Annotated in this window: 48 protein-coding genes (1 of these 48 running past the window's edge); 34 read left to right on the top strand and 14 right to left on the bottom strand. The window is 41.9% G+C overall.

Translation table 11 applies throughout. The annotated features are described in order from the left end of the window. Together DXC10_RS15110 and DXC10_RS15115 are read right to left on the bottom strand one after the other, a co-directional pair. On the bottom strand, positions 1-467 hold a 467-nt coding region (locus DXC10_RS15110; RefSeq protein ID WP_117738354.1), incomplete at its 3' end, for a UpxZ family transcription anti-terminator antagonist. A 70-nt stretch (positions 468-537) separates the two neighbouring features. After that, entirely contained in the window at positions 538-1,074 is a 537-nt protein-coding gene (locus DXC10_RS15115; protein ID WP_101545558.1) for a UpxY family transcription antiterminator, read from the bottom strand. Between the two features lie 1,182 nt (positions 1,075-2,256). On the opposite strand from DXC10_RS15115, the gene DXC10_RS15125 reads away from it, so the two are divergent. Both DXC10_RS15125 and DXC10_RS15130 read left to right on the top strand, forming a co-directional pair. Further along, positions 2,257-2,601 carry an SH3 beta-barrel fold-containing protein gene (locus DXC10_RS15125; protein ID WP_101545426.1) on the top strand — a complete coding sequence of 115 codons (345 nt, stop codon included), beginning with the start codon at positions 2,257-2,259 and terminating at the stop codon, positions 2,599-2,601. 29 nt (positions 2,602-2,630) lie between these two features. Beyond that, positions 2,631-3,323 (top strand): DUF4373 domain-containing protein, encoded by a 693-nt coding sequence (locus DXC10_RS15130; RefSeq protein ID WP_117738324.1) that lies wholly within the window; start codon positions 2,631-2,633, stop codon positions 3,321-3,323. Positions 3,324-3,506: 183 nt separating this feature from the next. Here the strand turns inward: DXC10_RS15130 and DXC10_RS15135 are convergent, their stop codons facing one another. Further along, on the bottom strand, positions 3,507-4,481 hold the full coding sequence (locus tag DXC10_RS15135; protein WP_101545421.1) for a type I phosphomannose isomerase catalytic subunit: 975 nt from the start codon (positions 4,479-4,481) through the stop codon (positions 3,507-3,509). A 200-nt stretch (positions 4,482-4,681) separates the two neighbouring features. Between DXC10_RS15135 and DXC10_RS15140 the strand changes: the two genes are divergently transcribed. The 10 genes from DXC10_RS15140 (at position 4,682) to DXC10_RS15190 (ending at position 14,261) form a co-directional block, all read left to right on the top strand. Next, a complete protein-coding gene (locus tag DXC10_RS15140) occupies positions 4,682-5,779 on the top strand; it encodes an aldose epimerase family protein (RefSeq protein WP_117738326.1) in 1,098 nt (365 codons plus the stop codon). 40 nt (positions 5,780-5,819) lie between these two features. After that, the gene (locus tag DXC10_RS15145; protein WP_101545416.1) at positions 5,820-7,100 is read left to right on the top strand and encodes an MFS transporter; all 1,281 of its coding nucleotides are present in this window, start codon (positions 5,820-5,822) and stop codon (positions 7,098-7,100) included. Between the two features lie 37 nt (positions 7,101-7,137). Further along, entirely contained in the window at positions 7,138-8,292 is a 1,155-nt protein-coding gene (gene galK / locus DXC10_RS15150; RefSeq protein WP_117738328.1) for a galactokinase, read from the top strand. A 167-nt stretch (positions 8,293-8,459) separates the two neighbouring features. Next, a complete protein-coding gene (locus DXC10_RS15155) occupies positions 8,460-10,469 on the top strand; it encodes a transketolase (protein ID WP_117738330.1) in 2,010 nt (669 codons plus the stop codon). Continuing rightward, complete coding sequence (gene rpiB / locus DXC10_RS15160) at positions 10,470-10,904, top strand: ribose 5-phosphate isomerase B (RefSeq protein WP_101545408.1); 435 nt, start codon at positions 10,470-10,472, stop codon at positions 10,902-10,904. A 161-nt stretch (positions 10,905-11,065) separates the two neighbouring features. Then, positions 11,066-11,341 carry a tetratricopeptide repeat protein gene (locus tag DXC10_RS15165; protein WP_101545406.1) on the top strand — a complete coding sequence of 92 codons (276 nt, stop codon included), beginning with the start codon at positions 11,066-11,068 and terminating at the stop codon, positions 11,339-11,341. Between the two features lie 18 nt (positions 11,342-11,359). After that, positions 11,360-11,587, top strand: coding sequence for a ferredoxin family protein (locus DXC10_RS15170; protein WP_004289820.1), 228 nt, complete (start codon positions 11,360-11,362; stop codon positions 11,585-11,587). A gap of 11 nt (positions 11,588-11,598) precedes the next feature. Next, positions 11,599-12,684, top strand: coding sequence for a 3-methyl-2-oxobutanoate dehydrogenase subunit VorB (locus DXC10_RS15175; protein WP_101545403.1), 1,086 nt, complete (start codon positions 11,599-11,601; stop codon positions 12,682-12,684). A gap of 249 nt (positions 12,685-12,933) precedes the next feature. Next, positions 12,934-13,695 carry a thiamine pyrophosphate-dependent enzyme gene (locus tag DXC10_RS15185; protein ID WP_101545399.1) on the top strand — a complete coding sequence of 254 codons (762 nt, stop codon included), beginning with the start codon at positions 12,934-12,936 and terminating at the stop codon, positions 13,693-13,695. Between the two features lie 23 nt (positions 13,696-13,718). Further along, complete coding sequence (locus DXC10_RS15190) at positions 13,719-14,261, top strand: 2-oxoacid:acceptor oxidoreductase family protein (protein ID WP_117738332.1); 543 nt, start codon at positions 13,719-13,721, stop codon at positions 14,259-14,261. A 123-nt stretch (positions 14,262-14,384) separates the two neighbouring features. On the opposite strand, the gene DXC10_RS15195 is transcribed toward DXC10_RS15190, so the two are convergent. The 3 genes from DXC10_RS15195 to DXC10_RS15205 all read right to left on the bottom strand — a co-directional run bounded on the left by DXC10_RS15195 (position 14,385) and on the right by DXC10_RS15205 (position 17,654). Beyond that, on the bottom strand, positions 14,385-14,960 hold the full coding sequence (locus DXC10_RS15195; RefSeq protein WP_117738333.1) for a hypothetical protein: 576 nt from the start codon (positions 14,958-14,960) through the stop codon (positions 14,385-14,387). 31 nt (positions 14,961-14,991) lie between these two features. Further along, a complete protein-coding gene (locus tag DXC10_RS15200) occupies positions 14,992-15,645 on the bottom strand; it encodes a response regulator transcription factor (RefSeq protein ID WP_101545393.1) in 654 nt (217 codons plus the stop codon). A gap of 104 nt (positions 15,646-15,749) precedes the next feature. Then, positions 15,750-17,654, bottom strand: coding sequence for a tetratricopeptide repeat-containing sensor histidine kinase (locus DXC10_RS15205; RefSeq protein WP_101545555.1), 1,905 nt, complete (start codon positions 17,652-17,654; stop codon positions 15,750-15,752). A gap of 205 nt (positions 17,655-17,859) precedes the next feature. Here DXC10_RS15205 and DXC10_RS15210 point away from each other — a divergent pair, with 205 nt between their 5' ends. Continuing rightward, positions 17,860-19,941, top strand: coding sequence for a putative porin (locus DXC10_RS15210; RefSeq protein ID WP_117738335.1), 2,082 nt, complete (start codon positions 17,860-17,862; stop codon positions 19,939-19,941). 27 nt (positions 19,942-19,968) lie between these two features. Continuing rightward, positions 19,969-20,787: a transporter substrate-binding domain-containing protein gene (locus tag DXC10_RS15215; protein WP_101545389.1), complete on the top strand. Its 819-nt coding sequence runs from the start codon at positions 19,969-19,971 to the stop codon at positions 20,785-20,787. Positions 20,788-20,825: 38 nt separating this feature from the next. Here the strand turns inward: DXC10_RS15215 and DXC10_RS15220 are convergent, their stop codons facing one another. Continuing rightward, entirely contained in the window at positions 20,826-22,751 is a 1,926-nt protein-coding gene (locus DXC10_RS15220; protein ID WP_117738337.1) for an NAD(+) synthase, read from the bottom strand. 183 nt (positions 22,752-22,934) lie between these two features. Between DXC10_RS15220 and DXC10_RS15225 the strand changes: the two genes are divergently transcribed. The 6 genes from DXC10_RS15225 to DXC10_RS15250 all read left to right on the top strand — a co-directional run bounded on the left by DXC10_RS15225 (position 22,935) and on the right by DXC10_RS15250 (position 26,408). Beyond that, a complete protein-coding gene (locus tag DXC10_RS15225; protein ID WP_101545385.1) occupies positions 22,935-23,369 on the top strand; it encodes a Fur family transcriptional regulator in 435 nt (144 codons plus the stop codon). A 25-nt stretch (positions 23,370-23,394) separates the two neighbouring features. Further along, positions 23,395-23,949 carry an NADH peroxidase gene (locus DXC10_RS15230; RefSeq protein ID WP_101545383.1) on the top strand — a complete coding sequence of 185 codons (555 nt, stop codon included), beginning with the start codon at positions 23,395-23,397 and terminating at the stop codon, positions 23,947-23,949. A 113-nt stretch (positions 23,950-24,062) separates the two neighbouring features. After that, positions 24,063-24,584, top strand: a complete 522-nt coding sequence (locus DXC10_RS15235; RefSeq protein WP_101545381.1) for an RNA polymerase sigma factor — start codon at positions 24,063-24,065, stop codon at positions 24,582-24,584. Next, the gene (locus DXC10_RS15240; protein WP_101545378.1) at positions 24,581-25,009 is read left to right on the top strand and encodes a hypothetical protein; all 429 of its coding nucleotides are present in this window, start codon (positions 24,581-24,583) and stop codon (positions 25,007-25,009) included. Before DXC10_RS15235 ends, DXC10_RS15240 begins: the two co-directional genes overlap by 4 nt. Positions 25,010-25,033: 24 nt before the next feature. After that, entirely contained in the window at positions 25,034-25,477 is a 444-nt protein-coding gene (locus tag DXC10_RS15245) for a hypothetical protein (RefSeq protein ID WP_101545552.1), read from the top strand. A 49-nt stretch (positions 25,478-25,526) separates the two neighbouring features. Beyond that, positions 25,527-26,408: a hypothetical protein gene (locus DXC10_RS15250; protein WP_101545375.1), complete on the top strand. Its 882-nt coding sequence runs from the start codon at positions 25,527-25,529 to the stop codon at positions 26,406-26,408. 108 nt (positions 26,409-26,516) lie between these two features. Here DXC10_RS15250 and DXC10_RS15255 read toward each other — a convergent pair whose 3' ends face one another. Further along, positions 26,517-28,181 (bottom strand): OmpP1/FadL family transporter, encoded by a 1,665-nt coding sequence (locus DXC10_RS15255; RefSeq protein WP_117738339.1) that lies wholly within the window; start codon positions 28,179-28,181, stop codon positions 26,517-26,519. Positions 28,182-28,213: 32 nt separating this feature from the next. After that, entirely contained in the window at positions 28,214-29,557 is a 1,344-nt protein-coding gene (locus DXC10_RS15260; RefSeq protein WP_117738356.1) for a hypothetical protein, read from the bottom strand. A 206-nt stretch (positions 29,558-29,763) separates the two neighbouring features. Between DXC10_RS15260 and prmA the strand changes: the two genes are divergently transcribed. Further along, positions 29,764-30,606 (top strand): 50S ribosomal protein L11 methyltransferase, encoded by an 843-nt coding sequence (gene prmA, locus DXC10_RS15265; RefSeq protein ID WP_117738358.1) that lies wholly within the window; start codon positions 29,764-29,766, stop codon positions 30,604-30,606. A 49-nt stretch (positions 30,607-30,655) separates the two neighbouring features. Here the strand turns inward: prmA and DXC10_RS15270 are convergent, their stop codons facing one another. Both DXC10_RS15270 and DXC10_RS15275 read right to left on the bottom strand, forming a co-directional pair. Continuing rightward, positions 30,656-31,513 (bottom strand): glycoside hydrolase family 25 protein, encoded by an 858-nt coding sequence (locus DXC10_RS15270; RefSeq protein ID WP_101545369.1) that lies wholly within the window; start codon positions 31,511-31,513, stop codon positions 30,656-30,658. Positions 31,514-31,635: 122 nt separating this feature from the next. Next, a complete protein-coding gene (locus tag DXC10_RS15275; protein ID WP_101545366.1) occupies positions 31,636-33,282 on the bottom strand; it encodes a diphosphate--fructose-6-phosphate 1-phosphotransferase in 1,647 nt (548 codons plus the stop codon). A gap of 319 nt (positions 33,283-33,601) precedes the next feature. Between DXC10_RS15275 and DXC10_RS15280 the strand changes: the two genes are divergently transcribed. Both DXC10_RS15280 and DXC10_RS15285 read left to right on the top strand, forming a co-directional pair. Continuing rightward, a complete protein-coding gene (locus tag DXC10_RS15280; protein WP_101545363.1) occupies positions 33,602-33,907 on the top strand; it encodes an RNA-binding protein in 306 nt (101 codons plus the stop codon). Positions 33,908-33,975: 68 nt separating this feature from the next. Beyond that, positions 33,976-34,425 carry a cold-shock protein gene (locus tag DXC10_RS15285; RefSeq protein ID WP_101545360.1) on the top strand — a complete coding sequence of 150 codons (450 nt, stop codon included), beginning with the start codon at positions 33,976-33,978 and terminating at the stop codon, positions 34,423-34,425. Between the two features lies 1 nt (position 34,426). On the opposite strand, the gene DXC10_RS15290 is transcribed toward DXC10_RS15285, so the two are convergent. Genes DXC10_RS15290 through DXC10_RS15300 form a run of 3 tightly spaced genes read right to left on the bottom strand, consistent with a single transcriptional unit; the run spans position 34,427 to position 40,216 of the window. Continuing rightward, a complete protein-coding gene (locus DXC10_RS15290) occupies positions 34,427-35,794 on the bottom strand; it encodes an efflux transporter outer membrane subunit (RefSeq protein WP_117738341.1) in 1,368 nt (455 codons plus the stop codon). 35 nt (positions 35,795-35,829) lie between these two features. Continuing rightward, a complete protein-coding gene (locus DXC10_RS15295; protein WP_117738343.1) occupies positions 35,830-38,958 on the bottom strand; it encodes an efflux RND transporter permease subunit in 3,129 nt (1,042 codons plus the stop codon). Positions 38,959-38,965: 7 nt separating this feature from the next. Continuing rightward, entirely contained in the window at positions 38,966-40,216 is a 1,251-nt protein-coding gene (locus DXC10_RS15300; RefSeq protein WP_101545353.1) for an efflux RND transporter periplasmic adaptor subunit, read from the bottom strand. Between the two features lie 493 nt (positions 40,217-40,709). On the opposite strand from DXC10_RS15300, the gene DXC10_RS15305 reads away from it, so the two are divergent. The 11 genes from DXC10_RS15305 to DXC10_RS15355 form a co-directional block, all read left to right on the top strand. Then, the gene (locus tag DXC10_RS15305; RefSeq protein WP_101545351.1) at positions 40,710-40,979 is read left to right on the top strand and encodes a hypothetical protein; all 270 of its coding nucleotides are present in this window, start codon (positions 40,710-40,712) and stop codon (positions 40,977-40,979) included. A gap of 2 nt (positions 40,980-40,981) precedes the next feature. Then, positions 40,982-41,536, top strand: a complete 555-nt coding sequence (locus DXC10_RS15310; protein ID WP_101545349.1) for a 1-acyl-sn-glycerol-3-phosphate acyltransferase — start codon at positions 40,982-40,984, stop codon at positions 41,534-41,536. 30 nt (positions 41,537-41,566) lie between these two features. Then, positions 41,567-42,373 carry an amidohydrolase gene (locus DXC10_RS15315; RefSeq protein ID WP_101545347.1) on the top strand — a complete coding sequence of 269 codons (807 nt, stop codon included), beginning with the start codon at positions 41,567-41,569 and terminating at the stop codon, positions 42,371-42,373. A 15-nt stretch (positions 42,374-42,388) separates the two neighbouring features. After that, the gene (locus DXC10_RS15320; protein ID WP_101545345.1) at positions 42,389-48,001 is read left to right on the top strand and encodes an alpha-2-macroglobulin; all 5,613 of its coding nucleotides are present in this window, start codon (positions 42,389-42,391) and stop codon (positions 47,999-48,001) included. Next, the gene (gene pbpC, locus DXC10_RS15325; RefSeq protein ID WP_101545343.1) at positions 48,001-50,328 is read left to right on the top strand and encodes a penicillin-binding protein 1C; all 2,328 of its coding nucleotides are present in this window, start codon (positions 48,001-48,003) and stop codon (positions 50,326-50,328) included. The genes DXC10_RS15320 and pbpC overlap by 1 nt, the downstream gene beginning before the upstream one ends. A 168-nt stretch (positions 50,329-50,496) precedes the next feature. Then, positions 50,497-51,663 carry an N-acetylglucosamine-6-phosphate deacetylase gene (gene nagA, locus DXC10_RS15330; RefSeq protein ID WP_101545341.1) on the top strand — a complete coding sequence of 389 codons (1,167 nt, stop codon included), beginning with the start codon at positions 50,497-50,499 and terminating at the stop codon, positions 51,661-51,663. A gap of 99 nt (positions 51,664-51,762) precedes the next feature. Further along, positions 51,763-53,754, top strand: a complete 1,992-nt coding sequence (locus DXC10_RS15335; RefSeq protein ID WP_117738360.1) for a glucosamine-6-phosphate deaminase — start codon at positions 51,763-51,765, stop codon at positions 53,752-53,754. Positions 53,755-53,848: 94 nt separating this feature from the next. Next, positions 53,849-56,776, top strand: a complete 2,928-nt coding sequence (locus DXC10_RS15340) for a xanthan lyase (protein ID WP_101545338.1) — start codon at positions 53,849-53,851, stop codon at positions 56,774-56,776. Between the two features lie 129 nt (positions 56,777-56,905). Next, positions 56,906-57,226 (top strand): hypothetical protein, encoded by a 321-nt coding sequence (locus DXC10_RS15345; protein ID WP_101545336.1) that lies wholly within the window; start codon positions 56,906-56,908, stop codon positions 57,224-57,226. Next, positions 57,223-57,438 (top strand): sulfurtransferase TusA family protein, encoded by a 216-nt coding sequence (locus tag DXC10_RS15350; protein WP_101545333.1) that lies wholly within the window; start codon positions 57,223-57,225, stop codon positions 57,436-57,438. Before DXC10_RS15345 ends, DXC10_RS15350 begins: the two co-directional genes overlap by 4 nt. 47 nt (positions 57,439-57,485) lie before the next feature. Continuing rightward, positions 57,486-57,671 carry the 5' portion of a YgiQ family radical SAM protein gene (locus tag DXC10_RS15355; RefSeq protein WP_117738345.1) on the top strand. The gene runs 1,653 nt beyond the window's last position, so the window shows 186 of its 1,839 coding nt (coding positions 1-186); it begins with the start codon at positions 57,486-57,488; its stop codon lies beyond the right edge, outside the window.

Raw genomic sequence — 57,671 nt, forward strand, 5'->3', positions numbered from 1 at the left:
GGATAAGGATTATCCACCACATTCTCAAACTCCTCGATGGCCTCCTGCTGTTCGGGAGTGAGTGATTTCCCATCCCAACCGGCAATGATTTTACGGGCTTCATCGGCCAAGGGTTCATCATAGACCTCACCATAACAGGCGGTGAGAAGACGGAGTTTCAACAGTGAGGCGGGAAGAGCCTCAAGAAGGTCCCAACAACGGTTCAGAACTTCCTGGACATGTCCCTGCTTTTCACCATGGTCGATGAAGGAAGCGTTGTAGCCCATCAGAAGGGCGAGACAGACATTAGCCTGTTCCTCGACAGTGGAACCTTGGAATACGGAATTGTACAAAGAGGTGGTCAGGCGATAAACCTCACCGTTACGACGGGAAAGGTCATCGCTGTAGACGGGACTGCCGTCCATACCCAAATACATCAGGTCGTGCGCGGCACGCTGAAGCGTAAGTGTTTCTTCAGAAAGAGACATATTGTTTATGATTGATGTTTATTTATTAATTCCGGCTTGTTGGATGACCTGATCCGCAGTAGAATGCATGTCATGACACGACTTCTATCAGGTCGGGATGGACAGTGGCCAGGGCAACGGCTATGACACCTTGGATTTCGATGACCACGCGACGGTCACGCGCGCCCTTCACCTTCAGGAAGATACCTTCCTGGCCTGCAAAGTCACCGCCGGTGATACGTACTTTAGTTCCTTTCGAAAGGTTCAGTTCTTCGGGCTGGAAGTACAGGAGATGGTCGTTGTAAGTACCGGCAACGGCTATGAAACGCTGCATCTGCACGTCGGGGACGATGATTTTCTGGCCGCTGCGGGTGTCGGTGATATATTGCAGGTATGCTACCTGGGACTTGACACGCTTCAAATCGGAAGGGCGAGCATGCACAAAAAGAAGATTGTGGATGACGGGCACTAGTACACGGATTTTCTTACCCTTCTTAATACATATCTTGTACTGCATGGGGACGAAACAACCTAATTTCTCTTTTTCTAAAAGACGCATGGCATCAGGCTCTCGGCGGTACGTGGCACGCATGGCGAACCAAGTCTCGGTCTCTTTTTCCGTTTCTATTTTGATGGTCGGTTCCATGTCCAGTTCAGAAAAGGGTGTTCTCCCGGGGCTTTGAAATTCTCACATAAGCTTGAATTCCAATCACTTGCGGGCACTTTATGTAAAATACGGCAAGTATTGAGCCCCTCTTGCCGACTGTTTTTATGTACTTGTGCATTACCTGTCGGTAAATCACTATAAACGAACTGTTTATAGTACAAAACTGTTTTTTAAACGTTCATTTTAAAAACGTCAGGATATTTCAACAAAAAAAGACGAAAATTTAGATAAAGGAATAGAAAAGACGAATAACATTTTCGAGTGCGTATATTTCTGTATATCAACTTGTTTTAGTCTAAAACAAATAGCGATAAAAATATTTTTATTAAACATTTTGCACAGTTCGGAAATACCCCGTATCTTTGCGGACATTAAATGAACATTAAAAAAACACCCTCGTTTTTCGCTTATACTCACCTGACATACAATTCATTACAGGCGTTTTTCAATAAAGCACCGTCCATTCGTTGCATATCTCTCGCAATAGCTGTAACTTCGTGATTCATGATGTTTTGTCCACCGGTAAATACCGGCACAAAATAGAAAATTAATATGAAACAATTAAAGAAAAAAACAGCGGGTAAAAAAAACCGCTGGAGCGAACAACAACAAGAGTAATCAAACTGTTAAACAAAACTTTAAGGCTAAAAGAGGACCGAAGCCGGGAGGGGATATTCAGTACGTTACAGGGGAACGGGGGGCGATAGAAAAAGCGTTCCTCATCACTTTCCTTAAAGGGGGTATGGGAGTGGACCCGAAGTATGGAACGGCAACGCTTTGCAGATATCTCACAAAGTTTGAGATTTTCCAAACAGCAAACGATAAACCGATGTCCTACAACACCATAAAGGAGGATATCACTGAAATCAAGAAGGAACTCCTTTTAGAAGAATCCAAGAGAAAACCATCCAAAAACAATAAAAATAAGTAACATTAACCAGTAATAAACCCGCCGGGTAATATCGGTGGACAACCTGTCATGAACGACCCGTATCTTTGCTGCGCTTTAGCAAGGATTGAGTCACACCCATAAAAAGATGCCGCTTTTTCAAAATGAGCCGGCATCTTTTTTTTATGCAGTGACCACAACACATGCTGAACGGAATTTAAATACTGTTTATTAATTATTTAATCAGAGAAATCATGAAAAAGAAAAAGGCGGCTTCACTTCACGAAGCATTAAGAAATCTGTGGAAAATCCGTATCATGTTGGAAAAGGGGCATTCGGAAGAATGCGCCGAATGGATGACAGGGCGCATTGAAAGCTTGTTGGACCACATGCAGTATGGGTATGCGCTTATTGCGTACCACAAGCAGGACGGGACGTTCAAGTTCGTAAAGGCGACGCTGCTGCCATACCAGACCATGTTCCAAAAGGAGTATGACATCATGAGAGTGACGGGAACCATTGTGTATTGGGATGTGGACTTGCAGAAATGGAGGAACTTCCAATTGGAGAATTTCTTGGAGTGGAGACCGATTTGCTGAGAAAATGAAAGAATGAAAGGAGTGAAAGTATGGCGATGAATTATGGGGGGATTATGTATTTCCCGTTGAACGTGAGTTTCTTTGAGGACACACCAATAGAACTGGTGGAGGCGAAATACGGGCTGGCAGGCGTGGGGGCAGTAATGAAGCTGCTCTGCAAGCTGCATAAGGAGAAGGGGTATTACCTGATGTGGGACAAGGAGCAGTGCACGCTTTTTGCACACAAGGCAGGAGAAGGAAACGCAGCTCAGATTACGGGAAATTCTGAACAAAGTACCGAAAGACAGGAACAAAACATCGAAAGACAAGGGCAAAGCAGTGCGAACCGTATGCTAAATGAAGAAAATTGCATGCAGCCTGTCGACATTTTCACCGAAAATGCAGACAATTCAGAACAAAGTAAAGTAAAGGAAACTAAACTAAAGGAAACTAAAGCAGAAATAGAGGGAAGGAGTCCCGGCGAGAATTCTTTTTTGACGCCTCCGGAGTACGCCTACAACAAGCAGACTCACAACTATGACGGGCTGATGTTCACTCTGCAGCAAATGCGTATCACCAACCCGGAAGAGGCAAACGCGATACTCAGGCTGTCAGATTACGGCAGGTTGCGAGGATACGTTTGGCAGGTGATACACGGCACAAGGTGGAGCGAAGTGGCGGCAAAAGGAAAATACCTGATTGCAGCATTAGTGAAGGAAAGAAAGAAAAGAGCCGCAGGATAAGAGTGTTGCGAAAATAAATTTCCGGCGGTGAGAGGGACGTTTCCTATTCATAGAAAAATGAAGTTAACATCGTTCCATTCACGATGTTAACTTCATTGATAGAAGGATGTTAACTTATTGCAGTCTGCTTAGTTAACTTCATAAAGCTAAGTAAGTTAACTTCATCAAAACAAGGAAATAAACTTATACATAAGTTTCTAAAAGCTTCACACTGCCGCCTTCCGGAACAATTGTCACTTCTTGAGTGGCAGCAGGCAACAGAACTGTTTCACCGGCACGCAGGGTGACTTCATTCCGATTGTCATCCGTCAAACGGCATGCACCTTCCACACAGATAAAAATGACGAAGGAATCCAACTCAGAATAGTCGCAAGTAATTTCTTCCGTCATATCATATATAGACGTTGTGAAATAAGGGCTTGCTACCATTTCAACAGGTTCATTCTCTATATGCTCGTATGCAGTACGGAAATCATCCTGTACATCGGTAAAATTAATGGCTTCGATAGCCTGGCTGGTATGCAGTTCACGGGACTTACCGTCTTTATCCTTACGATTATAATCAAAAATACGATAAGTGATATCCGAAGTTTGTTGAATTTCCGCTACAAATGCACCGGCACCTATCCCATGCACACGACCTGCCGGAACATAAAATACATCCCCCGGCTGGATGGCACAAGTCTGGAGAACTTCTGCAAAAGTTCCATTATAAACTCTCTCTTTATACTCTTTCGGAGTAATCTGTTCGGCAAAACCGGAAATTAATTTGGCACCTTTGTCCGCAGCAATCACATACCACATTTCATTTTTACCGAAACTGTTATGACGTTTCTTTGCCAACTCATCACCCGGATGTACCTGAATAGATAAATCCAATTTAGCATCAATAAATTTTATCAACAGAGGAAACTTGTTGCCAAAACGTGCATAATTGGCTTCACCCACCAATTCTTCCCTGTATTTACGAACCATTTCAGGCAAAGTCAATCCTTTGTCCGAACCATTGGCTACGACAGATTCACTATCTTCTACTGCTGAAACTTCCCAACTCTCACCTACATTCGGCAAGCTTTCATTCAAGTGTTTGAATGGAATAATCTTGTCGCCCCCCCAAAGCGTCTGCTTCAAAATGGGCTCAAATTTTAGAGGATACATTCGTTGTTTTTAATTAGTACAATTCGAAATTGATACAATACTTTTTTAGATTAACGCGACAAACATACAAAAAATATCAATTTGTCTTCCATTTGTTAAACGCTAAACTTTCCTAAAATGTTCTTCACATTTCCTCTCATTTACTTGGGGGAACAAAAGAATTTCTTTTTATTTGCAAGAAATTTAAATAATACCATGTTATGATAAACACTACTCCAACAGAAAGCAATTTGTCCGGATTGGACAAAAAAGACTTTCAAAAGGATATAAATAACAAAAAAACAGATTTGTTTATCCTTAAAAATGCCCAGGGAATGGAAGTGGCAGTTACCAACTACGGTTGTGCAATTCTTTCGATAATGGTACCTGACAAAAATGGGAAATATGCCAACGTAATTCTGGGACATGACAGTATAGACAACGTAATCAACAGTCCCGAACCTTTCCTGAATACTACTATCGGACGCTACGGCAACCGCATTGCTAAAGGAAAATTTACTTTATACGGCGAAGAACATCAGTTGACAATCAATAACGGCCCCAATTCATTGCATGGCGGTCCTACCGGCTTTCATGCACGTGTTTGGGATGCCACGCAACCCGATGAGTCAACCGTCATTTTCAACTATACCTCTGCCGATGGCGAAGAAGGTTTCCCCGGCAATCTGGAAGTGGAAATGACGTATCGTCTGGAAAACGAGACCAACGCTCTGGTTATAGAATACCGGGCCACTACCGACAAAGCTACTGTTGTCAACCTGACCAATCACGGTTTTTTCAATCTTGCAGGTATTGCAAACCCCTCTCCTACCGTTCTGAATAATATCGTTACCATCAATGCTGATTTTTATGTACCCATTGACGAGGTATCTATCCCCACCGGAGAAATTTTGAAAGTGGAAGGTACGCCGATGGATTTCCGTACTCCGCATACAATCGGTGAACGTATCGATGACAAATTCCAGCAATTGGTGAACGGAACCGGATATGATCATTGCTATGTACTGAATAAAACGGAAAGTGGCGAACTGAGCCTTGCCGCGACTTGTACTGACCCCATCAGTGGCCGAACAATGGAAGTTTACACCACAGAGAACGGTGTACAACTTTACACAGGCAACTGGTTAGGTGGTTTTACCGGTGCACACGGTGCCACATTCCCTGGAAGAAGCGCAGTATGTTTTGAAGCCCAATGTTTCCCTGACACCCCGAATAAAGCTCACTTCCCCTCGGCAGTATTGCTTCCGGGCGATGAATATCAACAGATAACCATCTATAAGTTTGGTGTGGAGGAATAAATAAAACACAGAAAATTAATAATTTAATATCTACAAAAACATGAGTCAACAAAAAAAACAATGGGGAGCTATCATTATCATGATTGCACTCTTCGCTATGATTGCATTCGTTACTAACCTTTGTTCACCAATGGCAGTGATTGTAAAGAATGATTTCGGAGCCAGTAACGTACTTGCACAAATTGGTAACTATGGAAACTTTATCGCATATCTTGTTATGGGTATTCCTGCCGGTATGCTCATCGCCAAGTTCGGTTATAAGAAAACTGCACTTATCGGTCTGTTCGTGGGAATTATCGGTATTCTCGTGCAATGGTTGAGTGGACACGTGGGTAAAGAAAGCGCTTTTTTGGTTTATCTGATCGGTGCCTTCATCAGTGGTTTCACAATGTGTATCCTCAATTGTGTAGTCAATCCTATGCTGAACCTCCTCGGTGGCGGTGGAAACAAAGGAAACCAGCTCATCCAGATCGGTGGCGTGTTCAACAGTACTGCTGCCGTAGCCGTATATATCATTATGGGTGCCTTGATTGGTGATGCCGCTAAAGCACACATTGCCGATGCTACACCTGCATTGATGATTGCGCTTGCAATCTTCATCATCGGTTTCATCGTAATCTTCTTCACCAAGATTGAAGAACCCGAACAAGCTCCGGTTGACACCACGCTTATCAAAGGTGCCATGAAATATCGCCACTTCGTTCTCGGTATTATCGCTATCTTCCTGTATATGGGTGTTGAAGTAGGAACACCGACTTATATCCTCCAATATCTTTCTTCAGCGCCTGACGCAGCTACTCCCGGTTTGGGTATGGATGCCAGCATTGTAGGTCTTATTGTTGCCGTTTATTGGTTGATGATGCTCGTAGGCCGTTTGGTTGGTGGTACCATTGCCGGTAAGATTTCAAGTAGAAAAATGATTACGGTAGTTGCCAGTGCCAGCCTTATACTTGTGGCATTCGGTATGTTTGCGCCTACAGATATCACAGTAAATGTTCCGGGTATCGACTGGGCTCAATTAGAACTTATTTGGGCGGAAGTTCCTGTAGGAATATTCGCTTTCTTGCTGGTTGGGCTCTGCACCAGTGTGATGTGGGGTGGTATTTTCAATATGGCAGTTGAAGGCCTTGGTAAATACACGGCTATTGCCAGTGGTATTTTCATGACAATGGTATTCGGTTGCGCTGTCATGGTAGCTATCCAAGGTTGGTTGGCTGACCTTACCGATTATATGACCAGCTATTGGGTAGTTCTCTTCTGTGCCGGTTATATCCTGTTCTACGCTTTGGTAGGTTCAAGAATTGACAGTTCAAAGAAATAATCAAGAATATAATTATTCACCTTAATATATTAGTATCATGGATATAGAATACGTAAGAAGCCGTTTCATCAAACATTTTGACGGAACAACGGGAGCTGTATATGCTTCTCCGGGTCGCATCAACCTTATCGGTGAACACACTGACTATAACGGTGGTTTTGTATTTCCCGGAGCAATCGACAAGGGCATGATTGCAGAAATTAAACCTAATGGCACAAACACAGTAAAAGCTTATTCCATCGATTTGAAAGATTATGTGGAGTTTGGTTTGAATGAAGAAGACGCCCCGCGTGCCAGCTGGGCAAGATATATTTTCGGTGTATGCCGTGAAATGATTAAGCGTGGTGTAGAAGTGAAAGGTTTCAATACCGCTTTTGCAGGTGATGTACCTTTGGGAGCCGGTATGTCTTCTTCCGCCGCATTGGAAAGTACATACGCATACGCTATAAATGACCTGTTCGGTGAAAACAAAATCGACAAATTCGAATTGGCGAAAGTAGGACAAGCTACCGAGCATAATTACTGTGGCGTGAACTGCGGTATCATGGATCAATTTGCATCCGTATTCGGAAAGCAAGGCAGCCTGATCCGTCTGGATTGCCGTTCACTGGAATATCAATACTTTCCGTTCAACCCGAAGGGATACCGTCTGGTATTGGTAGACTCCGTTGTAAAACATGAATTGGCTTCTTCTGCCTATAACAAACGTCGCCAAAGTTGCGAAGCTGCGGTTGCTGCCATACAGAAAAAACATCCCCATGTAGAATTCTTACGTGACTGTACCATGGAAATGCTGGAGGAAGCTAAAGCCGATATCAGCGCAGAAGATTATATGCGTGCAGAATATGTAATCGAAGAAATCCAGCGTGTGCTCGATGTTTGTGATGCTTTGGAGAAAGATGATTACGAAACTGTAGGCCAAAAGATGTACGAAACCCACCACGGTATGAGTAAGTTGTATGAAGTAAGCTGCGAAGAACTCGACTTCCTCAACGACCTTGCCTTTGACTGTGGCGTGACCGGTTCACGCGTAATGGGTGGCGGTTTTGGCGGTTGTACCATCAATCTGGTAAAAGATGAGCTTTACAGTACATTTATTGAAAGAGCAAAAGATGAATTCAAGAAGAAATTCGGTAGAAGCCCGAAAGTTTATGATGTAATCATTGGTGACGGTGCACGCAGATTAGAATAAAACTTCATTCTTTTTTCATAAACAATGGAAGCACTTTTCTCGTTTGTAGAAAAGTGCTTTTTCTGTATGTTACTAAAAAGACACTTTATTCATGAGGAAATTTACGTATAAAGAATTATCTTTGCCATGTGAAAGTTCCAATGAGAATATATTAAACGATTAAAGATATGAACGACAACAAACTTATGAACCGTGCAGCGGACAATATCCGTATTCTTGCTGCTTCAATGGTTGAGAAGGCCAATTCCGGACACCCCGGCGGTGCCATGGGTGGTGCTGACTTTGTAAATGTACTCTATTCGGAGTTTCTAGTATACGATCCCGAAAATCCGGCATGGGAAGGCCGTGACCGCTTCTTCCTTGATCCGGGACACATGTCACCGATGCTTTATTCTACATTGGCACTGACCGGCAAGTTCACGCTGGATGAATTGAAGGAATTCCGTCAATGGGGAAGTCCTACGCCGGGACATCCCGAACGTGATATTATGCGTGGCATCGAAAACACCTCCGGTCCGCTGGGACAGGGACATACTTATGCCGTAGGAGCTGCCATTGCCGCCAAGTTCATGAAAGCACGTTTCGATGAGGTAATGAACCAGACAATTTATGCATATATATCCGACGGCGGTATTCAGGAAGAAATTTCACAAGGTGCCGGCCGTATTGCCGGTGCGTTGGGACTGGATAACCTCATCATGTTCTATGATGCCAATGACATCCAGCTTTCTACTGAAACAAGAGATGTAACGATCGAAGATACTGCAAAAAAATACGAAGCCTGGGGTTGGAAAGTCATTACAATTGACGGTAATGATCCGGATGCCATTCGCGGTGCTCTTAACGCAGCTAAAGCAGAAAACGAACGTCCGACTTTGATAATCGGCCACACCATAATGGGTAAAGGTGCCCGTAAAGCGGATGGAAGCAGTTACGAAGCCAGTTGCGCCACTCATGGTGCTCCTTTGGGTGGTGATGCTTATGTCAACACTATCAAGAATTTGGGTGGAGACCCTACAAACCCTTTCGTTATCTTCCCCGAAGTAGCAGAATTATATGCCAAGCGTGCCGTAGAGCTGAAAAAGATCATGACAGAAAAATATGCTGTAAAAGCGGCATGGACGAAAGCCAATCCCGAATTAGCTGCTAAACTGGAGCTGTTCTTCTCGGGTAAAGTTCCTGAAGTGGACTGGGCTTCCATTGAACAAAAAGCCAATGTAGCTACACGTGCCGCATCTGCTACCGTACTCGGTGCTCTTGCCGAGCAAGTAGGAAACATGGTAGTGGCTTCTGCCGACCTTTCCAATTCGGACAAGACAGACGGTTTCCTGAAAAAGACTCACGCTTTCAAAAAAGGTGATTTCAGCGGTGCTTTCTTCCAAGCCGGTGTTTCCGAGCTGACGATGGCTTGTTGCTGTATCGGTATGTCACTCCACGGGGGGATCATCCCCGCTTGCGGAACATTCTTCGTATTCTCCGACTATATGAAACCCGCCATACGCATGGCAGCTTTGATGGAAGTACCCATTAAATTCATCTGGACACACGATGCATTCCGTGTAGGCGAAGACGGTCCTACCCATGAACCGGTAGAACAGGAAGCTCAAATCCGCCTGATGGAAAAGATGAAGAATCACAAAGGGCGTAATTCCATGCTGGTACTTCGCCCGGCAGATGCAGAAGAGACTACTATAGCCTGGAAACTCGCCATGGAAAATATGGCCACTCCTACCGCATTGATTTTCTCCCGTCAGAACATTGCCAACCTGCCGGCCGGTAACGATTATGGACAAGCAGTAAAAGGCGCTTATATCGTAGCCGGTTCGGATGAAAATCCGGATGTTGTTCTGGTTGCATCAGGTTCTGAGGTAGCGACATTAGTTGCAGGTACTGAATTGTTACGTAAAGACGGCATAAAAGTACGTATCGTATCTGCTCCGTCCGAAGGTTTATTCCGCAGCCAGGCTCCGGGTTATCAGGAAACCATTATTCCTGTCGGTGCCAAGGTATTCGGTTTGACTGCCGGTCTGCCTGTAACATTAGAAGGTCTTGTAGGCGTAAACGGTAAAGTTTGGGGATTGGAATCATTCGGTTTCTCAGCCCCTTACAAGGTACTGGACGAGAAATTAGGTTTTACAGCAGAAAATGTATATAAACAAGTAAAAGCAATGTTATAAATGAAAACAATCGGAATCTGTTGTGACCATGCAGGATATGCTCTGAAACAATATGTAAAAGAATGGCTTGAAGCTAAAGGTTTGGAATATAAGGACTTTGGTACTTATTCTCCCGAAAGTGTGGATTATCCGGATTTTGCACACCCCCTTGCACAAGCAGTAGAATCTGGTGAATGTTATCCGGGTATTGCTATCTGTGGAAGTGGAAACGGTATCAGTATGACACTGAACAAGCATCAGGGCATTCGTGCCGCATTATGCTGGAATACCGAAATAGCCGGTCTGGCCCGTCAACACAATGACGCTAACATACTTGTGATGCCAGGACGTTTCATCACCAACCAGGAAGCTGATGGAATTATGACTAAATTCTTCTCCACCCCGTTTGAGGGTGGACGCCATCAACGGAGAATTGACAAAATACCGGTAAAGTAAAAAGAGGTATCGTATGATATAAAAAAGGGCTTGACATGTGCTTTCAGCATTTGCAAGCCCTTCTTTATTCCCCCTATTTTCTTATTTTTAGCAGATAAGATGACTAATGTCTTTAAATAAAAACTATCTTTGTAGTTCAATAATCCGGAACTCAGAATGATATGGAGCAACTGAATACCATAAAAGAGCTTATCAATCAAGGAAATGTAGAGCAAGCTATCCCTCAGCTTGACAAAATATTACAATCCGATTTTCCCGGAAAGGACGAAGCCTATTATCTCCGTGGAAATGCTTACCGCAAACAGGGTAATTGGCAGCAGGCGCTGAACAACTACCAATATGCTATCGACCTTAATCCTGACAGTCCTGCCCGACAAGCCTACAACATGGTAATGGATATTCTGAATTTCTTCAATAAGGATATGTACAATCAATAAAATAAAAAAACGTAAATTATGGCAAAAATCAAAGGAGCAATCGTAGTGGACACCGAGCGTTGCAAAGGCTGCAACCTGTGTGTCGTGGCTTGTCCGCTCAATGTAATAGCCCTCACCAAAGAGGTGAACGTGAAGGGATATAATTATGCCCATCAGATATTGGAAGATACTTGCAACGGATGTAGCTCGTGTGCCACAGTATGTCCGGACGGATGTATCTCGGTTTATAAAGTAAAAGTAGAATAAATAAGAAGAATATGGCAGAAGAAGTTGTATTAATGAAAGGAAACGAAGCCATCGCCCACGCAGCCATTCGTTGCGGTGCCGATGGATATTTTGGTTATCCTATTACCCCCCAATCAGAAGTATTGGAAACTCTTGCCGAACTGAAACCATGGGAAACAACCGGTATGGTAGTGCTCCAGGCAGAAAGTGAAGTGGCGGCTATTAATATGGTATACGGTGGTGCCGGAAGCGGAAAGATGGTGATGACCTCCTCATCAAGCCCCGGTGTAAGTTTAAAACAGGAAGGTATCTCTTATATTGCCGGTGCCGAACTGCCTTGTTTGATTGTAAATGTGATGCGTGGCGGTCCCGGACTCGGAACTATTCAGCCTAGTCAGGCTGATTATTTTCAGACCGTAAAAGGTGGCGGTCACGGTGATTATCGCCTTATCGCCCTTGCTCCAGCTTCTGTACAGGAAATGGCAGATTTCGTAGGTCTTGGTTTTGAACTGGCTTTCAAGTATCGTAATCCGGCCATCATCCTTGCCGACGGTGTGATTGGACAAATGATGGAAAAAGTAGTTCTTCCTGCACAAAAGCCACGCCGCACGGATGCTGAGGTTATTGAACAATGTCCATGGGCTACTACCGGTAGAACTAATGGGCGCAAACCCAATATCATCACTTCTCTGGAACTGAAACCGGAGGAAATGGAAAAGAACAATATCCGTTTCCAAGCCAAGTACAAAGAAATCGAAGAGAACGAAGTACGTTTTGAAGAAATTCATTGTGAAGATGCCGAATACCTGATTGTAGCCTTTGGTTCTATGGCACGTATCGGACAGAAAGCAATGGAACTGGCTCGCGAAGAAGGTATCAAAGTAGGTATGCTCCGCCCCATCACCTTGTGGCCATTCCCTACAAAAGCCATCGCCGCATACGCCGACAAGGTAAAAGGTATATTGGTTACCGAACTGAATGCCGGACAGATGATTGAAGACGTCCGTCTTGCAGTAAATGGTAAAGTGAAGGTGGAACACTTCGGACGTCTCGGTGGTATCGTGCCCGATCCGGATGAAATTGTTGTGGCACTTGCTAAATTAAAAATTGAGAGTTGAGAATTAAAAAATCTCAGCTATCTCCATTTTCTAATTTTTAATTTTTAATTCTCAATTAAAGAAATGAATCCTGATAAAATAAGAACCGTACTAAATATTCTTTTCATGATACTTGCTTTGGCAGCTATCATTGTTTATTTTGTTGCAAAAGATGACTTCAAACTATTTATCTACGTTTGCGGCGCAGCAATATTCGTTAAGTTGATGGAATTTTTCATACGGTTCACCAACAGATAAGGAGAAGTGATTATGACAAAAGAAGATATTATCAAACCTGAGAATCTGGTTGCTAAAAAACCGACTCTAATGAACGATAATCCCATGCATTACTGTCCGGGATGTAGCCACGGTGTGGTTCATAAACTGATTGCCGAAGTAATCGAAGAAATGGGACTGGAAGATAAAGCAATAGGTATCTCGCCCGTAGGATGTGCCGTGTTTATCTATAACTATATAGATATTGACTGGCAGGAAGCTGCTCACGGACGTGCGCCTGCTCTTGCCACCGCCATCAAACGTCTTTGGCCGGATCGTCTGGTATTCAGTTACCAAGGAGATGGTGACTTGGCTTGCATCGGTACCGCCGAAACAATTCATGCACTGAATAGAGGTGAGAATATAACCATTATCTTCATCAACAATGCCATCTATGGTATGACAGGTGGTCAAATGGCTCCGACTACACTCGTAGGCATGAAGACTTCGACCAGTCCTTATGGCCGTGATGTACATCTGCATGGTTATCCCCTGAAGATTGCCGATATTGCTGCCCAGTTGGAGGGTACGGCATACGTCACCCGCCAAAGCGTGGAAACCGTTCCTGCTATCCGTAAAGCAAAGAAAGCGATACGCAAAGCTTTTGAGAATTCAATGGCAGGCAAGGGTTCCAACCTTGTGGAAATAGTTTCTACTTGTAACTCCGGCTGGAAAATGTCTCCAGAGAAATCCAATAAATGGATGGAAGAGAATATGTTCCCATTCTATCCGCTGGGTGACTTGAAAGATAAATAATTGGTGCTAAAAACAGAAGAACAATGAAAGAAGAAATCATTATAGCAGGTTTCGGTGGACAAGGTGTATTGTCCATGGGAAAGATTTTGGCATATTCCGGATTGATGGAAGGTAAAGAAGTGAGCTGGATGCCCGCTTACGGACCTGAACAACGCGGTGGTACGGCAAACGTAACAGTGATTGTGAGCGATGAGAAAATCTCTTCTCCTATTCTCAGTAAATACGATGCAGCCATCATCCTGAACCAACCTTCACTCGAAAAATTCGAAAATAAAGTGAAACCGGGCGGTGTACTTATTTATGACGGCTACGGTATTATCAATCCGCCGACACGTAAAGATATCCATGTATACCGTATCGACGCCATGGATGCTGCCAATGAAATGAACAATGCCAAAGCGTTCAACATGATTGTGCTGGGTGGTCTATTGAAAATAGCACCCATCGTGACACTGGAGAATGTTATCAAAGGCTTGAAGAAGACACTCCCCGAACGTCACCACCACTTGATACCAATGAACGAAGAGGCTATCAAACGTGGTATGGAGCTGATTAAAGAGGTATAAAAAACACATCATCCGTTTGGGCCAAACAGATGATGCGTTTACTATAAACGGATGATGTATTTTGAGTGAATACATCATCCGTTTTTTTTAGTGCTGTATAGAGAAAGCCTAATATTCTATTAATTATTTACCGTAATTATCCACCAAACTCTTGAACTCCGCACAACGTTCGTCCTCAAACAAATCTTCGAACTTATAACGGGCTTCTGCATCACCACAGAGATAGTAATACTTCCCGGCAACTTTCTCCGTAGCCACATAAGCGGAGTTTTCACAATCGGGAGTAGGTATAAAAGTAAAGGAAGGAGTATTATTCTTGGAACTCTTCTTTATAGTGACTTCCAACTTATCACCGCCTCTCGGAACTATCCTCACAAAATGTCCCGGTGTACATTGTATGTTGTCACCGTCCATCACATAAGTGTAAATATTAATACCATAAGCGCCCCTAATGTCATGCATCTTAAGGAACAAGCCCTTTTCGGGCATCAGATAACCGTATTCGGGAGCCATGGTAGTAAAATCACCACAAAAGTTGTTCGCCGCGATAGCAGGCATCAGGTAACCGCTCGGAGCATCCCCCCCGGCTACCGCTTGACCTTCAGCATCTTGAACATTCTTCTTTGTACCGCCACATGCTGACAACACGACCAGACCGCAAAGTATTGCGGAGATAATTGTAATAGTAAACTTTTTCATAACAATGATATGTTTTAAATGAGTAATGTCATCAACATTTACGGATAGGTATAATTCCTCTGGAGACTGCTGTCATTATCAAGTCCGCCACATTCTTTGCATCAAGTTTGTCCAACAGATGACGGCGGTGCGTATCTACGGTATTGGTAGATACACACAAATCCTGAGCTATCTCCTGCGTATTTTTGCCTTCGGAGATACATTTCAATACATCGAGTTCACGTTGCGTCAGTTCTTCACGCCGCCCTTCGTCCGAACGTCGCATCTGGTTGCGTACTTGTTCGGCATAAGTACAGTAGTAAGTCCCTCCATCGAGTACACAGCGAATAGCCTCGGCTATCTTATTCGAATCAACAGATTTGAATAGAATACTATCTACATCACACTGTATCAGATTCTTTATAAACCAAATTTCTTCGTGCATTGTATTCACGATAATACGTGCCTGAGGGTCTTTTTCCCGAATACGTGAGATTATTTCCAAACCGGATAAATCGGGTAATTCCATATCCAACAAGAAAAGATTAAAGCATTGGGAGGCGATTAAATGCAATGCCTCCCGTCCCGATGAAGCTGTACATACGGTCTTGATTTCGGGTAACGAACATTCCACTATCCGCTTCAATCCTTGAAGCACCAAATCGTGGTCATCTACCAACAAAATGCGTATATCTTTTTCTTTCATCAATCTATTTTTGTGTTCTGAATTATGCTGCAAAGAAAAAGCATTTATTAATATCCCGCATCATCAAAAATAGTGATTTTAGTATCCGGTGTCATGGTTTTCGACTAAATAAATAAAGGTATTTCAAGTTCAAACAGCTGCATGCTCTCCCTATAATTTACAGAAAGAACACCACCTATAGCCTTGACGCGTTCTTGGATAGTACTAAGTCCGATGCCGTTAAATGTAGTTCCGGTATCAGGAAATGGTTTGCCATTGTTGGTGATAAGTAAAGTTAGCTGTTTTTTACTCAAAGAAAGATTTACATTCACATCCGTCGCACCGGAGTGCTTCACAATATTGGACAGTAATTCTTGCAAAATACGATAGACCTCATAAGCTATCTGTTCCGGTATCTGTTCCCATTCAGCATTATCACTTTCTTTACTAAAAGTTAGTTGCATGGATGCTGGAATTGCCAGACGTTCCACATACGATTCTACGGTTTCCGCCAATGTAACATACTGGAACTTTGGCGGCATCAGTTCATGGGAAATACAGCGTACATCACCACGTACCTGCTCCAACAAATCCAGAAGTTCGTGTTTTGACTCCGCCGAAGGTTGCATACATTGTACCTGCATACCTATGCCCAACAGATCATTGCAAACACCGTCATGCAGTTCTTTTGCCAAACGGGTACGTTCACGTTCCAACCCATCAATGTAACTCTTGGCTAGTTTCAACTCTTCTTCTTTTTTGATACGTTTCTGACGGAAAACAAAATAAGTTGCCAAAAGTAAAAATGCAAATACTGCCACAGCAGCCACTATACCCCATTGCATCGTTTTGGCCTTTTGTTCCAGTTGCTCTTGAGTGAGCCGTGCTATTTCGAGCGCCTTTACCTGATTTTCATACTTCATGGAAAGCTCGGAAAGTTCCGCATCTACTTCTGTCTGATGCAGACTATCAGACGTCCAGTATGCTTTTTCATAGTAATCGGCGGCATGCAGGTAATCTTTCAGCCCTTTATAATTGCGTGCCATTTCTAAATAGAGCTTGTCAACCGGTGTCTGGGCATTGACATCCATAGCTTCAAGCATCTGGTACTGAATGGCAAGGCTTTCCCGATAACGTCCCATATTATTGAGAATCTTGAAAAGAGTTTCCTGATATCCCAATACCTCGCCCGAAGACTTGGGTAATTCAGCCATCACTTTTTCCGCCTCTCGCATATAGTGGCTAATCGAATCATTATTATTCATTCTGGAATAGACATTCAACAAATAAGTCATACTCTTCAGCACGAATTTAGGTTTCCGCTGTTTACGTGCCATGGCAAGAGCCGGATAGAGCATTTGTGCAGCTTCTTCGTATTTTTTTTGTAATGTCATAACACCACCCGCCGTAGATGCAGCATACAAAACCATATCCATGTCATCGCACTTCTTTGAAACTTCCACCGCAGTACGAACATAGTTTTCAGCCTCTTTCAAGCGCGAGGTATTTGCATAAAGTACAGCCATGTTCGTCAACAGATGTACACGTTCGTCATAGGATTTACGTCCTTCGAGCTTTTCCAATGCCCGGTTGTAATATATCAATGCAGAGTCTGGCATGTCCTTTCTACGATAACTTACGCCAAGGGAAGTAAGTATGGAAATCACATTTTCCTCAACTCCGGTAAAACGTTCGGCTTCTTTAAGAGCTTGAAGATAACTATTAATTGCCGTCTCCATATCTCCCAAAGCGTTGTAAGTTTCCGCCCGGTTATTTAATAAGGTGATATAAGGTTCAGCTACATCTCTCCGGGCATATTCCAAACCTTTATCACAATAATACCGGGTACTGTCCGACTGACGATAAGCATAATATTCTCCTAAATGACAATAGGCGGCAGCAATACTATCCCGATTCTTTAACTTCATAGCGCGTGTCAACTCTTCCTGATAAGTTTTTAACTCAGCATCCTGAGCATATAGCAACGGGCAAAGAAAGTATAGGCATAACAAGAAAGATAGTGTTCTCATATACATATTATATTATTAGATTTTAAATTAAAAATCGACTTACTACGTAAAGAAACAGTAGCAAAGATAACAAAGGCATAGAATATACAGGCATATAGCCAATGATAATTATATATTCACACCGAGAAAACAAGAGTTTTAAAAGAAGCAAAAAAGGCTGAATTACATAAGCGAATAAGATTTTATTGTATCTTTGCGCCTAATTATGAGACGAATTGTACTGACATATATATTTCTGTCTATTATAAGTATATTGGGTATGCAAGCGCAATATACGCCCAACCGGATAGATCCTGCCACCGGACGTGACCAATATGGAAATCAGGTAGACCCCAACACATTGCCGGATAATCTGGAAGACAGCACCAATACGGAAATCCAAAGTATACCTCCTAAACTATATATGTGGCATTTGAGTGAAACGCTGGGTAACCGTACTATAATTCCTGCTGATACGACCAACCTCAATTTCCAAAACACCAACTTGGTAGAAGGTATGTACGGACACTATAATTATCTGGGAAATTTGGGATCGCCACGACTCTCGCGCATATTTTTTGACCGCAAAGGCAATGAACCGACTATCTTTATGGAACCGTTTTCCAGTTTTTTTGTGCGCCCTGACCAAGTGAACTTTACAAATAGTAATGTACCTTATACCAACCTGACCTATTATAAAGCGGGAAACAAGATGAATGGGGAAGAACGTTTCAAATCTTATTTTTCGGTAAATGCCAACAAACGCCTGGCATTTGGTTTCAACATTGATTATTTGTATGGACGCGGATATTACCAGAACCAGTCTACTTCCCACTTCAATGCAGGAATATTTGCCAGTTATATCGGAGAACGTTATCAGATGCAGGCGGTATACAACAATTTCATGTTAAAAATGAATGAGAATGGCGGTATACAAGACGACCGGTATATCACACGACCAGAAGATATGTCGGAAGGTAAAAAAGAATATGAGTCCACTACTATTCCTGTCAAATTGGAACAGACTGCCAATCGGAATAAAGATTTTTACGTCTATATGACGCAACGTTACCGGTTGGGGTTCAATCGGGAAACGACTACCATTGAAGATAAACAAGGTGCCGTAGCCATGCCGGTGAATGATAGTATTCCGGTAGCTAAAGATACGATTGTTACGGAAGAATTCGTACCTGTAACAAGCTTTATCCATACTATCAAGGTAGAACGGACGAGGCACCAGTTTACTTCTGCCACAGAAACAGCGGAACAATATCCTGACGCATTTTTCAATGAAACCTTCAGCCGTGACTCCACAACGGCATTCAGTGTAAAGAATATCTTCGGTATCGCTTTGCTTGAAGGTTTCAACAAATATGCCAAAGCGGGATTAACGGCTTATATTTCACATAAGTTCAGCCGTTATGAACTGATGGATACACTTTTGAATACCCGTTTTGATGAACAGGAAATATTTATAGGCGGTGAACTTGCCAAACGGCAAGGAAAGACTTTGCATTATAATGTGAACGGCGAAGTCGGTATCATGGATAAGGCTCTCGGTCAATTCCGTATCAATGCCGATTTCGATTTGAACTTCCGTTTATGGAAAGATACGGTGAATTTTTATGCACGCGGATATGTATCCAATACTCTCCCCTCATTCTATATGCGCCATTATCACTCCAATCACTACTATTGGGATAATTATAATATGGATAAGGAATTCCGTACGCGCGTAGAAGGAGAATTGAATATTGACCGTTGGAAAACCAATCTACGTGCCGGAGTTGAAAATATAAAAAATTATACATACTTCAACCAAAGTGGAATGCCGACACAGGAAAGTGGAAATATCCAAGTGTTATCAGCTACTTTGAAACAAGATTTCCGTTTGGGTATCTTACATCTGGATAATGAAGTGACTTGGCAAAAGTCAAGTAATGAAACAGTATTGCCGTTGCCCCAACTTTCGCTTTATCACAACTTATATATATTGACGAAGTTGGCAAAGAAAGTACTGACCGTACAGTTGGGTGCTGATGTGAGATACTTTACCAAGTATCATGCACCTGCTTATACTCCTGCCATCCAGCAATTTCATCTGCAAGCTGCGGACGATCAGGTAGAGATTGGCGGTTATCCGATAGTCAACGTATATGCTAACCTGCATCTGAAACGGACACGTATCTTTGCCATGATGTATCATGTAAATGCCGGTATGGGTAAAGCAAACTATTTCATGGTACCGCATTATCCTATCAATCCCCGTTTGCTCAAGATTGGTATCTCCTGGAATTTCTACGATTAACCTCCATACAACTAATCTACCCGAAATATGAAAAAAACCAAGTTATTGAGATATGTCATCTTAGGAGTGGTGACGGCTCTAATCGCTACTTTCCTGATGCCCCCAAAGGAGAAACCTAAAGGTAAACCTCGTGATTATGCAGAAATCGCATCCGAAGGTATCTTACATGCAGCGACGGAATATAATTCCATCAGTTTCTATGTGGACGGTGATACGCTTTCTGGTTTTCATTATGAACTGATTGAAGCTTTTGCCCGCGATCATCATCTGAAAGTGGCAATCTCACCTGAAATGAGTTTCAATAAACGATTGTCCGGCCTAGCCGATGGTAAATATGATGTGATTGCTTACGGGATATTGGCTACCAGCGAACTGAAAGACTCTTTACTTCTTACCACTCCGATTGCACTGAACAGGCAAGTGTTGGTACAACGGAAAACAGAGTCTTCCGACGATTCTCTTTTTATTAAAAGCCAATTGGATTTAGCGGGAAAGACCTTGAATGTGGTAAAAGGCTCTCCTTCCATACTACGTATACATAATTTAGGGAATGAAATCGGAGATACAATCTATGTAAAAGAAATAGATAAATATGGTTCCGAACAATTAATATCTCTTGTTGCCCACGGAGACATCGACTATGCCGTATGTGATGAAAGTATCGCACGTGCAGCAGCTGACAGTTTACCGCAAATCGATATCAATACCGCCATTAGTTTTACGCAATTCTATTCATGGGGTGTGAGCAAGCAGTCTCCGGTACTTCTGGATAGCCTTAATACCTGGTTGGAGAAGTTTAAAGAAAAAAAAGAATATAAAGAGATTTATACGAAATATTATAAATGACCATTTAGGGACACTGTGCCCTTAAATGGTCATTTATCTTATAATGTCTCCACTTCCCTCAGCCACATCTCCGACGAAGCATCACTCGGCATACGCCAATCTCCCCGTGGACTGATCGAGATACTTCCTACCTTCGGTCCATCCGGTAAACAGGAACGCTTGAATTGTTGATTGAAAAAGCGACGGAAGAAAGTTTTCAACCACTTTTTTATGATCTCTTCATCATAAGTTCCTTTGAAAGTACGTGACGCCAGAAAGAAGATCTTGGAAGGCCGGAAGCCACAACGTAAAAAATAATAAAGGAAAAAATCATGCAACTCATAAGGACCGACCAAATCTTCGGTAATCTGCCGGATATTTCCATTTTCATCAGCAGGAATTAGTTCGGGGCTAATGGGAGTATTTACAATATCCAATAATGTTGCACGTGATGCCTCATCCATATCATTTTCGGCTACCCACTTCACCAAATGTTTGACAAGTGTCTTAGGAACACTTCCATTGACACCATACATCGACATATGGTCGCCATTATAAGTAGCCCAACCCAAAGCAAGTTCCGAAAGGTCCCCCGTCCCGATAACCATCCCCCAAGTCTGGTTGGCAATATCCATCAATATCTGTGTACGTTCACGTGCCTGAGCATTCTCATAAACCACATCATGTACATTGATGTCATGGTCTATATCCTTGAAATGCTGGATACAGGCCCCTTTGATACTCACCTCACGTACAGTCACTCCTAAAGAATTCATCAAGTCAATAGCATTGGTATGCGTACGGTCGGTAGTTCCGAATCCCGGCATCGTAACGCCGATAATTCCTTTACGTTCCCATCCCAGTTTATCGAATGTCTTAACACAAACCAGTAATGCCAATGTAGAATCCAATCCACCAGAAATACCGACTACCGCACTCTTAGCATTGGTATGTACCAACCGCTGAGCCAATCCGGATACCTGAATGGAAAATATTTCTTCACAACGTTCATTCAGTGCAGCTCCTTGCGGAACAAACGGATGAGGTTCAAAAGTACGGGTAAGATTGAGTTCTTTACTATTGACGTATTCTGTAGAAATACGTACCGGAGGTTCCGGCGCACAATAAGCATGGCAAGCGGCAAAAGTAGTATTAACACGACGTTCCGTACGCAGATGTTCTACATCTATTTCACTGATTACAACTTGCTCCTCAAACGAAAAACGTTCATTGGCAGCCAGCAACGTACCATTCTCATAAATCAATCCATTACCTGCAAACACAACATCAGTAGTCGATTCTCCAAAACCGCACGAACTGAATACATACCCGGCAATGCAACGGGCTGACTGCTGGCTGATGAGCGAACGGAGATAGTTATGTTTACCTATACCTTCATTATCAGCCGACAAATTGAACAAAATCTCTGCTCCTTGCAACGCTAACATCGAACTGGGAGGCACAGGTGCCCACAAATCCTCGCAGATTTCAATTCCGAAAGTGGTATCAGCCGTTTCAAAAAGTAAATTCCGTCCCATAGGCACAATCTGCCCACAAAGACGCACATTACTGTCAGAAATCTCACAAGCAGAAGTAAACCAACGTTTCTCATAAAATTCTTTATAATTGGGCAGATAAGTTTTAGGTACCACACCCAGCACTTTACCTTTCTGAATGACAACTGCTGCATTCAATAATGATCCATTCAATGTTATAGGCATCCCCAATATGGATATGATATCCAATTGACGTGTATTATTCAGGATTTGTATCAAGCCCATCTCTGCTTCTTCAAGTAAAAGCTGTTGTGAAAAAAGGTCTGCACAAGTATATCCGGTGATGCACAATTCAGGAAAAGCAATGATTTGTACTCCTTTTCCATCGGCAATGATAATCTCTTTTTCAATTTGTCCGGCATTGAACTTGCAGTCCGCCACCTTGACACGGGGCACAGCCGCCGCTACCTTGACATATCCGTAATTCATAAGAATTCTATTATATATTTGAGTACAAAAATACGGCAATTTATCTATAAACACAAAATTATCAATTCTTTCACCCGATAGTATATAAAAAATTCTCTATTTTTTTTGGAGTATTCAAAGAAGTACCTATCTTTGCAAAAGAAATAAAAGTGTAATTATTACAAGTTTGAACTATTAAATAGTATGGATGTAGTAAAAAGACTGCAAATGCACAACATTAAGCCTTCGGTACAGCGAATAGCTATAATGAATTACTTGATGGAGCATCATACGCATCCTACAGTGGATGAGATATATACGGCGCTTTCGCCTTCTATTCCTACTTTATCGAAAACAACTGTTTATAATACCTTGAAACTTCTTAGCGAACAAGGTGCGGCACAAACGTTGACCATCGATGAGAGAAATACATGTTATGATGCGGATACTAATCCACATGCGCATTTCCTATGTAAACGTTGCGGAAAAATTTATGATTTACATTGCGACGCTAACATTAAAAAAGTAGAAGATACGGATATGGATGGACATGAAGTGCAGGAAATACATTACTATTATAAAGGTATCTGTAAAGATTGCATAGAAAACGAACAGTTTATAAAAACGAACAATAACTAATTCAACTATTTAAAATCTGAAAAAAATGAAAAAATTTAGATGTACTGTATGCGGTTATGTATACGAGGGTGACGCAGCTCCTGAAAAATGTCCTTTGTGTAAAGCTCCTGCCAGCAAATTCGTTGAAGTTGTAGAAGAACCGGGTGGTGCCCTGACTTTCGCTGACGAACACGTAATTGGTGTAGCTAAAGGATGTGATGACGAAATGATCAAAGACCTGAATAACCACTTCATGGGTGAATGTACAGAAGTCGGTATGTATTTGGCAATGAGTCGTCAGGCAGATCGTGAAGGCTACCCTGAAGTTGCAGAAGCTTTCAAGCGTTATGCTTGGGAAGAAGCAGAACACGCTGCTAAGTTCGCCGAACTACTGGGTGACTGTGTATGGGACACCAAGACTAACCTCGAAAAAAGAATGAATGCTGAATCAGGTGCCTGCGAAGATAAAAAACGCATTGCTACCCGTGCAAAAGCATTGAACTTGGATGCTATCCATGACACTGTTCATGAAATGGCTAAGGACGAAGCTCGTCACGGCAAAGGTTTTGAAGGCCTGTATAATCGCTATTTCAAGAAATAATCCTTCTGAAGTTTAAGGTAAAAGGTGTTCTTCCCAAAAAGAAGAACACCTTTTTTTATTTTTTCCTACTTTTGATGTCACGTTTATAGATCTCGTTCGTCTCATATACAGAAATGGAACTTAAACAATTTAAAATAACCGTTCTCCCACTCCGTAACAAACTATTGAACTATGCACGGAAGTTGACCGACGAACCGGAAGATGCAGAAGATGCTGTCCAGGAGGTATTACTCAAGTTGTGGAATAAAAGACTTGAATTGGAACAATACCGGAGTATCGAAGCATTTGCCATGACGTTGACACACAACCTCTGCATGGACATGTGGCGAAGTAAACGTAATAGTGACCAGCCATTGGAAAGCATACAAGTAACTGCCTCCAGCGGAACGCCGGAACGATTATTGGAAATTAAGGACGAAATACGGTTAATGCATGAAATTATCGATTCACTTCCTAATTTGCAACGTACCATCATGCGAATGAAAGATATCGAAGAATATGAAACGGATGAGATAGCTGAAATCACCGGATGTGGAGCAGAAGCTATTCGCAGTAATCTGTCGAGAGCCCGGAAAAAAGTGAGAGACATTTACCTGCAAACCATTCAAGAAAAGAAAAGGAGGAACGAACGATGAAGATAGATGAATTATTAAACAGATACTTTGAAGGCGAAACATCCTGCGAAGAAGAACGTGAACTACGTCGTTTCTTTACGGAAGATCAAGTACCGGAAGATTTGGAAACATATCGCCCTTTGTTCGTCTGCCTGGATCAAGAAGCCAAGATACATCAATCACTCCGAAATGAGGTGAAAGAAACCAATAAGTATTTTTCACCTAAACATCGCCTGTATTATATTATAGGAAGTGTAGCTGCCGGCATACTATTACTGATTGGCATTACCGATCTTTGCCAAAATACATGGACCGTTCCCTCCGATTACGTCATCATCAATGGTAAGCGTTATACTGATGCAAAAACCATAAGAGAACAGGCACTCTCGGCTTTCCAGGATGTACAGATGAACCAGGATGAAGTACTTGATTTAATGTTTGAATAGAATAAGATTAATAGATATATGTTTATGAAAAAGCTCATTCGTATCGTGTTTTGCTGTTTACTGTTACTGTGCAGTACCGACCTGTACGCCCAGCAAGGTCTACAGATAGCTTCCGTATTCAAAAAATACGGTAACCAAAAGGGGGCAACTTACGTAGAACTCTCCAAAATGTTGTCCAAGGAATGGGATATCAACCACTATCAAAGTCTGAAACTGGCAAAAGTGGAAAAGGCGCTACCGGACATTTATCGTTGTTTGGAAACAGACAAACAACATGCCAAGAAAATAAAAGAGGTAGTGAGTAACGGACAGATACAATCGGGTTATTACCAACTGCCGCCACTAAAAGGCAATATCAACCGTTTCATCCTCTTCCGTATAGGAAAGAAGGGTGATGCTACACTTATCTACATTGAAGGTGAGATAGATAGTGACGACCTTGTGACGCTGATGTTCAGTAAAGACTAATCGTCCTTTATCCATTGTAATTTTATCAAACTAACAAATATCAAACGTTATGAAACACATTTGCTCATTATTATTTCTTCTTATGTCTTCCATCACCGCCATGGCACAAGAAAGTATTCCTCAAGACACCACTATCTATCTGAATGGCCGTAAAATGGTGATCAAAGAAAATAACGGCAAGATCAAGGTAAAAATGTACGAAGCTAAATCGAATAACGATACCATTGAAAATGCTCAAGTTTTTGAAGGCGTCTATCTGAATGGGCGCAGCATTGAACAAACTACTATCGTATCAGTACCTTTTGTCAAAAAGAAAAATAAAAATTATCGCTTCGACCCTCACTATCCGGCTGTCTACGTAGGATTTGATAAACTGTCGAAGGGAGCTTTGCAATATTCGGCCGGCGTACCGCAGATCGGCAGTAAATCCTGGGAATGGGGTATCAACCCGTTCTGCGGGGGTATTGCTTTGACTCCCAATAACCATTGGGGAATAACAGCGGCATTGGGTATTGCACGTATCGTCCATAAAATTGACGATAACCATGGTTTCGAGAAGATTGACGGTATCACTGTGTGCCAACCTGCTCCCGAAGGTGTGGACTACCAAAAAAGCTGGTTACGTTACTGGGCTTTCCGTCTTCCTATCAGTATGGAATGGCAAACTAAGTTCGGCAGTAGCCGTGCATTCATTACTGCCGGTCCTGAAGTGGAGTGGCGTGTCGGAATCAAATCGAGAGCCAAGTATGAAGGTAGTAAGCATACCCTAAGTAGTAATATGAATACAAATCCCTTAGGTTTAAACCTCCTGCTACAAGCCGGTTATGGTTGTCTCGGTTTTAACGCACGCTTTGCACTGACTTCATTCTTCGAAAAGAATAAAGGGCCCGAACTTTATCCGGCTTCCCTCGGCTTTGCATGGTATTGGTAATAGCATTACAATAATAAACAGAAATCCCCGAAATACTTACCGTATTTCGGGGATTTCTGTTTATACCTAAGGATTTGCAATGAAAAATTATTTGCTAAAACAGATTTCTTAGAAACGTACCCCCAATGTCAACAACACTTGACTACGGGTATTTTTTACTTTAGTGACATCAGGTAGAGCACCTAAAGTTCTATATGTAATTCCATTTTCTATTACATGGTCCATTTCAACAAACGGATAAAAGTCTTCTTTATAGGACGAAAACTTATATGCCAGATCTGCATAGAACATGGAACCCCGATAACCAATACCCAATGTATAATTACTCAAGGTCTTTGTATTGGCAAAATCAGTATCCGTCTGAATAGAATTTATCGGCAAATCTTTATAGGCATCGCTATTGAAAATCGCCGTACTATAATTATATCCCGCACGTAAAGCGAATTGAGGAATTACCTTATACTCAGCACCTAAACGTATAGTACTTACTCCTTTCATCATAGGAGTCGTACTATTTTCATATTCAAACATATCCGAATATCCGTCATCAGGATTCTTAAACTTCATCGAAGAGTAGTCCTGATACTCGTACTCGGCACCCAACGCCCAGTTCCGGCCTATAGTATATCCTAAGCTGACATTATATGTCCACGGAGTTTGAAGACGGAATTGGCGGATCATATCACCTTCGATCATATCGGAAGTATAAATATCGTGCGGCTCAATCTTGCCGGTCACTTCGCTATAAACATCCGACAGGACATAAGCACTTGTCTTATAGTCCAGTTTATAGTAAGTAGGTGTATGTACAGCTAAACCGATACGGAACGGGGAATATTCGAAAGGACGGACGATAGCTCCGAATTTCAGATCAAAGCCCGAACCGTTGATTTTATTCATGCTCACCAAATCATAACCTTCACCAGTATAATCTCCTGAATAATTTTCACTATAGATACTATACTTATCATAATTGACGGCATAAGCCCCGATAGTCATACCCAGATAAACACGATCGCTGATATTAAAGGAAATGTTGAAATCGTACTGGTCAACCCCACCACGTTCTTCAGAACGGAAATTGGCAAGGCCATTCTCAGTCATACCGTAGAAAGAACCGGGCATCTCATAAAGAGGCTCACCATTTATATTATATATCTGGTTACCATTCTTGTCTTTATAGGGGACATCTGTGACTTTTGTCGTAAGATTGGAAATCAACCAACTATCATAACCCAGTACGGAAAGCCACCCTATATTGTTATCATCATAAGGATAATTTCCCCAATCGGTTATCCCCGTAGCTTGTTCCGCCATTTGAAATGTCTGAGAATGATCTCCCAAATTCCCTTTCATAGACATATTTTTATAGAACGATTTTGCCCTATGATAATTGAAACCAAAATTTACATAACGCAAAGTGGTTGCATTCCCTATTTTCGTAGCAAGTACGAAACCCGCATTATCAAAAGAAGCTCTTACTTTATCAGAGTTTATCTTATTACCCATATAGTTACTTTCAGTTCCATAGGCAGAAAGTCCAAATGACACCATCGCATCATTACTCCGATAAATACCGATACCGGCAGGATTTGTTCCAATGGTGGAAATATCACCCCCCAAGGCACCCATTGCACCACCCATACCCACAAAACGCGCAGTACCGTTTAAATCTTTATTTGTAATCTTAGCAGCATCATACACTGTCTGTGCAACGATCGGGGCTGCTGTTATCATCAGCCCCAGTGTAGCCAAAGTTATTATCTTTTTCATATCCTACTGATCTTTTCTATTAATACTAAAACCTATCTTCTTCTCGAAGACCCCCCACCGCCACCGGAAGAACGTGTAGAGCCACCTCCACCACCGGAAGAATAGCTGCGGGAACTAGAACTACCACCGGAAGAATAACTACGAGTAGACGAATTACTTTGTACAGGACTACTATAAGAGCGACGGGTACTTTCTGTATTATAACTACGTGACGGTGCAGTAGAGCTACCCCTATTATAAGTAGAATTACTTCTGCTATACGAAGAACTACTTCTTGTACTGGAATTTCTTTCACCTACAGAACTTGCGCTACCACCACGAGTAGAAGTTGATGTTCCGACACGTGTGCTACTTGGACGAGTATATACGCTACGACGTGTAGATGTACCATCCGGACGGGTTGTTACCCCTGTACGTTCTCCTGACGAACGTGTACCTACCACCCGTCTGGTGGTACCGCTTTGATTTCCTCTTCTATACGATGAAGTAGCGGAGGAACGGACAGAACTTGAAGAACGGACAGCACCTGAAGAACCACGTGTCACCGCAGATCCACTTCTGCGCACAGTGGAAGAGTTTCTATAACTGCTTGTTCCCGAAGAGCTACGTGTAGTATAAGTATTACGTCCCCAATGGCCGCTACCTCCCCACCAATGGCCGCCACCAGGATAGTATCCGGGATAATAATGGTGATGTCCCCACCATCCACTCCAGCCACCATACCAGCCGCCCCAGCCAAAGCTCCAACTCGGACCGTACCAGCTGTTCCAACCGAAACCATAGTAAGGATATCCCCAACCCCATCCATAGGAACCATAGCGCCAGTCCCACCACAAACGATTGGAGAAAGTGGGAAAAGCATATGCATAGAAACCATCGGTGTATACGTTCCAATCCCAAGAATTCAAGCCATAGACAACGTCCCAGTAGAATGGGCTGCTTATACTGATAGCATAACGGGGATTACGGAAACGAATAATACGCGTAGCATATTCATAATCATCTTCCGAACCACTGAAACCATTTACCCATTCACCGTCCAGGTCAGGTTGGTCTTTCTCATCTATATACAGAGTATCGTTCTCTAAGACAAATTCATTGTCCCGAGAATCATAACGACGGTTATATTCATCTACATCACGGGTATTTCCTTTACGGTCTCTTACAACAATTGTTGTATTACCCGGAGACGAGTAAACCGTAGTCGGTGCATTTGTCTTTACTACAACAGCATCACCAGCAGGAGTTTGCTTTTTCTCTACCTTCTCTTCTTTTTTCTTGGAAGGCACGTAGTAAAGGTCGTCATCCACACTTTGCGCCGACAGTGTCCACGGAAGACACAAGGCTAAAAGCGATAAAAAAACAATCTTCTTCATATTCATTTGGTTTATGGGGTTACTATTATATACTTTTTCCACATCACAAAGATAGTGCCGGAATTTATCCTATATAGAAGATTTTCCCCAAAGATTTATAGGGATTTCCCTAAATGACCTATCTTTGTAGCGAATAAACAAATATATGCAGAAATAAGTTGATCACCGGAAAGCACCTTCTGCATTTAACAAATAATCAGATTACGATGAAATATTTAGAATTTGCATTCCGCACCGTTCCCTGTACAGAAACTGTGAACGACATATTATCTGCTGTTTTGGGAGAAGTAGGCTTTGAAAGTTTTATAGAACAAGCTGACGGTATTGCCGCCTATATCCAGAAAGATTTATATAACGAAACAGCTTTAAAAGAGGCTATTATAAACTTCCCCTTACCTGATACACAGATAAATTATACTTACCAGGAAGCGGAAGACAAGGATTGGAACGAGGAATGGGAAAAGAATTTTTTCCAGCCCATCGTTATTGGGGACCGTTGTGTCATTCACAGCACTTTCCACCACGATGTGCCCAAAGTTGAATACGATATCGTTATCAATCCTCAAATGGCATTCGGTACCGGACACCACGAAACCACCAGTCTCATCATCGGCGAACTGTTAGACAATGACCTCCAAGGAAAATCTCTGCTGGACATGGGTTGCGGAACTTCTATCCTTGCCATACTGGCCCGTATGCGTGGCGCCGTACCTTGTACTGCTATCGACATAGATGAGTGGTGTGTACGCAACTCCATCGAAAACATCGAATTGAATGATGTAGATAAAATCGATGTATCACAAGGTGATGCTTCTTCATTGACGGGCAAAGGTCCGTTTGATGTAATCATCGCCAACATTAACCGTAATATCCTGTTGAATGATATGAAACAATACGTACATTGTATGCATCCCGGTTCCGAACTATACATGAGTGGTTTTTATGTAGATGATATTCCCGTAATACAGGCAGAAGCAGAACGCAATGGACTTCGTTTCGTACACCAACGGGAGAAAAACCGTTGGGTGGTAGTAAAGTTCATGCTATAAATTGTCAGGGTAGTGCCATAACGGAACTATCCATTTTATACAAATAAGCTTATTTTTGTAAGGTAAGTGATTGCAATTCTTCCAATGTGCCATTAAACACATTCAAATCTACCTCCTCTTCTATGCCAGGTACAATACCTACATCGGTATGTTGCCAAAAATGCCACTTACCTTCGTAACGTACGGAGTCCACGTAGTAGTGGGCTATCCAATAGGGATAAGTATTAAAAATAGAATCGTTGAGATAACGTTTCTTGAATTTATAGGAAGTATAAAGGATCGGTTTCATTCCATAGTGAGCCTCAATCCTATCGAGCCAGGTTTTAACAGAGACTTTCAATTCTTCTGGAGACTTCTTACCGGTAGTTTCCACATCAAGTACCGGAGGCAAGTCACCTTTGGAAAGTTGTACGGTACGGATAAAAAAATCCGCCTGTTTATTGGCATCTGTTTTAGGCAAAAAGTAGTGATAAGCACCACGGATAAAGCCATATTTACGTGCTTGATCGAAATTCCGCGTAAATGTGTCATCTCCATGATCACCACCTTCGGTAGCTTTCATGAAAATAAAATGGATGGGAAATTTGACGTCCTTGCTGTGAAGAAGCCTTTCCCAATCAATATCACCCTGATAATGAGATATATCAATACCATGTACCTCGTAATTACAAGGCATACATACTCCATAACCTTTCTGCCCGTAACAAGGTTTCCAACGATAAGCATAAGGACGAATGAAGAACCAATAGAAACCTGCCGAGAAAACAACAACAATACAAAGCGCCAAAAGATTACGTAACCATATCGGCATAGTACGCATACGTGGCTGCGACTTCTTTTTTTTCTGTGAAGAAAAACGACGGGAAGTGGATTTACGGCGAGAAGTCGGATTGGTTTTAGCAGACATATTAATTTCAAACGCAGATTAACGCAAATTCTCACAGATTATTCTTCTTTACATTAATCTATATCGATCTGCGTTTAAAAGAAAGAGGTGGAAAGACTCCACCCCTCACTCATATTAATTCATTATTTACCTTGTTCTAATTGCAAAGTCTTAGTAGGCTGGTCGCAAACTTCAGTAGGACCGAAATATTGGATAGGACCCGGATATACGTAGTCTGTCTCCATAGCCCAACGGTCACGTTGAGCAGCAAATGCCTTGAAAGGAGCACCGTCCAGTTTCACCAGAGCTTTTTGGATAACAGGTTTCATTTCACCATGACGACGTTCCATATTCATCATCATCGTGATAGGTACACCACCAGCAATCCATTCTTCAGCAGGAGCAGTAGTATTACGTACAGATGACATATAACCAGTCTTACCATTAGCAATCAATGCAGATGCTGCATAACCCAAAGAGTAACAATAGTCAGCATCAAAATTGGACGGAGCAGCACAACGGCCTTCATAACCGAAGAAGTGATGCTGTGCGGCAAACTTACCTACATATTTACCTTCTTCTTTCCACTGAGCCAACTTAGTACTTACCATCTCAGACAGCAGCTTCTCTGTTTCAATGAGGGATACCTGTACGTTTCCGTGAGGATCACGATCCAATGACAACTGGCGTGCAACACCTTCAGGAAGACTTGCATAAATAGCCGCATTTTCCGGAGAGAGTTTACGGATAATATAGTCACGTTGGTGTGATTTCTTAATCTGAGAGAATTCTTCTGCATTGGCAGCGAGGAAGTCGTTCAATTCAGCAATCAGACGCTTCATAGCCGGGATGAATTCAACCAGACCTTCAGGAATAAGAACCGTACCGAAGTTATTACCTTGAGCAGCACGATCGGCCACCACCTTGGCTATATTGGTTACGATATCATCCAAAGAAAGATCATTGGCTTCAACTTCTTCAGATATGATACAGATATTGGGTTGCACTTGCAATGCACATTCCAAAGCAATATGAGATGCGGAACGTCCCATCAATTTAATGAAGTGCCAATACTTACGTGCAGAGTTACAGTCGCGTTGGATGTTACCGATAACTTCAGAGTAAGTCTTACAAGCCGTATCGAAACCAAAAGAGGTTTCAATCATTTCGTTCTTCAAGTCTCCATCGATAGTTTTGGGACAACCGATAACCTGCACACCGCAATTTTTGGCAGCATAATATTCAGCCAGTACGCAAGCGTTTGTATTAGAATCGTCACCACCGATGATTACCAATGCTTTGATATCCAATTTTTTCAAAATTTCAAGGCCTTTCTCAAATTGGTCTTCTTTTTCCAATTTGGTACGTCCTGAACCGATGATGTCGAAACCACCGGTATTACGGTATTCATCAATGATATCGGCAGTCAATTCCATATAGTTATGATCTACCAAACCACCGGGGCCAAGGATGAAACCGTACAGTTTACTGTCCTTATTCAACTTCTTGATACCATCGAAAATACCGGAAATTACGTTGTGACCACCGGGAGCCTGACCTCCAGAAAGGATAACGCCTACATTCATAGCAGGGAAATTAGCGGCTCCATCTGCAGTTTCAAACTTAATCAAAGGCATTCCGTACGTATTGGGAAACAATTTCTGAATAGCTTCCTGATCGGCTACCGACTGAGTAGCAACACCTGCTACCGCTTTAACAGTACCTCTCAGCGCTTTCGGAAGTTTGGGCTGATAGGCAGCCCTTGCAATTTGCAATGCACTTTTAGTCATTTCTCTTAATTATTTAAAGGTGTTAATAAAGTTCCGTTTAAAAGCGTCGCAAATTTCGTCTTTTTTCAGAAGATATGCAAATAGGAGGGGGAAATAATGTTGTAAATGATAATTTATAGTCCCAACTCTTCAATTATTACTTAAAAATAAAAAAAACAGAGTATTCTTCCAATATAAAGTATTATCTTTGCAGGCAGAGTTTGAGTTATGAATCATTATTGCACGGTACTTCTTTGTAATATACCAATTATTTAAGTAGACTTCTCTTTAATCATCTTCCTCACTCCAAATTTAATATTTATTTTTAAAAACCAATTAGATGAACATTTACATTGCAGGTTTGAATTTCAGCACTACAGAAGCTGATTTGAACGATTTATTTTCAGAGTATGGAGAAGTATCTTCTACAAAAATTATTTTAGACAGAGAGACCGGAAAGTCCAGAGGATTTGCTTTCGTAGAAATGTCCGATGATTCAGCTGCTCAAAAAGCTATCGATGAGTTGAATGGAGCGGAATTTGATAAAAAAACAATTTCAGTAAACATTGCCCGTCCTAGAGAAGAAAGACCTTCAAACCGTGGTAATCACGATAGAAGAGGTGGTTATAATTCTAGAAGATATTAAGATTTTTAATAACAAAAGAGGAGGTACTACCAAAGACCTCCTCTTTTCATATAAACCCCAATAAGAATATGGCTAAATCCTTATCCGCAGATAAGCGTGAAAACGAGAAAAAAAGGCTTGCCAAACGAGCTGAAAAACAAAAAAAGAAAGAAGAAAAGAGACTGTCAGGAAAAACTAACAGTTTTGATGATATGATAGCTTACGTTGACGAAAATGGTATGATTACCTCTACTCCTCCCGAACTAAACAGTAAGAAAGAGGAAATAAAATTAGAAGAAATCATCATATCAACTCCTAAAAAGGAAGATGAAATACCTGTCATTTTAAAAGGTAGAGTAGAATTCTTCAATACCTCAAAAGGTTTCGGTTTTATCAAAAACCTTGCCAATACCGAAAAGTATTTTTTTCATGTAAACAACGTACTTACTACAATATCAGAGAACGATATTGTGACATTCGACCTCGAACGTAGTCCCAAAGGGATGAATGCTGTAAATGTCAAGAAGGAGATGGAATAACTTACCATCCCCCTCCAAGGGCTTTATAAACATTGACTACAGCAATAAGTTCATCACGGATGGCATTGCTTACACCTATCTGAGCATCGAAATAACCGCGTTGTGCATCAAGCACATCCATGTAATTAATAACACCATTGATATATTGAAGTTGAGCTAAGTCTACATACGTCTTGGCTGAACGTTCCAATTTTAGGCGTAATTGATAAACTTCTTTTATCTTATTGAAATCTACAATCGCATTTTTAGCTTCTTTGAAGGCATTGAGTACAGATTTTTCATATTTATGTATCTCGGCTTCATAAGAAGCTTTTTGTGCTTTCAAGGCCGCACGGTTCTTTCCCCAATTGAACAGCGGGCTCAATAATGCACCATTCAACATAGAATAGGGAGATTGCAGGAAATTGGAAAGGACATCACTTTCCAAACCAAACTGTCCGGTAAGAGCAATACGGGGAAACATATTGGTATAAGCCACTTTCACCCTAGCATGTTCGGCACGGAGCTGTTGTTCCGCCGCACGGATATCGGGACGTCGTTCCAATAAATCGGATGGTAAACCAACGGGTAATGTATGCGGAACATCCAGCTCCTGCAAAAAACGACTACGTTCAATACTTGTAGGAAATTCACCAGCAAGAAAAGCAATATCATTCTCTTTCAGAGAAATACGACGTTCCAAGTCAGGGATTAAAGTAGCAGTACGCGCCAACTCTACTTGAGCCTGCTGATAGGATGTTTCCGAAGTCAAACCACCTTCAAAACGAATACGGGCAAGCCGGACACCTTCTTCACGGGCTTTCTGAGTTTGACGAACAATCTCCAATTCCGTATCAAGAGCCACCAGTTCATAATAGGCTTGTGCCACTTCAGCTATAATTGTCATACGCAGTGCACGCTGAGCCTCTATAGATTGAAGGTAATCAGCCACAGCAGCTACTTTTTTCCAGCGTAAATTTCCCCAAAGATCAAGTTCCCAAGAGAGAAGCGCCTTCGCTTCGTAAGTATTACCTACATCACGACTATGTCCACCATAATTTTCAACTTCACGTTCAGCGGAAACTTCAGCATTAAGCTGTGGTAACAAATTGGCAACACTGATCCGCTTTTCCGCCGCCATTTCTTTAACCCGAGCTGCTGCGATAAGTATGTCCTTATTATATTCCAGTGCACGGCCAATCAATGTACGCAATGTATTATCCGTATATACAGCCTGCCATTGTTCATCGGCAATGCTGATGCTATCCTGCTTTTGCACCAAACTATCCGGTAATGCCATCTCCGGACGAGTAAAGCTTTTGCCCATTTTGCAGGAAGTGAATATCAAAGTACTTAATAAGAAGAGTATATATATATTATTTCTTTTCATAATTTAATTCTTTAAACAGGAATTCGGTTCATAAACTATTTCCCCTCCCCTCTAGAGGAACGGATAGCCTTATCTTTCACTTTCGCCTTTGCCTTATAAACCATCACAAAGAAGAAAGGTACAAGCACTATACCAAATACAATGGCAAATATCATTCCGAAGAAGACACCCGTACCAATAGCCTGACGACTTGCAGAACCCGGTCCACTTGCCAATACCATAGGGAGCATACCTAATACAAATGCAAGAGATGTCATCAAGATCGGACGAAAACGAAGTTGCGCCGCATGAATGGCCGACTGTACCAAATCTCCCCCTTTATCAACCTGCACCTTAGCAAATTCCACAATAAGGATAGCATTCTTGGCAGCAAGTCCCACCAACATTACCAAACCTATCTGGAAATAAATATCATTTTCCAATCCACAGACAGCAACGCCTAAATAAGCTCCCAAAGCAGCTATCGGTAAAGACAACAATACAGCAATTGGTACGGTCCAACTTTCATACTGTGCAGCCAGAAAGAGAAAGACAAAGAGGAACACCAATGTCAAGACCAATCCGGTCTGACCACCTGCCTGTTTTTCCTGATAAGAAAGTCCACTCCATTCTACTCCGATATTATCCGGTAAATGTTCGCGGGCAATCTGTTCCATAATTTCCATTGCCTGACCTGAACTATAACCTTGTGCCGCAGAACCACGAATTACAGCAGTAGTAAACATATTGAAACGTTTGATACTACCCGGACCTGTGGTATAAGAAGCATTTCCCAACGAAGTTAAAGGAACCATTGCGCCATTGGCCGCTTTTACAAAAAACAAATTGATGTTTTCTTTATGCTCGCGATAAGGTGCCTCAGCCTGAATATATACTTTATATATACGGTTGAACATATTGAAATCATTTACATATACAGAACCGGTATAAGCCTTCATAGTAGAGAATACATCCGCCAAAGGTACTCCCAACATTTTAACCTTATCACGATCCACATCAAAATAAAGTTGTGGTATTTCTGACTGTAAAGAAGATGAAAGTCCGGTCAGCTGTTTATGTTTCTGAGCATAGTACAGTAACGTATCGGCAGCCTGTACCAGGTTATCAAAAGTAGCGTCTCCACGAGCTTCAAGCTGCATTTCAAACCCACCGGAGGTTCCCAAACCCGGAATTACGGGTGGAGTGGACAGATAGACCCTACATTCAGGATATTCCTTCAAATCCTTTTCTACATTTGACATAATTTTATCAATGCTGGTATCTTTACGATCCTCCCATGGTTTCAAAATCACCGTCAACTCACTACGAGCCTGATTGCTACCTACACGTGGGCTACTTCCCGTTACGTTCTGTACATAAGCTACGTATGGATTTTGTTCTAAATACTTCACTGCACGATCAGTAACAACACGAGTACGTTCCAAAGTAGCACCTTCAGGCAGTTCCAATTCTACCTTGAAATACCCCTGATCTTCTATCGGAAGGAAACTGGTAGGTACCAACCGATGAATGATAAATATAGTGATCAATACCATACCGAAAGCGGTAGTCAAACGCTTGGGATGTTTGATGACACGGCTGATAACACCGATATATTTATGATTACCAATATTCAACCATTGGTTTATTTTACGAAAAACAATGTTTTTCTTTTTGCCACTATCCGGCTTCAGAATAAGTGAACACATTACAGGACTGAGAGTTAGAGCTACTACAGTAGATAACAATACGGAAACCGCAATAGTAATAGTAAATTGACGATATAATTGTCCGGTTATACCGCTCAGGAAGCTTACAGGAACGAATACGGCACAAAGTACCAATGACGTAGCAATCAATGCACCTGCCAATCCGTTCATCGCTTTCTTGGTTGCCTCATAAGGAGAAAGTTTTTCCGTTTCCATCAGGTGTTCCACGTTCTCTACTACGACAATGGCATCATCCACCACAATACCGATGGCAAGAATTAATCCCAGCAAAGTCAGTATGTTCAATGAAAAACCGAAAATGAGCATGAAACCAAAGGTACCAATCAGGGATATAGGTACCGCTACAATCGGAATTAGCGTAGCACGCCAACTTTGCAGGGAAAGAAATACTACTAATACAACAAGAATTAATGCTTCGAATAATGTTTTATATACTTCATGAATGGACTCTGAAATATAAGTAGTCATATCAAACGGGATCTCATAACTCATTCCCTCTGGGAAGTTGGCACTGATTTCTTCCATAGCCTCCTTCACATTTTTCGCTACTTCCATAGCGTTGGCACCAGGAAGCATATAGATACCAAGAACAGCTGCATTTTCTCCATTAATACCACTTTCTGTACTATACGAAGAAGCCTCGAGTGATACGCGAGCTACATCGCGCAAACGGATGATAGAGCCATTGGAGTTGGCACGCACGACAATATCTTCAAATTGCTTTGCCGAACTTAAACGACCTTGTGTCGTAATTGGAATAGTGATATCCAATCCTTTCACCGGTTGTTGCCCCAATACGCCTGCAGCTGACTCACGATTTTGATCTTTCAGAGCATTCTGTAAGTCCTGTACAGTCAATCCGAAATTAGCGAGTTTATCAGGCATCGCCCAAATCTGCATAGCATAGTAACGGCTACCTATATTAGAAACACGTCCCACACCAGGAATACGACGGAGCAAATCAAGCACATTAATGGTTGCAAAGTTACTCAAATAAATTTCATCAAACTTCGGATCATTTGAAGTCAAACAGATAGTCATCAACTGGCTGGGTGCCTGTTTCTCTACAGAAATGCCATTCTGAATGACTTCAGCAGGTAAACGGTTTTCCGCCAACTTCACGCGATTCTGAATTTCCACGGCGGCCAAATCGGGATCAGCAGAAACATCAAAGGTTACCGTTGCCGAGAAACCACCGGAATTGGAACTATTAGACTCCATGTAAAGCATACCCGGAGTACCATTTATTTCTTGTTCGATAGGAGTTGCCACTGCTTGTGAAACCGTTAATGCGCTAGCTCCCGGATAGGAGGCGCTAATCTTTACGACAGGTGGCGTTATTTGTGGATATTGGTCTACCGGCAACATTGTCAGCCCAATGATACCAATGATAACAATCACAATCGATATCACCGCTGAAAATACCGGACGATCTATAAAAAAACTTACTTTCATACAGTCATTACTTTGAGATTTGGTTATCTTTTGCCTTATTCTCAGGAGCAACTTTCTTATTCAGAGAGTCCTCTTGCTGTTTTTCCTCTTCATCAGGAATAGCCGCTTGAGCACGTACTTTCATACCTGGAGTGAGTTTATGGAAACCCTCCGTTACCACTTGTTCTCCGGCTGCCAGACCACGTTCCACTACCCAGTTATTACCAAATTCAGGTCCCAATTCAATAAAACGTTTCTCCACAATAGAGTCACGGCGCATTACAAAGATATAAGCACCTCCCTTTTCTATGGTAACCGCTTTCTGAGGTACGGAAATTGCATCTTCACGTACATCAAGTAGTAACTTGACTTTGGTAAACTGTCCCGGCAACAGTACACTGTTCGGATTAGGCATCTCGGCTCGTACGGAGAAAGTACCTGTTTGCGGGTCAACCTGCGGTTCTGCAAAATCTACATAACCTTTATACGGATAGACAGTATTGTCTGCTAAAGTAATTGTAATATTCGGTTGCCAGGAACGCGTAGTGTCTTGACGCCCAATCTCGATATTACGTTCCTTACTTTTCAAATAGTCTAGTGCTGTCATACTGAAATCTACCAAGACAGTATCACTTTTCACTACAGTAGCCAATAAAGATTTGGCTCCGGGACCTACCAGTGTTCCCAAGTCAACATTTCTCTCACTGATATTCCCCGATAAAGGAGAACGTACCAGAGTATAACCCAACTCTAATTCAGCCTGATCCAAGTCAGCTTGACTCATAGCGACAGAAGCCTCAGCTGTTTCATATGCTGCCTGCGCATTATCCAAATCAAGTTGACTAGCGGCATTCTGTGCATACAAAGGACGAATACGTTCCAAGTCACGCTTAGCTTTCAAGGCTTGCGCTTCATCTTTTTTCAACTGTGCACGGGCTTTGTCGGCTTTCGCGCGATATTGATCCTGATTGATAACAAACAATACCTGATTTTTCGTCACATACTTACCCTCTGCAAAAAGCATACTTTCCAAATAACCTTCTACCCGTGCACGTACTTCTACAAATTGTTGCGCACGAATACGCCCCACGTATTCACCATATATTTCAACATCTCCCGTTTCGGTAGACTCCACTATTACAGTGGGAACTTCGGGCTGAACTTTCTTAGGCCATGTCAGAATAATATATCCCGCAAGTAATACAGCCATACAGGCAATCATGATAATCACCCTTTTTCTTTTTAATTCTAATTCTTTCTTAGTAAAAAATAGTCTCATGCTTGTTTGTTTATTAAATTTAACCCTGTTTTTTTCTATAAAACAAATCAGGTGCCAAAATGTCGTCCAAAATATCTTTTTTTTCTTTCAACTCATTAGCTGTCAGCGTCAAATTGTTATATGTAAATAAATAATTCTACATTTAATTCCACACTCTTCATGTAGAATTCCTCCACAAACTGTAGAATAATTCCACAAACGATCCTTTCCTGATTTAAATTGACTCGAAGTGAATTTCAAATGTGCAACAAAGGTAGAGTTTTTTAGACATTTCAAAATCATCCTTCTCAAATACTTCTTACAGGATCTTACCTATAAAAAGAGTAATCTATTTGTAAAATCCGCCTTTTACTTTACGAGTCAACCTTTTAGGTAAGATGAGCCCTATCCTCATTAAAAACACATAAAATCTTATTTTTACTCTATATTCAAATAGAAAAACACTATCTTTACCGAAAAATAATTCAATTTATTCACTTAAAAAGTAAAGATTATGGCAAGTAGAAAAGTATTGAAGAAGAATGTCAATTATATTGCAGGCGAATTATTCACAGAGTGTCTTGTATATAGTAAGTATGTACCTGGGATCGACAAAAATAAAGCTGACGAGCTGATGGGCGAAATTTTAAAAACACAGGATGAATTTGTGAGTCGTATCAGCCATACTGAACCAGGAAATGTAAAAGGTTACTACAAAAAATTCCGTTCTGATTTCAATGCAAAAGTGGAAGAAATTATTGATGCTTTGAGCAAATTGAAATAAGAATGAAAAAAAAACTATATAGCTTTATTTATTATCGCCTGTTAGGATGGAAAACCAATATAACGGTGCCAAATTATGATAAGTGTGTTATCTGTGCGGCACCCCACACTTCTAATTGGGATTTATTTATCGGTAAACTCTTTTATGGAGCCATTGGACGAAAAACCAGTTTTATGATGAAAAAGGAATGGTTTTTCTTTCCTTTGGGATTAATTTTCAAAGCAGTGGGAGGAATACCGGTAGACAGGGCTCGTAAGACTTCTTTAGTAGATCAGATGGCTGCAAGATTTACCCAAAGTAAACAATTTCATCTTGCCATCACTCCGGAAGGAACTCGTAAAGCTAATCCGAACTGGAAGAAAGGTTTTTATTTCATCGCCTTGAAAGCGAAAGTACCCATCATGTTAATCGGTATCGATTATCCAACTAAAACCATTACTTCTACCAAAGCGATGATCCCCACAGGAGATTTTGAAAAGGATATACATGAAATAAAACTTTATTTTAAAAACTTTCATGGAAAAAACCCTGAAAATTTTTCTATCGGAACTTTTTAAAAAAGTAGTCGGTAGCAACTGCTTATTACAATGAACCAACTACGCATCAGTATTCTGCAAACGGATATTGTTTGGGAAAATAAACAGGACAACCTCCGTCATCTCCACGAAAAACTAAAAAGACTTCGCGGAAAGACGGAGATTGTTGTTTTACCGGAAACCTTTTCTACAGGTTTCAGTATGAATACCTGTCATTTGGCAGAACCTATTACAGGTGAAACAATCACTACTTTGCGTCAATGGGCAACAGATTACCAACTTGCAATAACCGGAAGTTATATTGCTTGCGAAGAGAGTTCTGTACCCGATATATCTTCTTCCTATTATAACCGTGCCTTTTTCCTTACTCCCGAAGGTGACGCTCATTTTTACGATAAACGGCATCTGTTTCGCATGGGCAGTGAAACTGAACATTTCACAGCCGGTAACCGACGTCTTATTATTCCTTACCGAGGGTGGAATATACTTTTGCTCGTATGTTACGATTTACGTTTTCCTGTTTGGAGCCGTAATGTAAATAATGAATATGATCTTCTGATTTATGTCGCCAACTGGCCTGTTTCCCGACGAAAAGCCTGGGATATCCTGTTACAGGCGCGTGCAATAGAAAATATGAGCTATGTTTGTGGCGTTAACCGTATCGGTATGGACAATAACCATTTTCAACATAGTGGAGGCAGTGTAATCTATTCTCCTAAAGGTGAACTCCTTGCCCACGTACCGGACAATGAAGAAGGAATTTCTACTACTATCCTCGAACTTTCTGTATTGACAGAATTCAGGAAGAAATTTCCTATATGGAAAGATGCGGATGTCTTTACCCTTTTCAAATCATAAAAAATCTATTTTACTATGGGACAAGCTGAAACTAAACACCGTATAGCTGTCAAGCTATTCTTTTTTTTACTGACACTCTATGTTTTGTCTTCCTGTTCAAGCAGTAGAAAAGATATTATTCCTTCGGTCGAATATGCTCCTTATGTAAGTGCATATACCGGAGGTGTTATCTCACAAAACTCGAATATACGTATAGAGCTGAGTCACGACCAGCCCATGGTAGATTTAAACAATGAATTGAAGAAGAATCCATTTAGTTTTTCTCCTTCTTTGAAAGGTAAAGCTTACTGGGTCAGTAACAACACCATTGAGTTTCTTCCCGAAGAAGGATCTCTGGAACCGGGAGAACTTTATGAAGGGACTTTCCAATTAGGAGATTTCGTGGAAGTGGACAGTCGACTAAAAGAGTTCAAGTTCTCGTTTCGGGTACAAGCAAGTAACTTTACCTTACAAACAGAAGCACTTTCACAAACAGATGCCAAGCCCAACAAAGTAGACATAAAAGGAGAAATACGTTTCAGCGACATTGTAAAGAAAGAAAACGTAGAGAAAATCTTATCTGTTACTAACAGTAAAGGAGATAAATTCCCTTTTACTGTTACCGCAACTGACAACTCGACACAATACCTGTTCGAAATTAATGATATTCCCCGAATAAATGAAGATTATCAGTTGGCAATAGCAGCAGATGGAAGTTCCATCGGTATCAATTGGAAACAGAATGTAAATATACTGATCCCGGCTCGGAATAGTTTCCGCTTTCTATCTGCCAAACGCATTGAACAGCCGGAGAATGGAATTGAAGTGGTATTTTCTTCGCCCATCTCCACTACACAAGATCTGAAGGGATTAATTGAAATACCAGAAGTCACAAATTCCGCCATTCAGGTAAAAGACAATAAGGTATATGTTTATTTTGAAGCCAATCAACTGAATAAAATCACTCTGAATATACATGAAGGTATAAAAGACAGCAAAGACCAAACATTAGGTGTTCCGCATACCATTTCATTCAGTGAAATCAATCTGAAACCGGAAGTTAAAATGTTGACTTCTTCTGCTATCTTACCTAATTCTCAAAATCTTATCATCCCATTTCAGGCAGTCAACCTGTATGCAGTAGATTTAAGTGTCATCCGTATCTTTGAAAATAATATACTGATGTTTATGCAGACTAATACGCTGGCATCTGCCAATGAACTGAGACGAGCCGGTAGATTAGTCTATAAAAAAACACTATGGTTGGCCAAAGACAAAACCAAAGACATTCATCATTGGGAAAATTATTCCATAGACCTTGCGGGACTGATTAATCAGGAACCAGGTGCTATTTATCGTATTATCCTTACCTTTCGGCAAGAATATTCCGCTTATCCTTGCGGAAACACGAACGATCAGAATATGAAATTTGCGGATAATGCAACTTCAAATGGTTTGACCAAAGTCAGTGGGAACATCATTTCGGAAGAAGAAGAAGCTTCCTGGGATATTCCACAAAGTTATTTCTATTATAATGGTGGAGTACAAATGGACTGGAGCCAGTATGACTGGAGAAAACGCAATAATCCATGCCATCCATCCTATTATATGAATTCCGACCGAGCAGTTTCCTGTAACGTATTTGCCTCCAATATAGGAATGATCGTCAAACGAAACTCGTTAAACAAACTATGGATTACAGTAAACAATATTTTGGATACCAATCCCATAGAAGAAGCTAAAATAACCGTTTACAACTTTCAGTTGCAACCCATTGGAACGGGAAAAACAAATTATGAAGGATTTGCGGAAATAACTTCTAAAGGTATTCCGTTTATCGTAGTTGCCGAATCGGAAAAGCAGAAAGCATATGTCAGAGTTGCCGATGGTGAAGAACAGTCCGTCAGTCGTTTCGATGTAGGCGGCAAGGAAATTCAAAAAGGCTTAAAAGGGTTTATTTATGGTGAGAGAGGCGTTTGGAGACCAGGGGATACATTACATGTCTCCTTTATCCTGGAAGATAGAGAAAAGAGAATACCGGACAAACATCCTGTAGCTTTGGAAATCTACAATCCCAAAGGGCAGTTCTATACCAAAATGATTTCCACACAAAGTACGAATGGATTTTATACGTTCGATGTGCCAACACAACCGGAAGATCCGACAGGTCTTTGGAATGCATATGTAAAAGTTGGCGGAACCACTTTCCACAAAAGTCTGCGTATAGAGACTGTAAAACCTAACCGATTGAAAATTAACCTGAAATTACCACAAAATATTATTCAGGCCTCAGCAAAGGAAATACCTGTGACACTTTCTTCTGCCTGGCTGACAGGAGCTAACGCTTCGCATCTCAAGGCAAAGGTAGAAATGTCCCTATCGAAAGTTAACACACAATTTAAGAAGTATAGTAAATATACCTTTAATGATCCGAATACAGAATTTACCACCGTAAAAACAGATGTATTCAACGGCATCCTGGACGATGAAGGAAAAACGACTTTTATGTGGAAGCTTCCAAATGCCGCCAATGCGCCAGGTATGCTTAACGCTACACTTACCACTCGTGTGTTCGAACCGGGAGGGGATGCCAGTATCTATATACAAACTGTACCCTACTCTCCACTATCATCGTATGTCGGAATCAATTTGAATGAACCGGAAGGACGATACATCGAAACAGATAAAGATCACCGGTTTGACATCGTTACCGTTAATGATAAAGGTCAACCAATCAATCGTTCCAATCTGGAATACAAGGTCTATCGTATAGATTGGAGTTGGTGGTGGGAAAACCGTGAAGAATCATTCGGTACTTATATAAACAGCAGTTCAATCACTCCAATTGCCAGTGGTAATTTACGAACTGTCGGTGGAAAAGCTAATTTCAGATTACGTATCAACTATCCGGATTGGGGACGTTATCTGGTATATGTAAAAGATAAAGAGAGTGGTCATGCCACGGGGGGTACTGTATATATCGATTGGCCCGAATGGAGAGGACGTTCCAACAAGACGGATCCAAGCGGAATCAAAATGCTTACTTTCTCACTGGACAAAGACTCTTATGAGATTGGAGAAACAGCCACAGCCATTATCCCCGCTGCCGCGGGAGGACGGGCACTTGTTTCTCTTGAAAATGGTTCTACCATACTAAAACGTGAATGGATTGAAGTCGGAACTCAGGGCGATACCAAATATTCGTTTAAAGTTACCCCTGATATGACTCCGAACGTATATCTGCATATCAGCTTACTACAACCACACGTACAGACTATAAATGACTTACCAATTCGCATGTACGGTGTCATGCCGGTAATGGTTACCAATAAACAAACAGTATTGCAACCGCAAATCCAACTACCAGAAGTATTACGGCCGGAAACAAACTTCAATGTCACCATCAGTGAAAAAAACGGTAAGCCCATGACTTATACATTGGCTATTGTGGACGATGGTCTATTGGACCTCACCAACTACAAAACCCCTGACCCATGGAATGAATTCTATGCCCGCGAAGCATTGGGTATCCGTACCTGGGACATGTATGATGATGTTTTGGGAGCTTCTGCCGGTCGTTATACTTCCTTATTCAGTACAGGAGGCGACGAGATGCTGAAACCTGCCGACGCTAAAGCGAACCGTTTTAAACCAGTAGTTAAATTTATAGGTCCTTTCTATATAGGTAAAGGAAAGCAGCAGACACACACGCTGAAGTTACCCATGTATGTAGGTTCCGTACGTACCATGGTTGTCGCCGGTCAAGACGGAGCATACGGCAAAACAGAAAAGAATTCATTTGTACGTACTCCTCTGATGTTATTATCTACCTTACCTCGCGTTCTAAGTACCCAAGAAGAAATTACCGTACCGGTAAATATCTTCGCTATGGAAAAAGAAGTGAAGAATGCAACCGTTTCCATCCAAGTTTCCGGAGGTGGCATACAAGTAGTTGGTAACGCCAGACAGTCCGTCACTTTCAACCAACCGGGCGATAAACTGATATCCTTCAAGATAAAAACCAGTAATAAAACCGGAAAAGCAACAGTTCATTTAACTGCCTCCGGTGGAGGACAACAAGTTAGAGAGATCATTGAAATAGAAGTCCGTAACCCTAACCCTACTGTAACACTTCGTAACAACCAGTGGGTGGAAGCAGGACAAAGCGCAACTCTATCTTATAACCTGCAAGGTACCACTCCTGGGAATAGCAGTGTGCAACTTGAAGTATCCCGCATACCTTCAGTAGATATCACCCGACGTTTCGATTTTCTCTATAATTATCAGCATAATTGTTCAGAACAGTTGACTTCCAAAGCACTACCACTATTGTTTATCAATCAGCTCAAAATTGTAGACAACAAAGAAGCTGAAAAGATAAAAGTAAACGTACAGGAAGGAATACGCCGGCTTTATGGCCGTCAACTTCCTAATGGCGGATTTGTATACTGGCCCGGTGATGCTGTTGCCAATGAATGGATCACATCCTATGCCGGAATGTTCCTTGTCCTTGCTCAAGAAAAAGGATATGCCGTCAACCAGAATGTATTGAATAAATGGAAACGTTTCCAGCGTGCCGCTGCACAGAACTGGCGAATGCCTCAGCAAGAAAGTGAATGGATACAGTGGCAATCTGATTTACAACAAACATTCAGGCTCTATACCTTGGCATTGGCGGGTACGCCTGAATATGGAACAATGAATCGGATGAAGGAGCAACCGGGCTTATCCATGCAAGCCAAATGGAGACTTGCCGCAACCTATGCATTGACAGGTAAAATGAGACCTGCCGGGGAACTGATTTATAACATTGAAACTACCGTAAAACCGTATTCTTCAAATAATTTCATTTATGGTTCATCCAACCGTGATGAAGCAATGATTTTGGAAACCTTGATACTGATGAATCGCGAGCAAGCAGCTTTGCAGCAAGCGAAAAAGATTTCACAGAATTTATCTCGGGAAGACTGGTTCAGTACCCAGTCCACAGCTTTTGCTTTAATGGCTATGGGACGTCTGGCAGAGAAGCTTTCCGGTACTCTGAATTTTACATGGAACTGGAATGGGAAACAACAACCGGCTGTAAAATCAGCTAAAGCTGTATTTGAAGAAACCCTATCCACTACGCCCCTAAAAGGTAATGTTATTCTAAAAAATGAGGGTAAAGGTATATTAGAATTGAATATTATTACACGTATGCAGTTACTGAATGATACACTGCCCACGATGAGTAACAATCTTCGGATTGAAGTAAAATATACAGATTTGAACGGTTCCCCGATTTCTGTTGAAAACATTAAGCAAGGAACAGATTTTATGGCAATGATTGTAGTAAGTAATACCAGTGGTACTACCGATTACAGTAATCTGGCATTGACACATATCATACCATCCGGATGGGAGATTTACAATGACAGAATTATGGTTCCAGAAGTTATTTCCACCCAGAACTATACATTTCAGGATATTCGGGACGACCGTGTACTGACTTATTTCGACCTGCAACGTGGTGAGTCAAAGAAATTCATCATCAGAATACAAGCTACGTATGCAGGAAATTTTGTACTGCCGGCTATCCAGTGCGAAGCCATGTATGATTCATCCGCACAAGCGCGAACAAAGGCAGGAAGAACAACTGTGAGTCAATAATGCAAAGATTTCTATATAAAATAAAGAAATATATCAATCAGCTGCCTATTACCGGAAAAGCAGTACTCATCCTCCTTACTTTTCTGGTAATGGCTTACATTTTTTGTCTCCCTAAACAGTTATTCCACGTATCTTACTCTACCGTCGTTGCCGACCGGAATGGCGAACTTCTGGGAGCACGTATTGCATCCGACGGACAATGGCGTTTTCCTCCCCGTACCACTACTCCAGAGAAAATCAGGCAATGCCTGGTCACTTTTGAAGACAAACATTTCTACCACCATTGGGGAATTAATCCGTTATCCACCGGTAGAGCTATTTACCAAAATCTGAAAAACAAACATATCATAAGTGGAGGTAGTACCCTTACCATGCAAACCATTCGCCTGGCAAGAAATAAGCCCAGAACTTTCGGAGAAAAGTTCATTGAAATGATTTTAGCTACCCGGCTTGAATTTCGTGCGTCTAAAGAAGAAATTTTATCCATGTATATATCACATGCCCCATTCGGCGGAAATGTCGTAGGACTAGACGCAGCAGCATGGCGTTATTTCGGACATCCGGCAGAAGAACTATCGTGGGCAGAATCCGCAATGCTGGCTGTTCTACCGAATGCTCCTTCCATGATACATCTTTCAAAAGGACGTAAAGCGCTACTTGATAAACGAAACCGGCTTTTAAAACAGTTGCATGAAAAAGGAACAATCAATACCTCCACTTATGAATTGGCTATAAGTGAGCCACTTCCCGTCCAACCTCATCCACTACCTCATATTGCGCCACATCTGGTCAGCCGTTTTTATCAGGAACGAAACGGGCAATATTCATTATCGGCCATTAACAAGAGTCTCCAAATCCAAATAGAAAGCCTGGCCGAACGTTGGAGTAATGAATTCAGCAAGAGCGATATACGAAATCTGGCAATTCTGGTAATCGATATTGAAACTAATCAGGTAATAGCTTATTGTGGAAATGTCCATTTTGAACAGAAACAAACAGGCAATCAAGTAGACGTTATTCAAGCTCCTAGAAGTACAGGAAGTATCTTGAAGCCATTCCTCTATTATGCCATGTTGCAGGAAGGCAGTCTATTGCCGCAAATGTTATTGCCGGATATTCCCATTAACATCAATGGTTTCACTCCCCAGAATTTCAGCCTGCAATTTGAAGGAGCTGTCCCCGCATCAAAAGCATTGGCACGTTCCCTAAATATCCCTGCCGTAACCATGTTACAAAAATATGGTGTCCCCAAATTCTACAGTTTCCTCAAACAAATTGGTTTGAAGACATTGAACCGACCAGCTTCTCACTACGGCCTATCTCTCATCTTAGGAGGTGCGGAAGCCACTCTGTGGGATATTACAAACGCATACGCCAATATGGGACGTAGCCTACTGAAACTTCCACAAAGTACCTGTGACATACTACTCTCCGATGAGACGACACAAACAACAGACTTGTTTCAACCAGGTGCTGTATGGCAAACCTTTGATGCTTTGATAGAAGTCAACCGGCCTGAAGAAATAGACTGGAAATCCATTCCTTCCATGCATCCCGTTGCCTGGAAAACCGGTACGAGTTACGGTTTCCGTGACGCTTGGGCAGTAGGTGTAACTCCCCGTTATGCCATAGGGGTATGGGTAGGCAATGCTACCGGAGAAGGAAAACCTGGACTAGTCGGTGCACGCACGGCAGGACCGGTACTGTTTGATACATTCAATCTGTTACCTTCCTCGCCTAAATGGTTTGAACGTCCTTCGGGTATCTTCGTTGAATCGGAAATATGCCGTCAATCCGGACATCTGAAGAGTCGATTCTGTGAAAAAACCGATACTATATTGATACTCCCCTCAGGATTAAAAACAGAAGTATGCCCCTATCACCATCTCATCACTCTGTCGGCAAACGGTACTCATCGTGTCTATGAAAATTGTGCCAATACCGAACCTATCATTCAGAAATCATGGTTCATCCTACCTCCTGTATGGGAATGGTACTACAAACAACATCACCCTGAATATACTCCCCTACCTCCTTTCAAATCCGATTGTGGAGAAGATGCTCTACAAATCATGCAATTTATCTATCCACCCATGAATGCCCGTATCATTTTACCCAAGTTATTGGATGGCAGTAAGGGAATTTTCACTGCAGAACTAGCTCATAGTAACCCCAACACCACCATCTTTTGGCATCTCGACGAAACCTATCTCACTCTGACACAAGATTTTCACAAAATATCCCTACAACCTGTTCCCGGACAACATTCCCTCACTGCGGTGGATAGTGAAGGGAATTCCATTTCCACCACTTTCTACGTAGAATAAATCCCCAAACCAAGACTCTTTAAACATCGAACGTTCATTTTTAGAGTATTTAATAAAAATACCTAAAAGAGAGGAGTGCATATTACCTAAAAAGTGACTATTTTTGTCCTTCGAAACGATGTCGAAATGACAGTATGATTAATTTTATAACTCTAACCCCTAAATCCTATGTTGACTCAACTTATCAACGCTCGTATTCTGACCCCTCAAGGTTGGCTCAAAGATGGTTCTGTACTTATAAGAGACGGAAAAATTTTGGAAGTAACCAATTGTGATCTCGCCGTTATCGGTGCACAACTGATTGATGTAAAAGGTATGTATGTACTCCCCGGTGGTGTAGAAATACATGTACACGGCGGTGGAGGACGCGATTTTATGGAATGTACCGAAGATGCTTTCCGTGGAGCCGTCAAGACCCACATGAAATATGGAACAACCAGTATCTTCCCCACACTGTCTTCATCTACCGTACCCATGATTGAACAAGCTGCAGAAACTTGTACTCGACTGATGGCAGAAAAAGACAGTCCGATACTCGGTCTCCACTTGGAAGGCCACTATCTGAACATGGCTATGGCAGGCGGACAACTTCCCGAAAATATCAAGAATCCTGACCCGAACGAATACATCCCTATTGTAGAGAACCTGCATTGTATCAAGCGATGGGATGCAGCCCCCGAACTACCGGGAGCTATGCAATTCGGTAAATACATCACAGCCAAAGGTATTCTGGCATCTGTCGCACATACACAAGCAGAATTTGAGGATATCCGTACGGCATACGAAGCCGGATATACTCACGCCACTCACTTCTACAACGCTATGCCCGGTTTCCACAAACGCCGTGAGTATAAATATGAAGGAACAGTAGAAAGTATCTATTTGATGGACGATATGACGGTAGAAGTCGTTGCCGATGGTATCCATGTACCACCCACCATCCTGAGACTGGTATATAAAATAAAAGGTGTAGAACGTATGTGTGCTATCACTGATGCTTTAGCTTGCGCCGCAAGCGACAGTAAAGAAGCTTTTGACCCACGTGTCATCATTGAAGATGGAGTATGTAAACTTGCCGACCACTCCGCACTGGCAGGTAGTGTTGCAACCATGGATCGTCTGATACGCACTATGGTACAAAAAGCTGACATTCCATTGGCAGATGCAGCACGTATGGTTTCAGAAACTCCGGCACGTATCATGGGAGTATTCGACCGTAAAGGTTCTTTGCAAAAAGGTAAAGATGCCGATATCATCGTAATGGACGAAGATCTGAACGTAAGAGCAGTATGGGCAATGGGAAATTTAGTACCGGAAACCAATACTTTATCATAAAATATACTTCAACATTATACAAGTGAACTTTGTTTTACGTATTTTTGTTAAGTTTTAATGAGCGAACGCTTTAATCATTTATTAATACCAATAAAACGTATGAAAACCAATCTTAGTTCTCAAATTACTCTCAACAGAGTATCCCCCAGGTATTATAGACCTGAGAACGCTTTTGAGCGGTCTGTACTGACACGGCTCGAAAAAATTCCGACAGATATCTATGAAACCCCTGAAGAAGGTGCCAACCAAATTGCTCTCGACATTGCACAACTAATTCGAGACAAACAAAAAGCCGGACGTTTCTGCGTACTGGCATTAGCAGGCGGTAATTCTCCACGCAATGTATATGCAGCATTGGTACGCATGCATCAGGAAGAAGGTTTAAGTTTCCGTAATGTGGTTGTATTCAACCTTTATGAATATTATCCTTTGGCTCCCAACGCTGTCAACAGTAATCTGAATGCATTGAAAGAAATGCTGCTCGATCATGTGGATATCGACATGCAGAATGTATTCAGTCCGAACGGTACCATTGCCAAAGATGCTATTTTCGAATATTGCCGTCTGTACGAGCAACGTATCGAAAGCTTCGGTGGCCTGGACATTGCCTTGTTGGGTATTGGACGTGTAGGTAATATCGGCTTCAACGAACCGGGTTCCCGTCTGAATTCTACTACTCACCTGATCTTGCTAGATAACGATTCGCGTAACGAAGCATCCAAAATTTTCGGTAACATTGACAATACCCCTATCAGTTCCATCACAATGGGTGTGGCTACTATCCTTTCTGCAAAAAAAGTATACTTGTTGGCATGGGGCGAAGAAAAAGCCAAAATGGTAAAAGAGTGCGTGGAGGGTCCTGTAACAAATACTATTCCTGCATCTTATCTGCAAACTCACAACAATGCACATATCGCCATCGACTTATCGGCATCTGCCAACCTGACGCGAATTCAACGTCCCTGGCTGGTAACTTCTTGTGAGTGGAACGACAAATTGATACGTAGTGCTATTGTTTGGCTGTGCCAATTGACGGGTAAACCGATCTTGAAGTTGACCAACAAAGACTATAACGAAAATGGTTTGAGTGAACTGTTGGCACTTTTCGGTTCTGCTTATAATGTGAATATCAAGATTTTCAATGATTTGCAACATACCATCACAGGTTGGCCGGGTGGTAAACCGAACGCTGACGATACTTATCGTCCCGAACGTGCGAAACCGTATCCGAAACGTGTCATTGTATTCTCCCCACATCCTGATGACGATGTAATTTCCATGGGTGGTACTATCCGTCGTCTGGTAGAACAGAAACATGATGTACATGTAGCCTATGAGACTTCCGGTAACATTGCTGTAGGTGATGAAGAAGTAATCCGTTTCCTACACTTCATTAATGGTTTTAACCAAATCTTCAATAACAGCGAAGACCAGGTTATCAACGATAAATACACAGAAATCCGCAAGTATCTCAAGGAAAAGAAAGACGGAGATATGGATAGCCGCGATATCCTTACTATTAAAGGATTGATCCGCCGTGGTGAAGCACGAACTGCTTGTACGTACAACAATATTCCGTTGGATCATGTACATTTCCTTGACCTGCCGTTTTACGAAACAGGCAAAATTCAGAAAAATCCTATTAGCGAAGCCGATGTAGAAATTGTACGCAACCTGTTGCGCGAAGTGAAACCCCACCAAATCTTTGTAGCCGGTGACCTTGCCGACCCGCACGGCACACACCGTGTTTGTACAGATGCCGTATTTGCAGCTGTCGACCTTGAAAAAGAAGAAGGTGCAAAATGGCTGAAAGATTGCCGTATTTGGATGTATCGTGGCGCATGGGCAGAATGGGAAATCGAGAACATCGAAATGGCTGTGCCTATCAGTCCTGAAGAATTGCGTGCTAAACGTAACTCCATCCTGAAACATCAGTCACAGATGGAAAGTGCTCCGTTCCTGGGCAATGACGAACGTTTGTTCTGGCAACGTAGTGAAGACCGTAACCGCGGTACAGCTGCATTATATGACAGCCTTGGTCTGGCATCTTACGAGGCAATGGAAGCTTTCGTAGAATATATTCCGTTGTAAAGTTTACTAAATAGAAATAAGAAGAGTGGGAAGCGCATAACTTCCCACTCTTTTTTTAGCTATTTTTGTCCGGTCATCATGAGAACTTTGAATTATGAAAAAATGTATATATCTTATTGTAATATTATTCTCCTTTTTTTCAGAAAAAGCGATATCCCAGGAAATAGAGCAGAATGTGGAAGAACGGTTACAAACTTTCTTCAAAAAACATACCGTTTCCACAGTCAATACAGGAACTTGCCGTTTGGATAGTTTCCGTATAGACTTTCAGAAAAAAAAGATATATATTTATGCAAGTGAACAATTAAGCTATCAGCCTCATCGCCCGGAAAGCGTCGATAACCTCTATCATAATATCAGATTATTGCTTCCCGGCCCTGTGAACTACTTTAATATCGCAGTGTTCACCGGAGGAAAAACCATTGAGGAGCTTATACCCAATATATACAGAAAAGGCAAGAAAGACAAAGAGCGTCTTTTCACAGACTTAAATTATAAAGGTACTCCGTGGGTAACTCGTATTTCCCGTCCATACGAAATATCTCGTGGACTGGAAGGACGCCACATAGCCGTGTGGCAAAGTCATGGAAAATATTATATTAATAATAAAAATAAATGGGGCTGGCAGCGTCCCCGACTGTTTTGTACAACCGAAGACCTGTTTACCCAGTCGTTCATTATCCCCTATCTGATTCCGATGCTTGAAAATGCCGGTGCCAACGTCTTTACTCCTCGTGAGCGAGACACTCAGAAACAGGAAGTGATTGTTGACAATGACGGAAATCTGGACCGGGACAGCGGACAAGGTTCTTTCTACCTTGAAGTAAAAAGTCGGAAATCACAATGGGCATCCACAGGCAAACCCGGTTTTGCACAGCGTAAACATATCTACGAAGACGGAGATACCCCCTTTCTTGACGGTACAGCACGCTTTACCAATACCGAAAAAAAGAAAGACAAGGCATTTGCCGAATGGGTACCCGATATACCCAAAACAGGAGAATATGCTGTATATGTATCCTATCAGAGTATGCCGAACAGTGTAAGTGATGCCAAATACCTCGTCTTTCACAATGGTGGTGTGACGGAATTTAAGGTAAACCAGCGTATCGGAGGTGGTACGTGGGTATACCTCGGAACGTTTACTTTCGACAAAGGAAGAAATGACTACGGCATGGTAGTACTGAGCAATGAAAGTAAAGAAAAAGGTGTGGTCTGTGCAGATGCTGTCCGCTTCGGTGGGGGAATGGGGAATATCGCTCGTGGTGGACAAACCAGCGGACTTCCCCGTTATCTGGAAGGAGCACGTTATTCCGCCCAATGGGCAGGCATGCCTTATTCCGTATATGCCGGATATAAAGGAAAAGATGATATTTCAGATGATATCAACACACGTTCGCGTATGGTAAACTATCTGGCAGGTGGATCTATATTCAATCCTACTGAACAAGGGTTGGGAGTTCCATTTGAAATGAGCATGGCGTTACACAGCGATGCCGGTGTCAAAACCGACGACCGGATAGTAGGTACACTCGGCATTTATACCACCGACTTTAACAACGGGCAATTGACCACAGGAAAAGACCGCTATGCTTCACGTGACCTTTCCGATATCTTAATGACCCAATTGGAACACGATATCCGTTCTACCTATAATATCGACTGGACACGTCGTAGTATGTGGAACCGTAACTACAGCGAAACACGCCTGCCTTCCGTGGCTTCTACCATTGTAGAGTTACTGTCTCATCAAAATTTTGCAGACATGCAACTGGGACACGACCCTAACTTCAAATTCACTGTAGGACGTGCACTCTATAAAGCCATCTTGCAATATATATCTACCCAACACGGTAAAGATTATATAGTCCAACCTCTCCCCGTCAGCCATTTTGCCATCCATTTCGGTAAAAAGAAAAATACACTTGAACTCTCTTGGAAAGGCGAAAACGATCCATTGGAGCCCACCGCACAACCTCGTGAATACATTGTCTATACACGCATTGGCCGTGGAGGGTTTGATAATGGAGTACGTGTCAGTAATCCGTTCCACAGTGTAAAAATAGAACCGGGTATCGTTTACTCCTTTAAAGTAACCGCCGTGAACCGTGGAGGAGAAAGTTTTCCCTCTGAAATTCTCGCAGCCTATAAGGCGAAACATGAAAAAGAACGTGTACTCATCGTCAACGGTTTCGACCGTATCAGCGGTCCGGCAATTGTAAACACTCCTGATTTGGCAGGATTTGACCTGACACAAGATCCCGGTGTACCTTATCTCTACGACCTCTCCCTCTGTGGTACTCAGCAAAACTTCAACCGTAAAGAAGCAGGAAAGGGTTTAGGCGATAGCAACAATGAATATGAAGGAATGAAAATCATTGGAAATACATTTGATTACCCTTTTATTCATGGTAAAGCCATACAAGCAACGGGTGGCTATAGTTTCGTATCGTGCAGTGACGAAGCCGTAGAAACCGGAATAATCTCTTTGGAAGGATATCCGATAGTGGACTACATACTCGGCCTGGAGAAAGAAGATATCATCAATATTCCTTCCCGCCGGAACTTTTATAAAACATTCTCCTCTCCGATGCAACGGATATTAACCTCTTATTGCCGATCAGGAGGCAGCCTCCTGGTCAGTGGCGCTTATACGGGCAGTGACATGAACAGTTCGCAAGGCGACCGTGAATTTATCCGGAATATCTTGAAGTACCGTTATGGCAATACTTTGCAAAAAAACGGAAAAGACATTGCCATCCAAGGTCTGGGACATACATTCAGCATTCTCCGCTTACCTAACGAACAAGCTTATCCCGTCACAGCTCCGGACTGTATTCTGCCTACGGAAACGGCATTTTCCGTGATGACCTATACCGATGGAAATCTATCTGCCGCCATAGCCTATCGCGGTAGCGACTACCGTACTTTCATCATGGGATTTCCCTTTGAAAGTATCAAAGAAGAAACTGCCAGAAACACCATCATGGCATCTGTTTTACAGTTCCTCACCACAAATTAACCAGATACGTACAAATAAAAATAACAATCCCAATAAATAATCTATGTAAATCAGTGTAACCTGTAATGAAAAAACTTATCTTTGTTCCAACAGAGACCATTAATCGTTAAACATTAAAACATCAATATCATGTACACTATACAAACTAACCCCAGCGGAACCCGTAGTTTAGAAATATCAGAAGAAAACCTTGCCACTATCGAGAAGTATGGACTTTTTCGCCACCTCATCGACAGTAACGGTATCGTAGATGAAACTGTGCTCGACAAACTGAAACTGAATATCCGCTCTCTCATTGCCACCCAAGAGGAAGACAGCAAGGATCTGCTCGACCTCTGTATTGACGTGGTCTATCATAACAACATGAAAGCGTTCGGATTGCAACAACTCATCAAGCTCTATCTGCAATGGCTTTCCCAACAAGAAACCATAGAAGAAGAAAATAAATGAAAACCATCAATACGTGTGGACAAAAGCATTACAGCCCTCTCATCCCTGCCGTCAAAGCTATATGTCAAGCCGGAAAGGGTGAGAAGCTGGAAATCATTATGGACAATGCAACCGCTTTCAATGACCTGAAAGAATATCTTGCCGAACAGCATATCGGTTTCCGTGAGATTTATGACGGCGAACAGATGACGGTACAGTTCACCATGATTTAATGATTGGCGATTAGTGATTTACTCATTAATTGCCTATCTTTGCAGCCATGAAAGAATATCGACTGACAGATTGGTTGCCTACAACCAAAAAAGAAGTAGAATTGCGTGGTTGGAATGAATTGGACGTTATCCTGTTTAGTGGTGACGCATATGTAGACCATCCATCTTTCGGCGCTGCTGTTATCGGACGTATCCTTGAAGCAGAAGGATTACGCGTTGCTATTGTCCCCCAA

It is taken from the genome of Bacteroides sp. OM08-11 (assembly GCF_003438665.1).
Lineage (GTDB): Bacteria > Bacteroidota > Bacteroidia > Bacteroidales > Bacteroidaceae > Bacteroides > Bacteroides cutis.

Excerpts from the sequence above, each read along its gene's own strand:
- DXC10_RS15125 (WP_101545426.1), top strand. The coding sequence starts at position 2,257 with ATGAAAAAGAAAAAGGCGGCTTCACTTCACGAAGCATTAAGAAATCTG.
- DXC10_RS15130 (WP_117738324.1), top strand. The coding sequence starts at position 2,631 with ATGGCGATGAATTATGGGGGGATTATGTATTTCCCGTTGAACGTGAGT.
- DXC10_RS15135 (WP_101545421.1), bottom strand. The coding sequence starts at position 4,481 with ATGTATCCTCTAAAATTTGAGCCCATTTTGAAGCAGACGCTTTGGGGG.
- DXC10_RS15140 (WP_117738326.1), top strand. The coding sequence starts at position 4,682 with ATGATAAACACTACTCCAACAGAAAGCAATTTGTCCGGATTGGACAAA.
- DXC10_RS15145 (WP_101545416.1), top strand. The coding sequence starts at position 5,820 with ATGAGTCAACAAAAAAAACAATGGGGAGCTATCATTATCATGATTGCA.
- galK (WP_117738328.1), top strand. The coding sequence starts at position 7,138 with ATGGATATAGAATACGTAAGAAGCCGTTTCATCAAACATTTTGACGGA.
- DXC10_RS15155 (WP_117738330.1), top strand. The coding sequence starts at position 8,460 with ATGAACGACAACAAACTTATGAACCGTGCAGCGGACAATATCCGTATT.
- rpiB (WP_101545408.1), top strand. The coding sequence starts at position 10,470 with ATGAAAACAATCGGAATCTGTTGTGACCATGCAGGATATGCTCTGAAA.
- DXC10_RS15165 (WP_101545406.1), top strand. The coding sequence starts at position 11,066 with ATGGAGCAACTGAATACCATAAAAGAGCTTATCAATCAAGGAAATGTA.
- DXC10_RS15170 (WP_004289820.1), top strand. The coding sequence starts at position 11,360 with ATGGCAAAAATCAAAGGAGCAATCGTAGTGGACACCGAGCGTTGCAAA.
- DXC10_RS15175 (WP_101545403.1), top strand. The coding sequence starts at position 11,599 with ATGGCAGAAGAAGTTGTATTAATGAAAGGAAACGAAGCCATCGCCCAC.
- DXC10_RS15185 (WP_101545399.1), top strand. The coding sequence starts at position 12,934 with ATGACAAAAGAAGATATTATCAAACCTGAGAATCTGGTTGCTAAAAAA.
- DXC10_RS15190 (WP_117738332.1), top strand. The coding sequence starts at position 13,719 with ATGAAAGAAGAAATCATTATAGCAGGTTTCGGTGGACAAGGTGTATTG.
- DXC10_RS15195 (WP_117738333.1), bottom strand. The coding sequence starts at position 14,960 with ATGAAAAAGTTTACTATTACAATTATCTCCGCAATACTTTGCGGTCTG.
- DXC10_RS15200 (WP_101545393.1), bottom strand. The coding sequence starts at position 15,645 with ATGAAAGAAAAAGATATACGCATTTTGTTGGTAGATGACCACGATTTG.
- DXC10_RS15205 (WP_101545555.1), bottom strand. The coding sequence starts at position 17,654 with ATGAGAACACTATCTTTCTTGTTATGCCTATACTTTCTTTGCCCGTTG.
- DXC10_RS15210 (WP_117738335.1), top strand. The coding sequence starts at position 17,860 with ATGAGACGAATTGTACTGACATATATATTTCTGTCTATTATAAGTATA.
- DXC10_RS15215 (WP_101545389.1), top strand. The coding sequence starts at position 19,969 with ATGAAAAAAACCAAGTTATTGAGATATGTCATCTTAGGAGTGGTGACG.
- DXC10_RS15220 (WP_117738337.1), bottom strand. The coding sequence starts at position 22,751 with ATGAATTACGGATATGTCAAGGTAGCGGCGGCTGTGCCCCGTGTCAAG.
- DXC10_RS15225 (WP_101545385.1), top strand. The coding sequence starts at position 22,935 with ATGGATGTAGTAAAAAGACTGCAAATGCACAACATTAAGCCTTCGGTA.
- DXC10_RS15230 (WP_101545383.1), top strand. The coding sequence starts at position 23,395 with ATGAAAAAATTTAGATGTACTGTATGCGGTTATGTATACGAGGGTGAC.
- DXC10_RS15235 (WP_101545381.1), top strand. The coding sequence starts at position 24,063 with ATGGAACTTAAACAATTTAAAATAACCGTTCTCCCACTCCGTAACAAA.
- DXC10_RS15240 (WP_101545378.1), top strand. The coding sequence starts at position 24,581 with ATGAAGATAGATGAATTATTAAACAGATACTTTGAAGGCGAAACATCC.
- DXC10_RS15245 (WP_101545552.1), top strand. The coding sequence starts at position 25,034 with ATGAAAAAGCTCATTCGTATCGTGTTTTGCTGTTTACTGTTACTGTGC.
- DXC10_RS15250 (WP_101545375.1), top strand. The coding sequence starts at position 25,527 with ATGAAACACATTTGCTCATTATTATTTCTTCTTATGTCTTCCATCACC.
- DXC10_RS15255 (WP_117738339.1), bottom strand. The coding sequence starts at position 28,181 with ATGAAAAAGATAATAACTTTGGCTACACTGGGGCTGATGATAACAGCA.
- DXC10_RS15260 (WP_117738356.1), bottom strand. The coding sequence starts at position 29,557 with ATGAAGAAGATTGTTTTTTTATCGCTTTTAGCCTTGTGTCTTCCGTGG.
- prmA (WP_117738358.1), top strand. The coding sequence starts at position 29,764 with ATGAAATATTTAGAATTTGCATTCCGCACCGTTCCCTGTACAGAAACT.
- DXC10_RS15270 (WP_101545369.1), bottom strand. The coding sequence starts at position 31,513 with ATGTCTGCTAAAACCAATCCGACTTCTCGCCGTAAATCCACTTCCCGT.
- DXC10_RS15275 (WP_101545366.1), bottom strand. The coding sequence starts at position 33,282 with ATGACTAAAAGTGCATTGCAAATTGCAAGGGCTGCCTATCAGCCCAAA.
- DXC10_RS15280 (WP_101545363.1), top strand. The coding sequence starts at position 33,602 with ATGAACATTTACATTGCAGGTTTGAATTTCAGCACTACAGAAGCTGAT.
- DXC10_RS15285 (WP_101545360.1), top strand. The coding sequence starts at position 33,976 with ATGGCTAAATCCTTATCCGCAGATAAGCGTGAAAACGAGAAAAAAAGG.
- DXC10_RS15290 (WP_117738341.1), bottom strand. The coding sequence starts at position 35,794 with ATGAAAAGAAATAATATATATATACTCTTCTTATTAAGTACTTTGATA.
- DXC10_RS15295 (WP_117738343.1), bottom strand. The coding sequence starts at position 38,958 with ATGAAAGTAAGTTTTTTTATAGATCGTCCGGTATTTTCAGCGGTGATA.
- DXC10_RS15300 (WP_101545353.1), bottom strand. The coding sequence starts at position 40,216 with ATGAGACTATTTTTTACTAAGAAAGAATTAGAATTAAAAAGAAAAAGG.
- DXC10_RS15305 (WP_101545351.1), top strand. The coding sequence starts at position 40,710 with ATGGCAAGTAGAAAAGTATTGAAGAAGAATGTCAATTATATTGCAGGC.
- DXC10_RS15310 (WP_101545349.1), top strand. The coding sequence starts at position 40,982 with ATGAAAAAAAAACTATATAGCTTTATTTATTATCGCCTGTTAGGATGG.
- DXC10_RS15315 (WP_101545347.1), top strand. The coding sequence starts at position 41,567 with ATGAACCAACTACGCATCAGTATTCTGCAAACGGATATTGTTTGGGAA.
- DXC10_RS15320 (WP_101545345.1), top strand. The coding sequence starts at position 42,389 with ATGGGACAAGCTGAAACTAAACACCGTATAGCTGTCAAGCTATTCTTT.
- pbpC (WP_101545343.1), top strand. The coding sequence starts at position 48,001 with ATGCAAAGATTTCTATATAAAATAAAGAAATATATCAATCAGCTGCCT.
- nagA (WP_101545341.1), top strand. The coding sequence starts at position 50,497 with ATGTTGACTCAACTTATCAACGCTCGTATTCTGACCCCTCAAGGTTGG.
- DXC10_RS15335 (WP_117738360.1), top strand. The coding sequence starts at position 51,763 with ATGAAAACCAATCTTAGTTCTCAAATTACTCTCAACAGAGTATCCCCC.
- DXC10_RS15340 (WP_101545338.1), top strand. The coding sequence starts at position 53,849 with ATGAAAAAATGTATATATCTTATTGTAATATTATTCTCCTTTTTTTCA.
- DXC10_RS15345 (WP_101545336.1), top strand. The coding sequence starts at position 56,906 with ATGTACACTATACAAACTAACCCCAGCGGAACCCGTAGTTTAGAAATA.
- DXC10_RS15350 (WP_101545333.1), top strand. The coding sequence starts at position 57,223 with ATGAAAACCATCAATACGTGTGGACAAAAGCATTACAGCCCTCTCATC.